This is a genomic window from Mesorhizobium kamtschaticum (assembly GCF_056174585.1).
The window spans coordinates 6,890,662-6,948,332 of the sequence record NZ_CM149691.1 but is presented as its reverse complement, the minus strand read 5'-3'; the positions used below and the strand labels follow the sequence as shown (position 1 = coordinate 6,948,332).

General features: G+C 62.3%; 51 protein-coding genes and 3 pseudogenes (2 of these 54 only partly in view). 41 read left to right on the top strand and 13 right to left on the bottom strand.

What is annotated here, in order from left to right:
- Positions 1–214, bottom strand: partial view of a hypothetical protein gene (locus tag AC0V7N_RS34280; protein ID WP_496627598.1) — the start only. The gene continues 5,699 nt to the left of window position 1, outside the view; only the first 214 of its 5,913 coding nucleotides appear in the window; its start codon is at positions 212–214; its stop codon lies off the left edge, out of view.
- A gap of 48 nt (positions 215–262) precedes the next feature.
- Here AC0V7N_RS34280 and AC0V7N_RS34275 point away from each other — a divergent pair, with 48 nt between their 5' ends.
- Together AC0V7N_RS34275 and AC0V7N_RS34270 are read left to right on the top strand one after the other, a co-directional pair.
- Positions 263–565: a hypothetical protein gene (locus tag AC0V7N_RS34275; RefSeq protein ID WP_475453194.1), complete on the top strand. Its 303-nt coding sequence runs from the start codon at positions 263–265 to the stop codon at positions 563–565.
- A gap of 568 nt (positions 566–1,133) precedes the next feature.
- Positions 1,134–1,259 carry a hypothetical protein gene (locus AC0V7N_RS34270; protein ID WP_475453192.1) on the top strand — a complete coding sequence of 42 codons (126 nt, stop codon included), beginning with the start codon at positions 1,134–1,136 and terminating at the stop codon, positions 1,257–1,259.
- Positions 1,260–1,548: 289 nt separating this feature from the next.
- Here AC0V7N_RS34270 and AC0V7N_RS34265 read toward each other — a convergent pair whose 3' ends face one another.
- The 4 genes from AC0V7N_RS34265 to AC0V7N_RS34250 all read right to left on the bottom strand — a co-directional run bounded on the left by AC0V7N_RS34265 (position 1,549) and on the right by AC0V7N_RS34250 (position 9,323).
- Positions 1,549–3,402 carry a DUF4347 domain-containing protein gene (locus AC0V7N_RS34265; RefSeq protein ID WP_475453190.1) on the bottom strand — a complete coding sequence of 618 codons (1,854 nt, stop codon included), beginning with the start codon at positions 3,400–3,402 and terminating at the stop codon, positions 1,549–1,551.
- Positions 3,403–4,052: 650 nt separating this feature from the next.
- Complete coding sequence (locus AC0V7N_RS34260; protein WP_496627597.1) at positions 4,053–5,699, bottom strand: hypothetical protein; 1,647 nt, start codon at positions 5,697–5,699, stop codon at positions 4,053–4,055.
- Positions 5,700–5,785: 86 nt separating this feature from the next.
- Positions 5,786–8,740 carry a DUF4347 domain-containing protein gene (locus AC0V7N_RS34255; protein ID WP_496628043.1) on the bottom strand — a complete coding sequence of 985 codons (2,955 nt, stop codon included), beginning with the start codon at positions 8,738–8,740 and terminating at the stop codon, positions 5,786–5,788.
- Positions 8,741–8,852: 112 nt separating this feature from the next.
- On the bottom strand, positions 8,853–9,323 hold the full coding sequence (locus AC0V7N_RS34250) for a DUF4347 domain-containing protein (protein WP_475453186.1): 471 nt from the start codon (positions 9,321–9,323) through the stop codon (positions 8,853–8,855).
- 1,434 nt (positions 9,324–10,757) lie between these two features.
- Here AC0V7N_RS34250 and AC0V7N_RS34245 point away from each other — a divergent pair.
- From AC0V7N_RS34245 to AC0V7N_RS34220, 6 genes and pseudogenes are all read left to right on the top strand, one after another.
- A pseudogene (locus AC0V7N_RS34245) lies at positions 10,758–11,117 on the top strand (glycosyltransferase); the annotation flags it as partial.
- A gap of 45 nt (positions 11,118–11,162) precedes the next feature.
- Positions 11,163–14,624 carry a glycosyltransferase gene (locus AC0V7N_RS34240; protein ID WP_475460656.1) on the top strand — a complete coding sequence of 1,154 codons (3,462 nt, stop codon included), beginning with the start codon at positions 11,163–11,165 and terminating at the stop codon, positions 14,622–14,624.
- A 43-nt stretch (positions 14,625–14,667) separates the two neighbouring features.
- Entirely contained in the window at positions 14,668–15,444 is a 777-nt protein-coding gene (locus AC0V7N_RS34235; protein ID WP_475453184.1) for a DUF707 domain-containing protein, read from the top strand.
- A gap of 19 nt (positions 15,445–15,463) precedes the next feature.
- On the top strand, positions 15,464–16,546 hold the full coding sequence (locus tag AC0V7N_RS34230) for a glycosyltransferase (RefSeq protein ID WP_496627596.1): 1,083 nt from the start codon (positions 15,464–15,466) through the stop codon (positions 16,544–16,546).
- Complete coding sequence (locus tag AC0V7N_RS34225) at positions 16,543–16,899, top strand: hypothetical protein (RefSeq protein WP_496627595.1); 357 nt, start codon at positions 16,543–16,545, stop codon at positions 16,897–16,899. The genes AC0V7N_RS34230 and AC0V7N_RS34225 overlap by 4 nt, the downstream gene beginning before the upstream one ends.
- Positions 16,900–17,225: 326 nt before the next feature.
- On the top strand, positions 17,226–18,008 hold the full coding sequence (locus tag AC0V7N_RS34220; RefSeq protein WP_496627594.1) for a glycosyltransferase: 783 nt from the start codon (positions 17,226–17,228) through the stop codon (positions 18,006–18,008).
- A gap of 467 nt (positions 18,009–18,475) precedes the next feature.
- On the opposite strand, the gene AC0V7N_RS34215 is transcribed toward AC0V7N_RS34220, so the two are convergent.
- The gene (locus tag AC0V7N_RS34215; protein WP_496627593.1) at positions 18,476–19,642 is read right to left on the bottom strand and encodes a DUF5672 family protein; all 1,167 of its coding nucleotides are present in this window, start codon (positions 19,640–19,642) and stop codon (positions 18,476–18,478) included.
- A gap of 441 nt (positions 19,643–20,083) precedes the next feature.
- Here AC0V7N_RS34215 and AC0V7N_RS34210 point away from each other — a divergent pair, with 441 nt between their 5' ends.
- On the top strand, positions 20,084–21,193 hold the full coding sequence (locus AC0V7N_RS34210) for a hypothetical protein (RefSeq protein ID WP_475453178.1): 1,110 nt from the start codon (positions 20,084–20,086) through the stop codon (positions 21,191–21,193).
- 345 nt (positions 21,194–21,538) lie between these two features.
- Positions 21,539–22,354, top strand: a complete 816-nt coding sequence (locus AC0V7N_RS34205; RefSeq protein ID WP_496627592.1) for a hypothetical protein — start codon at positions 21,539–21,541, stop codon at positions 22,352–22,354.
- Here the strand turns inward: AC0V7N_RS34205 and AC0V7N_RS34200 are convergent.
- From AC0V7N_RS34200 to AC0V7N_RS34190, 3 genes and pseudogenes are all read right to left on the bottom strand, one after another.
- Positions 22,351–23,120, bottom strand: a protein-coding gene (locus tag AC0V7N_RS34200; RefSeq protein ID WP_475451259.1) for an IS5 family transposase whose coding sequence is annotated in 2 segments (ribosomal slippage) — positions 22,351–22,803 and positions 22,806–23,120 — 768 coding nt in all. Because the reading frame shifts where the segments join, the coding sequence is not laid out codon by codon here. The two genes, AC0V7N_RS34205 and AC0V7N_RS34200, sit on opposite strands and share 4 nt — an antisense overlap.
- Positions 23,121–23,242: 122 nt before the next feature.
- A pseudogene (locus AC0V7N_RS34195) lies at positions 23,243–23,476 on the bottom strand (histidine kinase); the annotation flags it as partial.
- 836 nt (positions 23,477–24,312) lie between these two features.
- On the bottom strand, positions 24,313–25,155 hold the full coding sequence (locus AC0V7N_RS34190) for a LysR substrate-binding domain-containing protein (RefSeq protein WP_475453174.1): 843 nt from the start codon (positions 25,153–25,155) through the stop codon (positions 24,313–24,315).
- Positions 25,156–25,247: 92 nt separating this feature from the next.
- On the opposite strand from AC0V7N_RS34190, the gene AC0V7N_RS34185 reads away from it, so the two are divergent.
- Complete coding sequence (locus AC0V7N_RS34185; protein WP_475453172.1) at positions 25,248–26,249, top strand: bile acid:sodium symporter family protein; 1,002 nt, start codon at positions 25,248–25,250, stop codon at positions 26,247–26,249.
- Here the strand turns inward: AC0V7N_RS34185 and AC0V7N_RS34180 are convergent.
- Both AC0V7N_RS34180 and AC0V7N_RS34175 read right to left on the bottom strand, forming a co-directional pair.
- A complete protein-coding gene (locus AC0V7N_RS34180) occupies positions 26,246–27,772 on the bottom strand; it encodes a GMC family oxidoreductase (RefSeq protein WP_475453170.1) in 1,527 nt (508 codons plus the stop codon). The two genes, AC0V7N_RS34185 and AC0V7N_RS34180, sit on opposite strands and share 4 nt — an antisense overlap.
- Positions 27,769–28,557 (bottom strand): GntR family transcriptional regulator, encoded by a 789-nt coding sequence (locus AC0V7N_RS34175; protein ID WP_475453168.1) that lies wholly within the window; start codon positions 28,555–28,557, stop codon positions 27,769–27,771. The genes AC0V7N_RS34180 and AC0V7N_RS34175 overlap by 4 nt, the downstream gene beginning before the upstream one ends.
- A 65-nt stretch (positions 28,558–28,622) precedes the next feature.
- Here AC0V7N_RS34175 and AC0V7N_RS34170 point away from each other — a divergent pair, with 65 nt between their 5' ends.
- From AC0V7N_RS34170 to AC0V7N_RS34120, 11 genes and pseudogenes are all read left to right on the top strand, one after another.
- Positions 28,623–29,459: a 2-(acetamidomethylene)succinate hydrolase gene (locus AC0V7N_RS34170; protein ID WP_475453166.1), complete on the top strand. Its 837-nt coding sequence runs from the start codon at positions 28,623–28,625 to the stop codon at positions 29,457–29,459.
- 41 nt (positions 29,460–29,500) lie between these two features.
- A complete protein-coding gene (locus tag AC0V7N_RS34165; protein WP_496627591.1) occupies positions 29,501–30,640 on the top strand; it encodes an FAD-dependent monooxygenase in 1,140 nt (379 codons plus the stop codon).
- 70 nt (positions 30,641–30,710) lie between these two features.
- On the top strand, positions 30,711–31,301 hold the full coding sequence (locus tag AC0V7N_RS34160; protein WP_475453162.1) for an amino acid synthesis family protein: 591 nt from the start codon (positions 30,711–30,713) through the stop codon (positions 31,299–31,301).
- 30 nt (positions 31,302–31,331) lie between these two features.
- A complete protein-coding gene (locus tag AC0V7N_RS34155) occupies positions 31,332–31,790 on the top strand; it encodes a YbhB/YbcL family Raf kinase inhibitor-like protein (protein ID WP_475453160.1) in 459 nt (152 codons plus the stop codon).
- Positions 31,791–31,826: 36 nt separating this feature from the next.
- A complete protein-coding gene (locus AC0V7N_RS34150; RefSeq protein WP_475453158.1) occupies positions 31,827–32,585 on the top strand; it encodes a class II aldolase/adducin family protein in 759 nt (252 codons plus the stop codon).
- A 116-nt stretch (positions 32,586–32,701) separates the two neighbouring features.
- Positions 32,702–34,332, top strand: a pseudogene (locus AC0V7N_RS34145) (GMC family oxidoreductase).
- The gene (locus tag AC0V7N_RS34140; RefSeq protein ID WP_475453156.1) at positions 34,329–35,006 is read left to right on the top strand and encodes a 3-hydroxyacyl-CoA dehydrogenase NAD-binding domain-containing protein; all 678 of its coding nucleotides are present in this window, start codon (positions 34,329–34,331) and stop codon (positions 35,004–35,006) included. The pseudogene AC0V7N_RS34145 and the gene AC0V7N_RS34140 overlap by 4 nt, the downstream one beginning before the upstream one ends.
- Positions 34,895–35,257, top strand: a complete 363-nt coding sequence (locus AC0V7N_RS34135) for a 3-hydroxyacyl-CoA dehydrogenase family protein (protein ID WP_475453154.1) — start codon at positions 34,895–34,897, stop codon at positions 35,255–35,257. The genes AC0V7N_RS34140 and AC0V7N_RS34135 overlap by 112 nt, the downstream gene beginning before the upstream one ends.
- Positions 35,258–35,259: 2 nt before the next feature.
- The gene (locus AC0V7N_RS34130; RefSeq protein ID WP_475453152.1) at positions 35,260–36,093 is read left to right on the top strand and encodes an ABC transporter ATP-binding protein; all 834 of its coding nucleotides are present in this window, start codon (positions 35,260–35,262) and stop codon (positions 36,091–36,093) included.
- Positions 36,090–36,917 carry an ABC transporter permease gene (locus tag AC0V7N_RS34125; protein WP_475453150.1) on the top strand — a complete coding sequence of 276 codons (828 nt, stop codon included), beginning with the start codon at positions 36,090–36,092 and terminating at the stop codon, positions 36,915–36,917. Before AC0V7N_RS34130 ends, AC0V7N_RS34125 begins: the two co-directional genes overlap by 4 nt.
- A gap of 36 nt (positions 36,918–36,953) precedes the next feature.
- Positions 36,954–37,964 (top strand): ABC transporter substrate-binding protein, encoded by a 1,011-nt coding sequence (locus AC0V7N_RS34120; protein ID WP_475453148.1) that lies wholly within the window; start codon positions 36,954–36,956, stop codon positions 37,962–37,964.
- A 38-nt stretch (positions 37,965–38,002) separates the two neighbouring features.
- Here AC0V7N_RS34120 and AC0V7N_RS34115 read toward each other — a convergent pair whose 3' ends face one another.
- Positions 38,003–38,428 (bottom strand): hypothetical protein, encoded by a 426-nt coding sequence (locus tag AC0V7N_RS34115; protein WP_475453146.1) that lies wholly within the window; start codon positions 38,426–38,428, stop codon positions 38,003–38,005.
- Between the two features lie 99 nt (positions 38,429–38,527).
- Between AC0V7N_RS34115 and AC0V7N_RS34110 the strand changes: the two genes are divergently transcribed.
- The 7 genes from AC0V7N_RS34110 to pldH all read left to right on the top strand — a co-directional run bounded on the left by AC0V7N_RS34110 (position 38,528) and on the right by pldH (position 46,077).
- On the top strand, positions 38,528–39,556 hold the full coding sequence (locus tag AC0V7N_RS34110) for a putative B6 ABC transporter substrate-binding protein (RefSeq protein WP_475453144.1): 1,029 nt from the start codon (positions 38,528–38,530) through the stop codon (positions 39,554–39,556).
- 78 nt (positions 39,557–39,634) lie between these two features.
- Entirely contained in the window at positions 39,635–41,203 is a 1,569-nt protein-coding gene (locus AC0V7N_RS34105; protein WP_475453142.1) for a putative B6 ABC transporter ATP-binding protein, read from the top strand.
- Positions 41,200–42,297, top strand: a complete 1,098-nt coding sequence (locus AC0V7N_RS34100) for a putative B6 ABC transporter permease subunit 2 (RefSeq protein ID WP_475453140.1) — start codon at positions 41,200–41,202, stop codon at positions 42,295–42,297. The genes AC0V7N_RS34105 and AC0V7N_RS34100 overlap by 4 nt, the downstream gene beginning before the upstream one ends.
- Before the next feature lie 3 nt (positions 42,298–42,300).
- Positions 42,301–43,236, top strand: coding sequence for a putative B6 ABC transporter permease subunit 1 (locus AC0V7N_RS34095; protein ID WP_475453138.1), 936 nt, complete (start codon positions 42,301–42,303; stop codon positions 43,234–43,236).
- 45 nt (positions 43,237–43,281) lie between these two features.
- On the top strand, positions 43,282–44,088 hold the full coding sequence (gene pldA, locus AC0V7N_RS34090) for a 4-pyridoxolactonase (protein WP_475453136.1): 807 nt from the start codon (positions 43,282–43,284) through the stop codon (positions 44,086–44,088).
- Between the two features lie 25 nt (positions 44,089–44,113).
- Entirely contained in the window at positions 44,114–45,292 is a 1,179-nt protein-coding gene (gene ppaT, locus AC0V7N_RS34085; protein WP_475460652.1) for a pyridoxamine--pyruvate transaminase, read from the top strand.
- Positions 45,293–45,330: 38 nt separating this feature from the next.
- A complete protein-coding gene (gene pldH, locus AC0V7N_RS34080; protein WP_475453134.1) occupies positions 45,331–46,077 on the top strand; it encodes a pyridoxal 4-dehydrogenase, SDR-type in 747 nt (248 codons plus the stop codon).
- 73 nt (positions 46,078–46,150) lie between these two features.
- Here the strand turns inward: pldH and AC0V7N_RS34075 are convergent, their stop codons facing one another.
- Positions 46,151–47,113, bottom strand: a complete 963-nt coding sequence (locus AC0V7N_RS34075; protein WP_496627590.1) for a dihydrodipicolinate synthase family protein — start codon at positions 47,111–47,113, stop codon at positions 46,151–46,153.
- A 107-nt stretch (positions 47,114–47,220) separates the two neighbouring features.
- On the opposite strand from AC0V7N_RS34075, the gene AC0V7N_RS34070 reads away from it, so the two are divergent.
- The 12 genes from AC0V7N_RS34070 to AC0V7N_RS34015 form a co-directional block, all read left to right on the top strand.
- Positions 47,221–48,261: a proline racemase family protein gene (locus AC0V7N_RS34070; protein WP_475453130.1), complete on the top strand. Its 1,041-nt coding sequence runs from the start codon at positions 47,221–47,223 to the stop codon at positions 48,259–48,261.
- A gap of 113 nt (positions 48,262–48,374) precedes the next feature.
- Complete coding sequence (locus AC0V7N_RS34065; protein ID WP_475453128.1) at positions 48,375–49,502, top strand: serine hydrolase domain-containing protein; 1,128 nt, start codon at positions 48,375–48,377, stop codon at positions 49,500–49,502.
- A gap of 212 nt (positions 49,503–49,714) precedes the next feature.
- Positions 49,715–50,122 (top strand): transposase, encoded by a 408-nt coding sequence (locus tag AC0V7N_RS34060; RefSeq protein WP_475450548.1) that lies wholly within the window; start codon positions 49,715–49,717, stop codon positions 50,120–50,122.
- Positions 50,119–50,976: an IS3 family transposase gene (locus tag AC0V7N_RS34055; RefSeq protein WP_475450547.1), complete on the top strand. Its 858-nt coding sequence runs from the start codon at positions 50,119–50,121 to the stop codon at positions 50,974–50,976. Before AC0V7N_RS34060 ends, AC0V7N_RS34055 begins: the two co-directional genes overlap by 4 nt.
- A gap of 473 nt (positions 50,977–51,449) precedes the next feature.
- The gene (locus tag AC0V7N_RS34050; protein ID WP_475453126.1) at positions 51,450–52,499 is read left to right on the top strand and encodes a PilN domain-containing protein; all 1,050 of its coding nucleotides are present in this window, start codon (positions 51,450–51,452) and stop codon (positions 52,497–52,499) included.
- A 2-nt stretch (positions 52,500–52,501) separates the two neighbouring features.
- On the top strand, positions 52,502–53,095 hold the full coding sequence (gene gspM, locus AC0V7N_RS34045) for a type II secretion system protein GspM (protein WP_475453124.1): 594 nt from the start codon (positions 52,502–52,504) through the stop codon (positions 53,093–53,095).
- Positions 53,092–53,640 (top strand): hypothetical protein, encoded by a 549-nt coding sequence (locus tag AC0V7N_RS34040; RefSeq protein ID WP_475453122.1) that lies wholly within the window; start codon positions 53,092–53,094, stop codon positions 53,638–53,640. The genes gspM and AC0V7N_RS34040 overlap by 4 nt, the downstream gene beginning before the upstream one ends.
- On the top strand, positions 53,637–53,972 hold the full coding sequence (locus AC0V7N_RS34035) for a hypothetical protein (RefSeq protein WP_496627589.1): 336 nt from the start codon (positions 53,637–53,639) through the stop codon (positions 53,970–53,972). The genes AC0V7N_RS34040 and AC0V7N_RS34035 overlap by 4 nt, the downstream gene beginning before the upstream one ends.
- Positions 53,945–54,562: a hypothetical protein gene (locus AC0V7N_RS34030; RefSeq protein ID WP_496627588.1), complete on the top strand. Its 618-nt coding sequence runs from the start codon at positions 53,945–53,947 to the stop codon at positions 54,560–54,562. The genes AC0V7N_RS34035 and AC0V7N_RS34030 overlap by 28 nt, the downstream gene beginning before the upstream one ends.
- Positions 54,559–56,202, top strand: coding sequence for a GspE/PulE family protein (locus tag AC0V7N_RS34025; RefSeq protein ID WP_475453118.1), 1,644 nt, complete (start codon positions 54,559–54,561; stop codon positions 56,200–56,202). Before AC0V7N_RS34030 ends, AC0V7N_RS34025 begins: the two co-directional genes overlap by 4 nt.
- Complete coding sequence (locus AC0V7N_RS34020; protein WP_475453116.1) at positions 56,202–57,419, top strand: type II secretion system F family protein; 1,218 nt, start codon at positions 56,202–56,204, stop codon at positions 57,417–57,419. Before AC0V7N_RS34025 ends, AC0V7N_RS34020 begins: the two co-directional genes overlap by 1 nt.
- Positions 57,416–57,671, top strand: the 5' portion of a protein-coding gene (locus AC0V7N_RS34015) for a GspH/FimT family pseudopilin (RefSeq protein WP_475453114.1). 215 nt of this gene lie beyond the right edge of the window; the window shows 256 of its 471 coding nt (coding positions 1–256); it begins with the start codon at positions 57,416–57,418; its stop codon lies off the right edge, out of view. Before AC0V7N_RS34020 ends, AC0V7N_RS34015 begins: the two co-directional genes overlap by 4 nt.

Genomic DNA, 57,671 nt, shown 5'->3' with positions numbered 1-57,671 from the left:
TGGCGCCGGTTGAACCCGTGGCGCCGGTCGAACCTGTAGCGCCTGTGGCGCCCGTGGCGCCGGTCGAACCCGTGGCGCCGGTTGCGCCTGTGGCGCCCGTTGAACCTGTGGCTCCAGTCGAACCAGTTGCGCCGGTCGCACCAGTCGCGCCGGTCGAGCCCGTCGCACCGGGCGTGCCGGTCCCTGCGGAGGCAGTCGCGGTTACAATAAGCATCCCACCATTGCCGCTGAGCGGCTGAAACCCAAAGTCACTCAAACCATTGTGGAATTCGCCAAGGAAATTAACGGCGTCGACAACGACGCCGTTAACCAGAATCTGGACGACGGCTTCGCCGTTCGTGTCGATGACATTCTGCGTGATCGTGCCGGCACCCAAATTCTCCAGCGCGACCGTGTCGCCCTGCTTGAATCCAGCTATCTCGGAGGAATCCAGAAGAGAGCTGCCGACAATGAGGAGGCCGCCGGTCGTCGCAAAATTTACCGTCTGGCCAGCGCTTACGCCAACGCCGACACCGAACGTCAGCTCCACGTTGCCGTAAAGATTGTAATATCCATAGCCAGTTAAATATATATTCCCTGCAAAAACTGCGGTAGTTGAGCTTCCACTTGAGTTTTCGACAATGTTAACCGATCCGTCATTTTCGAAATACTGGTACCCAACATTAGCTCCGGCGGCGGCGCCGGTAAGCGTCCAGTTCGTCGCGGACGCCCCGACGGCGAAATTGGCAGTCCCGTTGACGAAAAGCTGGCCTTGATTGACCAAGCTCAGCGAGCTCAGATATTGGCCCGTTCCGTTCAGCGTATCGCTGATCGCCCACGTGCTGATTCCGGTGCCCGTTGCCTGACGAAGGGTCGGCGGCATCGCTATCGTGTCGGCGTTTGCGTCCTTGTTGAAGAACGCCATGTTCGTGCCTGCCGCCGGCTGCGGCAAAGGGGCCGCACCACTGTTCCAGGAAGTAGGATCCTGCCATGAATCGAAGGCTGCTCGCGCATGGAATGCCAGGCCCGTGGTTAGGAAGACGTCCGTCCCGCCGTTCGCGTCTGCATTCCAACTGACGTAGGTGCCCGGCGCGTAGGAGCCGCTGAGCTGCAGATTGAAAGTACCGTTACTGGTGACAACCTGGAGAACGTCAGTGCCAGTATTGAAGCTCGCGCTGGTGAACGTTGGACCGGCATTGTTACCGAATGCCGCGAGTTCCACCCCGTTGGTGGGCGCCAAAGCGCTGACGCCGACGTTCATGCTCGCGATGGTCGCCTGAAATCCGTTGAGCTGGTTGCTCGCGACCGACGAACTGCTGAGGTCGAGCAGTCCGCCGCTGCTCGAGTTGAACGTTACGATGTCGCCGCTGGCAACAGTTCCGTCTAGCCGGAGAACCGCTCCGTTGTTGATTTTCAGTCCCGCGGCACCGGCACCTATGTTTGTCGTGATATCCAGCGTCCCGCCGGCCGCGGTTATCGTTCCGGTGCCGCCGTTCGCAATAGGACCAGTTACCGTGCCAAAGCCCGTGAGCGTCGCGCCGTTGCCGATCGTCAGCCCGGAGGCATCGGTCAGTGTGCCCCGTCCAACTGAATCTTGCCGTTGGTGATGCTCTCGGCGGCGCTGATCGTCAGGTTGCCGGAGGGACCGATTTCCAGCGTCTGGTTGGCGTTGTTGATTGAGATGGCCGCTGCCGATGTCGCGGTGTTGGAGAAGGCGAGTGTTGCAGCAGCGCTCGAATCGATAGTGAACGCGTTGCCGCTGGCGATCGTGCCGGTCAGGGTCAGCGTTCCGCCCTTCGCGGTGATCGTGCCGGTACCGGCGGCAATATTCGCCGCCACCGTGCCCGCGCCGGTCAGCGTTGCGCCGGCGCCGATCGTCAGGCCGGAGGCATCAGTAAGTGTGCCGCCGTCGAGTTGAATCTTACCGGCGGTGATGCTCTCGGCGGCGCTAATTGTCAGGCTGCCGGCGGCGCCGACCTCGAGTGTCTGGTTGGCATTGCTGATCGAGATCGCAGCAGCCGCTGTCGCGGTGTTGGAAAAGGCGAGCGTTGCCGCGGCGGCCGAATCGATGGTGAACGCGTTGCCGCTGGCGACCGTACCGGCCAGGGTCAGCGTGCCGCCCTTCGCGGTGATCGTGCCGGTACCGGCGGCAATATTTGCCGCCACAATGCCCGACCCTGTCAGCGTCGCGCTACTGCCGATCGTCAGGCCGGAGGCGTCGGTCAGCGTGCCGCCGTCGAGTTGGATCTTGCCGTTGGTGATGCTCTGCGCTGCGCTAATTGTCAGGTTACCGGCGGCGCCGATTTCCAGCGTCTGGTTGGCATTGTTGATCGAGATCGCCGCTGCCGAGGTTGCCGTGTTCTCTATCTTCAGGGTCGAAGTGGCGGCGGTGCTTATCGAGAGCACGACACCGCTGTCGACCGTCCCGAACAGGTCGAGCGCACCGCCGCCGGTCGCCGAGATCGTGCCAATTCCGGTATAGTGCCCGGCAACGTTCACCGTGCCACGTCCGGACAGTGTCGTACCCGACGCGAGGTTCAAGCCGCCGGAATCGTTGATAATGCCGCCGGCCACAGTGATCGTCGCGCCCGAAGCCGATAGGTTGATGGCCGAGGCGCCGGTGCCGGTCACGTTAAGTGTCAAGCCTGCGACGGCAAGCAAACCGCCGGTGTTTATCTGCAATGAATTCAGATTGGCGGTGTTGACGTTGAGAACCGGGTTGTTACTGCCGACATTGGGGATGACGACGTCGTCACCAGCGAGAGGTGCGCCGCTACCACCCCAGTTGGCGGAGACGTTCCAATTAGAATTGTTGGTTCCAGTCCACGTCTTTGTCGCCAACACCCCTGCATAAGCACCGACACCCGCCTCGGTGAGCGGCGGCTGCACCCCGGCACCGCTGGCGCCGAGTTCCCATCCGCCGCCCTGTGCCGCTGCACCGATAAGTCCCGTCGCGGCGGCAATGTTCGTGCCGGTTGCGCGCGCCAGGCCAACGACGAATTCATCGCCCCCATCGCCGGCACCGGCGTGGCAGCTCCAGAGGCTGAGACCGCCGCCCTTGCGGAGCGCCCTTCCGATTACGGCGAAGTCCTGCGCCGCGTCCTCCAGCGTCCGCGCCGACCACTCACCCGCCGCAAAGCTCACCCGTCCAGGCGCGCCGTGCGCGATGACGTGTACGGCGTCGAGGCTGTCGCGACCTTCGAGCGCCAGCGCCATCTGGCGGGCGGCCGGACGCTCGGCGTCGAGCACGATCGCTTCGACCTCCGGCCTCAGGTTCGCTAGAATCGTGCCGAGATCGGATACCGAGGGATCGACGAAAACGATTTCGGAAGCGCGGGCCCGGGGCGCATCGGTCCGTGTATTCGGGCGATCAGGTGCATCGTTCAGCAGCGGATGAATTTGGCGCCCATCGAACTGGGGCACAACGCCCCCACGGGGCACACGCGACAACACTTGATTCACAACACCCACTCCCATCACCCGTGCCGCCGACGTCTCGACGGCAAACTCGCGAGTGAACTCCGGAATGGGAACGTCTGCCTTCCGCCGAAGGACAGACATAGACGCGGCCGGTCGTAGCGCGCCCTATAGGCGCAGCTTCTTCATCCGCGAAATTGCGTTGCTACCCAACCCCTGCCCAACTCGCCTTCGCAGACCCGCGGCCACCCGGCCGTACGATCCGCAGGCACCCTCCATACCCATATATTAGTAGATGCGAAAATTAGCGATTTGTAAACTATTAAGTGGGGAACTGGTAAATGGCCAAGAACGAGGCAGCAGACCCCCGTCAATATCGAGGCTCCCAACCCGCGCGAATTATTTTTGAAAATCGAAGACTTGGCAGCTTCCTTTCTGTTGCTGTCAATCCGCGAACGCTCACCATGACGGGGCCAGCCGCGGACCTTGCTGGACCGCCAGCTGGCGGATGACGCGGTCGATAGCCGGGCGCTGCGGGACGATGTTGCGCGACCGACAGAAAGGAAACGATCGGCGCGCGGACCCCGCTTTCCAGCGAAGCCCGCGCGCCCGTTTTTCAAACTTGGACCAGTCATTGTCCGTGGTCCATTCGCCACTCACTCATGCGGCTTCAAGAGATCCTTCAGGGACGTCTTGACGGTGTGGTCGTTGCTGGCGTAGCCGGCGCCATGCTTGGTCTGGTCCGAGGTGAGATCCGTGCTCGCCCCAGACGGCTTGTTCTGGTCGTGACCAAATCCGCCAATCGTCTTGAGGACATTCAGCAGGTCTGTCGTCACCGTTGTGACCGCAAGGCCGATCAGGTTGCGGAACGATGCATGGCTGCCCGGATCACTGCTGCCGCCAGTCGAGCCGGAGTGCAGGAATTGCTTCGTGTCCTTGAGCCCGAGCGAGCTTGACGTAACCTTGGCGTTCCCGTTGCCGGACTTGTCATCGTCATCGTCGTCGTCCTTGCCACGCCCGTTGCCTCGGTTGCCGCGATTGTTGCGGTCGTCGTCGTCGTCGTCGCCGTTGTGGCCATGGTGGTGATGGTGATGATGCTTGTCATCGTCACCGCCTGAGCCAGTCGCTCCGGTCGGGCCTGTCGGACCAGGCGCTCCGGTCGAGCCAGTTGCTCCGGTTGCACCTGTGGATCCGGTTGCGCCCGTCGAGCCGGTTGCCCCGGTAGAGCCGGTTGCGCCGGTAGAGCCGGTTGCACCAGTCGAGCCGGTTGCGCCGGTTGCCCCGGTTGCACCTGTGGATCCGGTTGCGCCCGTCGAGCCGGTTGCCCCGGTAGAGCCGGTTGCGCCGGTAGAGCCGGTTGCACCAGTCGAGCCGGTTGCGCCGGTTGCCCCGGTTGCACCTGTGGATCCGGTTGCGCCCGTCGAGCCAGTCGCCCCGGTAGAGCCGGTTGCGCCCGTCGAGCCAGTCGCTCCGGTTGCCCCGGTGTCGCCCGTGGCGCCGGTATCGCCGGTCGCTCCGGTGTCGCCCGTGGCGCCGGTATCGCCGGTCGCTCCGGTTGCCCCGGTGTCGCCCGTGGCGCCGGTATCGCCGGTCGCTCCGGTTGCCCCGGTGGCGCCGGTCGCTCCGGTTGCCCCGGTATCGCCCGTGGCGCCGGTATCGCCGGTCGCTCCGGTTGCCCCGGTGTCGCCCGTGGCGCCGGTATCGCCGGTCGCTCCGGTTGCCCGGTGTCGCCCGTGGCGCCGGTATCGCCGGTCGCTCCGGTTGCCCCGGTGTCGCCCGTGGCGCCGGTATCGCCGGTCGCTCCGGTTGCCCCGGTGTCGCCCGTGGCGCCGGTATCGCCGGTCGCTCCGGTTGCCCCGGTATCGCCCGTGGCGCCGGTATCGCCGGTCGCTCCGGTTGCCCCGGTATCGCCCGTGGCGCCGGTATCGCCGGTCGCTCCGGTTGCCCGGTATCGCCCGTGGCGCCGGTGTCGCCGGTCGCTCCGGTTGCCCCGGTGTCGCCCGTGGCGCCGGTATCGCCGGTCGCTCCGGTTGCCCCGGTGTCGCCCGTGGCGCCGGTATCGCCGGTCGCTCCGGTTGCCCCGGTGTCGCCCGTGGCGCCGGTATCGCCGGTCGCTCCGGTTGCCCGGTGTCGCCCGTGGCGCCGGTATCGCCGGTCGCTCCGGTTGCCCCGGTGTCGCCCGTGGCGCCGGTATCGCCGGTCGCTCCGGTTGCCCGGTGTCGCCCGTGGCGCCGGTATCGCCGGTCGCTCCGGTGTCGCCCGTGGCGCCGGTATCGCCGGTCGCTCCGGTTGCCCGGTATCACCCGTGGCGCCGGTATCGCCGGTCGCTCCGGTTGCCCCGGTATCACCCGTGGCGCCGGTATCGCCGGTCGCTCCGGTTGCCCCGGTATCACCCGTGGCGCCGGTATCGCCGGTCGCTCCGGTTGCCCCGGTGTCGCCCGTGGCGCCGGTATCGCCGGTCGCTCCGGTTGCCCCGGTGTCGCCCGTGGCGCCGGTATCGCCGGTCGCTCCGGTTGCCCGGTATCACCCGTGGCGCCGGTATCGCCGGTCGCTCCGGTTGCCCCGGTATCACCCGTGGCGCCGGTATCGCCGGTCGCTCCGGTTGCCCCGGTGTCGCCCGTGGCGCCGGTATCGCCGGTCGCTCCGGTTGCCCGGTGTCGCCCGTGGCGCCGGTATCGCCGGTCGCTCCGGTTGCCCCGGTATCACCCGTGGCGCCGGTATCGCCGGTCGCTCCGGTTGCCCCGGTATCACCTGTGGCGCCGGTATCGCCGGTCGCTCCGGTTGCCCCGGTATCACCTGTGGCGCCGGTATCGCCGGTGGCCCCGGTCGCGCCAGTTGCCCCGGTATCGCCCGTTGCCCCGGTTGCTCCAGTCGAACCTGTTGCTCCAGTCGAACCTGTCGCACCAGTAGAGCCAGTTGCGCCGGTCGAACCCGTCGCCCCGGTCGAGCCAGTCGCACCGGTAGAGCCGGTTGCACCAGTCGAGCCGGTTGCTCCAGTCGAACCCGTCGCACCGGTAGAGCCGGTTGCACCAGTCGAGCCGGTTGCTCCAGTCGAACCTGTCGCACCAGTAGAGCCAGTCGCCCCGGTAGAGCCAGTCGCACCGGTAGAGCCGGTTGCACCAGTCGAGCCGGTTGCTCCAGTCGAACCCGTCGCACCGGTAGAGCCGGTTGCACCAGTCGAGCCGGTTGCTCCAGTCGAGCCGGTTGCTCCAGTCGAACCCGTCGCACCGGTAGAGCCGGTTGCACCAGTCGAGCCGGTTGCTCCAGTCGAACCTGTCGCACCAGTAGAGCCAGTCGCCCCGGTAGAGCCAGTCGCACCGGTAGAGCCGGTTGCACCAGTCGAGCCGGTTGCTCCAGTCGAACCTGTCGCCCCGGTAGAGCCAGTCGCACCGGTAGAGCCGGTTGCACCAGTCGAGCCGGTTGCTCCAGTCGAACCCGTCGCCCCGGTAGAGCCAGTCGCACCGGTAGAGCCGGTTGCACCAGTCGAGCCGGTTGCTCCAGTCGAACCCGTCGCCCCGGTAGAGCCAGTCGCACCGGTAGAGCCGGTTGCACCAGTCGAGCCGGTTGCTCCAGTCGAGCCGGTTGCTCCGGTCGAACCGGTTGCTCCGGTCGAACCAGTCGCACCGGTAGAGCCGGTTGCTCCGGTGGAGCCAGTCGCACCAGTGGAGCCAGTCGCACCGGTAGAGCCAGTCGCTCCGGTATTGCCGGTCGCACCCGTGGCTCCGGTTGCACCTGTCGAACCCGTGGCACCTGTCGCGCCGGTCGAGCCCGTGGCACCCGTCGAACCCGTGGCACCGGTCGAACCAGTCGCTCCAGTCGAGCCGGTTGCACCTGTAGCTCCGGTTGCACCTGTCGAACCCGTGGCGCCCGTAGAGCCAGTGGCTCCGGTCGAACCGGTCGCTCCGGTATTGCCGGTCGCGCCCGTGGCTCCGGTTGCACCTGTCGAACCCGTGGCGCCGGTAGAGCCAGTGGCTCCGGTCGAACCGGTCGCTCCAGTATTGCCGGTCGCACCCGTGGCGCCGGTTGCACCTGTCGAACCCGTGGCACCTGTCGCGCCGGTCGAACCCGTGGCACCGGTTGAACCCGTGGCGCCCGTAGAGCCAGTGGCTCCCGTCGAACCGGTCGCTCCAGTATTGCCGGTCGCACCCGTGGCGCCGGTTGCACCCGTCGAACCCGTGGCGCCGGTAGAGCCAGTGGCTCCGGTCGAGCCGGTCGCTCCGGTATTGCCGGTCGCACCCGTGGCTCCGGTTGCACCTGTCGAACCCGTGGCACCAGTCGCTCCAGTCGAGCCGGTCGCACCTGTGGCTCCGGTTGCACCTGTCGAACCCGTGGCGCCCGTAGAGCCAGTCGCTCCAGTCGAGCCGGTTGCTCCGGTATGCCCGGTCGCACCTGTGGCTCCGGTTGCACCTGTCGAACCCGTGGCGCCCGTAGAGCCAGTTGCACCTGTGGCCCCGGTTGGGCCCGTCGGACCAAGGTTAGATCCCGAGAAGGCGGCGGTTAAAGTGAAGACACCGTTCGTGTTACTGCCGTCCGCACCACTAACGGTACCAGCACCAGCACCGGAAACTGGAACGGTAAAAGACCCTGCTGGTATTATGGTATTGTCAATACTATCGCCGTCATCATCAATAGCTGTGACAATCGCAGTTATCGTATATGTGCCGCTTGATGGCACGTTTGTTATCATTTGAACGGATGTAAACGGACTTGTATTCTCTGAAGGGAGTGAGAAACTGCCAACAATTACACCACTCGAATTTGTGATATAATATTGCACGGGAAACGCGCTGCCAGGAACGTTGGTATCGAGCGACCCCGTAAGCGTCACTTCGATGCTCAGCACGCCGGCGTAACTCGCCAACCCGGCGCCGGTCAGCGGCGGCGCCACTCGCGCGCCAGCCGACACCGGCAAGTCCCACCGCCCACCGAGCGCCGCAGCGCCCACCGGCGACGTCGCGGCCGATATTTCGGTGCCCGCCACCTCGGAGAGCGCTTTGACAAACGTCTCACCTTCCGCGCCACGGCCCGTCTCGCAGCTCCATAGCCGCAGGTCGCCGTCGTCAGCCAGGGTGCGGCCGATCGCGGCCAGGTCGCTGGCGTCGCGCGCCAGCGTGTCGAGCGACCATTCGCCGGCCGCGAAGCCGACACGCCCGGGCGCGCCATGGGCTATGATGTGCACAGCCGCCAGGCCTCGCCGGCCGGCCAGTGCCGCCGCCATCTGAGCGGCCACGGGCCGCGCCGCGTCGAGGAGCACCGGCTGCACGCCGGGTCGCAGCCCGGCCAGGAGGGTTCCCACGTCGCTGACAGCAGGATCGATGAACAAGACTTCGGGCTCGGCCGTCATGGCAGGCCCCCTTTGGGCGTGTTCGGACGAACCCCGATGCGTTGATGCGTAAAGGCCCGGCAATGAGGTGAGCGGGCTATGGAAGGGAGCTGGGTTGTTCAGCATGGCGGCATCACCCCTTCGGCCCGACGGCGCCCGACGGAGACACGGGCACATCCACGGTGAAGCCGGCCGAGATGAAGTCGCCGGTTTTGTCGAAGACGCCAACGTCGAGGCTCTTCGATCCGCTCGGCACCCTTACGGCGATCTGGAAGGCCTTGTTTGCCATGTTCGGCAGATTGATGTTGCCGACGATCGTGCTGCGATCTCGATCCACCACAAAGTAGGTGGTCGAGCCGGCTGCCCCGCCGTTTGGAATCAAGCCGGATACCGTGATCTCTATCGCCGTCAACACTGCCGCGTAGCTCATCATGCCCTCCCTTGTAAGCGGTGGCCGCGACGCGGCCTCTCTCGTCCGCACGTTCAGTATCCAGTCACTGCCAAGCGCCGGCGAACCAACCAGGTCGTCGGCGGCCGCGACGGGCGTTCCCGCCGCGCGCCACAGCACATCGATAAAATCCGTTCCAGCCGCGCCGGCGCCCACCACGCGGTTCCGCAGAAGCAGCTCACAACAGCCGCCCAGCACCCGGCCCTGGAAGTGAGGTCCGCGGCGCTGCGAGGCCGAACGGCTCCGCATTGGGATTCGTAGAGGGGGTCGTTGAGGCAGGGATGACCCCGCAATGGGTCGCCGGATGCTGCAGCCAAGGAAAAATGCCCGCCGTTATCCGGACGACCGAATCCAGCGCCTGGCTGATCGTTTCCAGCACTTGGCTGCAAATGGATTTTACGCCTTTCGAACCGGAGAGCTGCACCACAGCCCCGCCGGTCGGCAGGCGACATCGTCCCACCCACTACACAATCCCTCCAGGTTACGCCGAAGGCTCGGCGTAAGCTCTTTAGGAAGCTCCGAAATAGGAAGTCCGTCGTCCTTCAAATGAATGACGTGAGGCAGCCAGGCATCAGCGATAATAGAAGTCACCATCGCCTGGCTGGCGCCGAGTTGGCAGAGGCGGCCGATAGCGAAGTGCGTCTGGTTCAGGTCGGGTTCAGGCCGGCGGCCCGTTGTGTCCGGCGCGGCCGGATCGAACTCGCGCGCATATTGGTGCTCACCGAACCGGATATCCGGACGATCGGCCGCTTGATGGTTTCGCGGCCGAGGCTCTACACTGTGTGCACGTGGCATGACTCGACCCAACACCCACTCCCGTCAACGATGGCGCCGATGCCTCGGCGACAACTCTCAAGGGAATGGGAAGCCGTCCGCCTCTAGATGGAGGCATAGACACAACACATCGTTAGCGCGCCCCATGGACGCACTTTCCAATCTGCGAAACGGCCCTGATAACCCAGACCGTCTGACTCGACTCCCTGAGAGAGGCCTTCGCAGAAATTCGGGCATGCGGCCGTCCAATCTGCGGGCGCCCCTCAACACCGCATTTTAGTAAATTCTAAAATTAGTAAGTTGTAAACTATTAATTAAGTAAATTCTAAATTAGCTGCAAACAGGATAACAGCGTTCGAGCAATACCGGCGGCCCAGATGGCAAAAATCGTTCTGAAAATCATATACTTAACAGTCTCGCCTCGAATCCTACCGGCATCAGCCTTCAGTTGAAGGTCCTCGTCGTCCATGCAAACGCACCGACCATGGCGCGTACAGACGATGTCGGACAGGTTGGCAACGTGTCGGCGGATGTGGGTGTCTCAACCTTGACGGCAGCCTGCAAATGGCGGCGGAATGCGCAGCCTAAACCGGACGGAGCGGTAAATGCCGGCGGTTGCAGTTCGAACACGATCCTTTCACGATAGTGGTTGCCGCGCATGCTGCCGCGACGGCTGGCTGCTAACCACGATGGATAAGGTTAAGCGCGGTTTCCAGAGGACGACCTGCACGATCCGTGAGAAGGAATGATCGGACTTTAGGAATAGAGGCTGTTCCGGCGGCTGGACCGGCAAAAGGGTGGCGACTGCGGGGGGAAATGCATGAGCGATCGAAGCCTGGCAAATCCGCATCGAAGCGGATCCCGCAAGGCGAGGCGGCACGCAAGCCGTTCCCGTCACCAACAGTCATGTTGAGGCCCGATGGAGCACGAATGACAAACGGCAAGCGCCTCTGCCTCAACATGATCGTCAAGAACGAGATGGCGAACCTTCAACGCTGTCTTGGGGCGGTTGTCGACCACATCGACTGCTGGGTCATCGGTGATACCGGCTCGACCGATGGGACCCAGGATTTCATCAAATCCTTCTTCGCTGCCCGCAACCTGCCGGGCGAGCTGCACGAATTTCCATTTCACAATTTCGAGCAGGCGCGCAACGCGGCACTTGATCACGCCTATGCCTCGCCACTCGCCTACGACTATCTGCTGTTTGACGACGCCGACATGGAGCTGATGGTCGATGACGCGGGCTTCCGAGAGCAGCTCGACAGTTCGGGCTACCGGCTCTTGCAGCGGTCGGATTCGGGCCTCGCCTATTGGAATACGCGCCTGGTCAGGCGCGACGCCGGCGCGCGCTACCACGGCGTGACCCATGAATATCTCGACGTGCCCGAGGGTGTGCAGGAACTGCGCGGCGCCTGGTACAAGGACCATGCCAGCGGATCGAACCGCGTCGACAAATTCGAACGTGATGCCAGGCTTTTGCTCGAGGCCCTCGAGAAGGATCCGGAAAATCAGCGCTACTGGTTTTACCTGGCGCAATCCTATCGCGACGCCGGGCGCACGGCGGAGGCCGCGGTGGCCTACGCCAAACGCGCCGCGATGGGCGGTTGGGACGAGGAGGCGTGGAACGCCCGCCTGCAGGGGGCTCGCTGTCTGCGCAAACTCGGCGACGAGCCTGGCTTCATTGAGCAGGCGCTTGCCGCCTTCAATCAACGGCCGCAACGTGCCGAGCCGCTTTATGACCTGGCCCGGCTCTACCGCGACAAAGGGATGAACAACGCCAGCGTGCTGTTTTCCGAAGCGGGGCTGGCGATCAAGCGACCGGAGCAGGACATCCTGTTTATCGAGGATTACATCTACACGACGGGCCTGATGGAGGAGTTTGCGATCGCGGCAAACTATGCGCGCGACCCCGTACGCAAGGACCGTGGTTTCGCGGCCTGCAACTGGTTGGCGCTGAACCGGACCATCGGCGACGGACCGAGGGAGCTGGCGTGGTCCAACCTGTTCTTCTATGTGCAGCCCGCCAAGACAATGATGCCGTCCTTCAACACGCGTCCGGTCGGCTTCGACGCGCCCGATGGCTATCGGTCGTCAAACCCATCAGTGGCTCGATTGGGCGACCAGATCGTGCTCTTGCAGCGGACGGTTAACTACACCCTGGCCGAAGACAACCTCCAATACGACACGCCGGGCGGAGCTCCGGTTCACACGCGCAATTTCCTGCTCCGATTGAGCGATGAACTTGCCATCCAGTCCGCAAGCGAGATTTTGCCGCCAGTTGACATGCCAGACCCCGCTGATGGCCGGGTTCTCGGATTCGAGGACATGCGCCTGTTCGCTTGGCGCGATGCGCTGTGGGGCGTCTCATGCGTACGCGAGCTGACAGAGGAGGGCTGGTGCGAGCAGGTCGTCGCGCGCATCGACGAGAGTGGCGCCTGCCGGCTGGCTGACTGGCGCGTGCTCCACCCGGCAGGACAGCGGGTGCACGAGAAGAATTGGATGCCGCAAGTAAAGCCCGGCAGGACGGGGGCAGGGGCAGAGACACTGCAGTTCATCTACCTCTGCGACCCCACCCGGATTGTGGACGAGCAGGGCTCGACTCTCAGCGAGACTTCTCCCGCGATTGCCGCCCAGAGTTTCAGGGGTGGAACCCAGCTCATCGCATTCGCCGGCGGATGGCTCGCCTTGATTCATGACGTCCAGTGGCGGACCGCGGAGAAGCGGCGTTATTACCTGCACCGGTTCGTCTGGTTCGATGAAGCCAACGCCTTGCGAAAAGTAAGTCGTCCATTCTTCTTCGACAAAAAGGGCGTCGAGTTCGCTGCCGGGCTGGCGTGGCACCCCGACGAAAGGCGTTTGCTGATATCCTACAGCGTCACCGATAGTGAGTCCTGGATCGCCACCGTCGACGAGGCGGAGGTGAGGTCGCTGCTGGAGGATGTGAATGGCCTGCCATCGGGTGTGGCTGATACAGCGTCGAGGCTGACGCCGGCCGGTGGGCACAGCAGCCCGCCAACGAAAGCAGGGATCAAGCCTGACCGAGTTGACGACGATGGGGCCATGGGTGATGCCAGACAGACGGCGTCGAAAGGCAAGGACCTCGGCGCCAGCGGCATCAAGTCCACAGACGAAATCTTTCATGAGCTAGCGCCGTTTCTGCGCGACGTCGATTCTCCGCTAGAACGACGGGAAGGATCGCGCCAGTTCGACGCGCGGATTTCCCATTTCCTTGGCAGCGACGACACGGCACTTCCGCAGATCAACTGCTTCTACCAGGTGATGTCCGACAAGGCCGAGCATCGTACCTTGATTGCCGCCACGACGTCGATGCGGGCAGCGGGCCATCCGGTGCGGGTATGGAGCTACGCACCGGAGAAGCTGGAGTTCCTCGTCGCGCACGGGATCGAAGTCCGCAATGCCGACGACGTCATGCCGCGAGCCTTGTTCGAGCGGATCGTCGCCGGCTCCGAGATCAGGTATTTCAGCGATATCTTCCGCTACGCCCTGCTCTACGAGCATGGCGGGCTATGGATGGATTCCGACGTCATCCTGCTGCGGCCGTTCCCGTTTCGCGGCGATCATTTCTTCAATCTGCAATGGCGCGGATCGCACAAAGGTCATTTTGTCTGCGGCAACGTCATCTATGCCAAGCCCTACAGCGGTCATCTGAGGGCGCTGTATGAGTTGTCGATCGAGCGTTTTCACGCGGCACATGGCAAGGAATTCGGAGACATCGGCCCCAAGCTGCTGTCCGACTACATTGCCTCCGACGCGGGAGCCGAACTGCGGGAATGGGTGTTCAGCCCGATGTTCTTCAACACCATCGATTGGAATGAGATCGACCGGTTCGAGAAGCCGATAACGGAATTGGCCGACTATCTGAACGATGACCGTGTGTTCGGCATCCATCTGTGGACGGCACGCAACGAGGCCCGGCCGAGCGTCGAAGGGGCGCCACTGATCTCGCAGTTGATCAGCCCGCTCGAAAGCTTTCCCACATTCACCAGCCTCGCTGACCGCTTCAACACCGACAAGAACAGACACACCGGCAACCGTCACTGCTACGCGAGGATCTACGATCGCCTGCTGTCGCCCGGGCGCTTGTCCATGCAGCGGCTGATGGAGATCGGCCTGTGCCGTGGTTTGGCCGAGGGCAACCAGACCGAGACCCCATCCGTCTCACTCTGGCAGAGCTATTTTCCGTTCTGCCAGGTGATCGGTGTCGACCTGACGGATTTTTCGCAGCTCAACAATGAACGGTTCAAGTCGTTTGTCGGGGACCAATCCAAGCTGCACGACCTGCGCGGCGTTGCCGCGAAGCTCGATCTGGGATCGCTCGACGTGATCATCGACGACGGTAGCCACGCCTCGTTCGACGAGCAGTTGACGCTGCGCGAGTTCTTCCCACTGCTCGCCGAGGGCGGCTGGTATTTCCTCGAAGACCTCGACTGGCAGCCGCCGGGCGAGGATGCCGCCAAGATCACGCTGACCAAGACCCTGCTGCGGGAAATCCAGCAACACGGCAGTGCACGCTCGGTCGATCCGCTGGGGGTGAGCGCGCTTGCAGGTCAGTTCGCAGAGGTTCTGTTCTTCGACAGCCACTATGAGTTGAACCGGGCGAAGCTGATGGGCGGCCTCGTGGCCATACGAAAGCGCGCAGAAACAGGGCATCTTCGGTAAAAATCGCAGCGAGAACCCTCGTTGCCGCATCGGACCAAATTGAATGTTTGAGAATTCGAACGATATTCAGCTGTTGTCGGTCCCGCCTGACCCGAGGCGCTATCTGATTCTGATACGCGCCGGATCGAAGCGCCGCCCTTCCTTTTTTTCCGAGATTCCGCAAGAGGAACGCGGGTACGACCTAGCTGTAAATTACTACGCCACGCCACACCCGGATGACATTCTTCGAAATAGCGCCGATATTGTTTTTGCCGGCGGCCGATCAAAGATGCATGGAGCTAAACGGTTCTTCGAGGCTACGGGGCTTCATGACATCTATGAGGGAGTGCTATTCCTTGATGACGATATAGAAATTCTTTTCAATCCTGATGCGTTTTTTGCCGTTTGCAATGAGTATTCGCTAGATCTCGCTCAGCCTGCCTTGACTCCAGATTGTATCGACGCGATGGGGCTGACGCGCGAGCATCCTGGCCTCAAGCTCCGGACCACGAATTGGGTCGAGGTCATGGCCCCGTTCTTCAGGCGCGCGTTCCTAAAGGAGATGCTCCATTCCTTTGACCTATCGATCTCGGGATGGGGACTCGATCTATATTGGGGTCATCACCTCGCGGATCGCTGGACTGCCGGTATCGTCGACGAATTTCTGATGCGCCATACCCAAGTAAGCAATCACGATACGGGTGCATTTTACTCATATCTTCGCTCGATCGGTATCGACCCCTATGAAGAGATGAAGTCAATTCTTACCATGATTGATACCAATCCATATATCGCTAGGCCAATACGTTTTGTCTACCGCACTTACTCCTTTCGCGCATAGATTCTATGGAAGGTTTCTGGTGAAAGTAGCCGTCTACACCATTGCGTTGAACGAGGCCGCAAACGCGGAGCGTTGGGCCAAATCGGCGGCCGACGCAGATTATCGCATTGTCGCTGACACCGGCAGTACGGACGACACGGTGGAACGGCTGACCGCAGCCGGCGTCACCGTGCACAGGATAGCGGTTCGCCCATGGCGTTTCGACGACGCCCGTAACGCCGCCATGGCACTGATCCCATCCGATGTCGATGTGTGCTGCACGATGGACATGGACCGGTTCCTCGAACAGGGCTGGCGGGCGAAGCTAGAGGCGGTCTGGCAGCCCGAGACCACAGCCCTGTATTGTCAAACGGTCTACAGATCAAATGTCGATGACCCGACGCCGCTGCGAAACTGGCCAGCGAAGAATTTTCATCATCGCTGGGGGTATCGCTTCAGGCGGCCGGTCCACGAAGCTCTGGTCTTCACTGGAGAAACGGAAGTCGCCGCGAACAGCAGCGACATCGTCATGTTCGAGGTACAGGATCTCGCCAAGCCAACGAGGAGCAGCTACCTGCCGCTGATGGAGATGGCACACAAGGAAGACCCCGACGACGCGCAGATCTGTTTCTGGCTCGGGCGGGACTTGATGTGGGCAAACCATCCAGAGCGAGCCGTTCCGTTGCTTGAGCGCTACCTTGCATTGCCGACAAGCAAGTGGGCGGAAGAACGCTCCGAGGCGATGCGCTACATCGCGCGCATGCGGCCGGAGCAGAAATTGTCCTGGCTGGACAAGGCCCGGATGGAAGCGCCTCACCGGCGCGAAATGTGGCTCGATCTCGCAGAGGAGTTCCACGGCAAGGCCGACTGGCTGAACCTCTTCTGGGCCTGCACCAATGGGATCGAGAAGACGCAACGCACCGGGAGCTATCTGGACGACGCGAACTGCTGGGGATTCCGGCTGTATGATCTCGGTGCGATCGCGTCATGGCGCCTCAATGTCATGGACCGGGCGGTGGAGTGGGGGCGAATGGCGCTTGAACTCGATCCGAACAATCAGCGCCTCAAAAAGAACCTCGACTTCTTCATTGGTCACCGAGACAGCTTGCGGGCAGGCACATGAGCGGTTCGTCTTTCCACCCAGCGCGGCTGTTCACGGTGTTCGGCACCGTCCTGTATGTCGAGCCCTTCACGGGTGAGTTGCGACACGGCCCTGTCGAGAGCAGCCCGGCGAACGCATTTTTTGAGTTGGGCAAGAGTTCCGGAGGCAACCGGCAGGGTCAACTGACCCATGCTGTCAACGGTTCGCACAAACCGATCGCCAGCTATCCTGACACTCGTCTTTCCACCTCACAGTCGCAAAGCGAAAATCAGGCAGTCGATCCCGCGACATTCGAATTGATTCCGCTGGAGCGTGGTTTGCTGACCTTGAAATCCGGTGACCTTTTTTGTCGGCCACACCTGACGGCCAGATGAGGCTCAGCGCTCCTGTTTGCAGCACATGGGAACTATTCATAGCTTCGGAGAACTGGTGCACTGATCGTATGCCGGCTAGCAGGCAGCCAATGCCTGAAATCCTCCCAGAGAAGTTCGATAAGAGAAGGATAAGGGAGTATATTGTTCATCCGCGAATACGAGCTATAACCAACAGACAGCCTCGGGCCGCGAAAGTCTTGATATATGGTTATACGAAATGGTCACATGGGCGCGTATATTACGACCTCTGTAAGCATCTACACGACGCAGATTTCGTAATCGACATACTAGATTGGCAACTAAGCCATAGGGAGTATTTTGATGAATTGCGTTCCTACTACGACCTCTTCATTTCCGCTCTCGATGGCGTCTCCACGCTGGTCGATGCATACGGCGTGCCGTGTGACCGAATTATCGGGGTGTCTCACGGCGAGCTCGACATACGCATGCTCATCGAGCAGAGAGGCATGGACGCCTTCGACAGATTCGCGAACTACGGAGTTGTAAGCGACTTCCTATATTGCGCGTCCCAAATGCGGGGCGTTCAAAGAGCGCCTATGGTAGCTCCAATTGGCATCAACTATTCCGAATTCCACGGTGATATCTCCGAAAAGCTGGAGACTGTGGGCTTTGCGTCGTCGATGTCGCTGATCACCTACGGAGTCGAGCTAAAGCGCGGATGGCTGGCCGAGGCGGCCGCGCGAGATGCTGGTCTCGCGTTCAAAGTCGCTGGTTCAACTGGAAATCAAACCTCGTTTCACGACATGCCCAGCTTCTACAAATCGGTTGACGCCGTGGTAACAAGCTCGATCAGCGAGGCTGCTCAGTTGCCGGTAATGGAGGCAGCCGCCGCCGGCAGACTGGTGATCGGAACGCCGGTGGGACATTTCCCAATGAAGGCATACCAGGGCGGCGGTATCATTGCACCCATCGAGGTCGAAAAGTTCAAGGCCTTCACCGCTGCCACCTTGCGGTATTACAAAGAAAACCCGGCCGCCTATGTTGATAAGTGTCGCGCCATACAGCAGGCCGCCCGAAATTTCGATTGGCAATACGCGATTGGCGGGTGGATCGATTTGATCGAAGTAGCTAAAGCAAATACTCATTGAGGTTAGTCCGGCAATGGGCGGTAAGTAGTGAATATGAGTTTACAATGGATTGGGTTCTCTAGTTATACGTACGAGCGGCTGCAAATAGTTGACCGCTCGCGAGTTCGACACGTCTTTTCCCTGTTCGGACCGCCGGTGTATTACTCGCTCGCCGAGCACGATTCGGATTATGTCCGTCTGCGTCTTTCACCGGAATCGCTCGAAAGGATGCTGGTTTCCATGGCACTATCGGCACCGCTTGCCATCGACCCAAGGCGCATGTGCTCCTTCCGCGACGTCAATATCGGCGAGGGTGGAATAGTAGCAGCGTATGTCAGGGCCGCCAACTTCCAACTGTCTAATATAAAGACAGCCGCCAATTTGAGGCATCCCGTTCTGTAGGCAGGAGAGGACGTTGATCAATGTGGCGCAAGTGACGCGGTTCGGTTATAGGTATTTGGCCAACCAGTGACCTGCTGCCGGAAGTTTCATGGTAAAACTCCGTAATTCGCAGCAACTTGTTCGCCGTGAAACCCGAAACTCTTGCCTAACCAATACTGAGTAAGTGGGTGAGATTCAAACAAGCTAAACTTACCGGCCAATTCTGGTGGGCAGAATCTTACTTCATAGCGAGTTTCAAGTAGCTTTCTAGCTGCGAGCGCAATGACTATGTCCTCGCCAAGGCAATTTTGACCCCTCCGGTTTCTCACAGAATATGCGAAGATTCGTAGCCTGTCCTCGTACGGTATCCAATCCTCTATATTCCAAGTAAGTTGCTCTTTGAGAAGAGCGTTATAAAGTTTCCTACTCCGCAATGAAAAGCCGCCATTCCCAACGATTGGCCCGCACCAATAAGGCCCACCGCTCCATAGTCCACAGAATGGAGCACCGATGTAATCGTAGTTCAGAAAAAGGGGATCCCAAGCTTGTGGATTAACTGCAAAGGCGTGATCTTGAACGATCAGGTTGAAGTCAGTTTCGACGACACTCGGTATTAATCGCAGGCATATGTGGTTAATGTCCTCGATGAAATCGGTGAAATCGGCGACACGAATGTGCCTGATTTCTGTTCCAGTAATCGAGAATGGGAACGACGAGTTGCTGAACCAATATACGACGTCAGTTCGAAGAAGCGCCGCGGTCCGTTCAACAGCTCTTGCGGCTCGATCAATGTATTTGCCGCCTCGTGTTTCAATGCAGCTAATGCTGAGAGTATGACCGAGAGTAGCTAAGGTGTCATAGTTGTATTCTTGCGGGGGAACTGGATCGGCGAGAATGAATGATTCCCAACTGCTGCAAGTTGTTTGCGCCAGAGTGATACGCCCGTCAGGCAGAGCCGCCAAATACGCGCCGTCCGACTTGAGACCAACCCAGCCGTTGTCGAGTCGCACGATCTCAAACATGGTTGGCTCTATCGGCTGGCTTCCGGTGCTGTCGATTGCGCGACAGTGGGTTGGGTGACAAGCAATTGGGTCGAACGAGTCGGGGCCGTCGTACATAACAATTCGACCGTGCCTGCCTTCGAGCACGATCCTGGCGCAAGCTTGCTTGTCCGCACGCTTATCATGACGAAGTTCGCGGGAATCTGGCTCAATGTAGAGGGTTGTCCCATGCGCGGTGAAGAGCCGCGGCGATAGGTTGGCTAGGCTGTGCATTATGGTGCTGACTCCAAGCGCAATGTTCTAAATTCCTAAAGCGGTACAGTTGGCTTGGTAAACTGCGCTGGAACGTTGAGTTGTGCAAGCCTTCGACCGCGCTCGACAGTAAGCCGCATATGATGCAGTTATTCTAGATGGAGACCCAAATGCGCGATATCGTACGGTTGAGGAATTTGAACCTTCTGGAAGCCGCGCTGACCGGTACGCTGTACGGCGACGCGCCGGTGGACCATTGATCTGGCAAGGTCTACGACGAGAACACGAGGATGTTGGGACGCGATTGCCGCTTCAGCGCGCTCAGCGCTGGCGACCAATCCTGCGTAGGCTGAGCGGAAATCTGCTCGGGCCAGAGTCATGAACTGTTTTAGTGCCGAACTGCCTTGATGGATGGTTAATCGGATGGAACTCAACTTCAGCAACTAGACAGGGGGGCCAAAGGTGATTCGGAGATCTGCAGGGTTACCGCCACGGCTGCTCACCGCGCATGGCACGACGCTTTTCGTTGCGGCCAAATCGGGCGAATTGGCGCATGGGCCGGTGGAGGACAGCCCGGCCAATGCGCGCTTGGTGTCGGATGGATCACATGGTCAAATCATGTACGAGGTTGCTGGATCCCTGCGGCCCATCATCTGTCGGACCAACCGCTCCGAAATACTAAGTATCGATGGCGAAGAGGGCTGCTCGGAAGACGCGACCGTGTTTGCAATCATGGATCTGAGCAATGGAAGAGTTGCCCTCAGGGCCGAAGGTTTGTTCCTCTGTGCCGAACCTGACGGACGGGTCACACTGTCCCGGACGGCATGCGGTACGTGGGAAAGCTTTCTTCTCGCCGAGCCTCCGTCGATTCTTCAGCTCAATGTTTTGCGCCATTCGAACGACCTTGTTCGTCTCGCTGTAAAGTACGGCGTGGATAAATGGGGATCTCACTGGTATGCCCAGCACTATCACAATCATTTCAGCCCCTTTCGAGACCAGAAGCTTTCTCTTCTGGAGATTGGGGTCGGCGGCTATGACAATCCGAGAGCTGGCGGTGGATCACTACGCATGTGGGAAGAATATTTTCCCAGTGCGATCATTCACGGAATCGATATCTTTGACAAACGGCCGCATGAACAGGGTCGCGTTAAGATTCATCAAGGCAGTCAATTCGATGAAGATTTTCTAAGAAGTGTATTCAGAGACGCGGGCAGCTTTGACATCATTATTGATGATGGAAGTCATATAAATGCGCACGTTTTAAAATCATTTGAGGTGCTATTTCCGCTACTTAGCAATAATGGCGTATACGCCATAGAGGATGTGCAAACCTCATATTGGCCCGAGTTTGGCGGAAGCAGCGACGACTTAAAAAGCGATGACACCATAGTAGGATTCTCTAAGGGCTTTGTTGATTCTTTGAATTATGAGGAATTAATCAGGCCCAATTATAAGCCGACGTACTTTGACAAGCACATTATATCTATACATTTTTATCACAATCTCATAGTGATTGTAAAGGGAAGCAACAATGAGGGAAGTAATACCCTAAGAAACAACGAAAGGGTATGACCCACTGGAATAAGATCACGCCGGGCGGTGTCCGCGTTCATTCGAGAAGGCCAGGTTGACTGGCGTAGTCATCGCGAGGCGCCGCGGCCCGCTTACCCGTGTCCGGAAACCATCGACGGTTAAGCACCTCCAGTTTCAGAGGTCGGATAACGTTGGAAAATGCGCCAAGTTTTTCGAATCTTCGCCGATGTGGAGCGACATGGTACTCTGATCGTTGACCGATCGGATATAGGAATGGGAGTGCAGCGTCGAGATTTTATTACACTATTCGCGGGTTTGGCGGCCGCAGGCACAACCTTCCCGGCGCTGGCGCGTTGGGTTTGTTTGGATAGGAGCCACGCCGCTATGCTGAAGCGCGTTTCATCGACTGCCCCGCCTAAGGGTCTCCTCTGCCGCCCGATCGAACTCGCAGGCAACTGGGGCCACATGCTTCAGGGCGCGGCCGAGCAAGTCGTCGAGCGTATGCGGCACGCCTGCCTGGATGGCGTTCGCCTGATCTCCGATCGGCAGCCGACGCGGCTGCGCGTGGACGAGCATACGTCGGGCCCGCCGTCCGTGTGGCTGCATCCGGACGGCAGCAGCATGGCGTGGATCATCGTCGACATCGGCGAACGGGACTGGTCGAAGCTCGCTTACCAGTTCGGCCACGAACTCGGCCATGTCACAGCCAACAGCTGGCAGGCCGACGCCAAGCCAGCGCCGCCCTGCCAGTGGCTCGAGGAGGCCATGGTGGAGGCGTTCTCGCTGCGCGGCCTGGGGCGCCTGGCGAAGGGCTGGAAGGAAAACCCGCCCTTCGCCGGCGACAACGCCTTCGGCGATGCCATTGCCGAATATCGACAGAACATTATCCAAGGCTATACCGCGCTCGCCGACAGCCAGGGGCTCACCAGCGACCCTGCGGCATGGTTCGCGGACCATCGCAGCGAAATCGAAATACCCGGCCTCAATCCTTTCGCCCAGGCTATGTCGGTTACCATTCTCGCCGAGTACGACCGCGCGCCTGACTGCGTCGAGGCGCTGGGCGCACTCAACCGCTGGCCTGGACGGACCGGGATCCCGATCGCGGAGTATCTGAAACGATGGGGGGAAGTTGTGCCGAACTGCAAGCCTCGCCGCGACTGCCAGTCCGCCTGCGCGAGCTGTTGCGTGTCGCGTGACTAGGCCATAGACTCATTAAATCGGCACCAGATACGAAAAGAAGCGAGTTTGACGCTTGCAAGGAAGTTATCGTCGCGCTTGTCGTATCGTGTGGCAACGGCTCGGAAGTGCTTGAGTTTGTTGAAGAAGCGTTCGACGAGGTTTCGAAAGCGATATAGCCACGGGCTGAATGCGGGGATATTTTTGCGGTTCGGCATCGGCTTGATGTTAGCCCAAGCGCCGCGTTGCTTGAGGCTGGCGCGCAATTCGTCTGCGTCATAGGCGCGGTCAGCAAGCAGAATTTGGCCGTCGCCCAAACCGCCCAACATCTCCCGGGCGCTGCGGCCGTCATGGGCTTGTCCCTCGGTCAGCTTGAGGGCGATCGGTAGTCCCTCGGCGTCAACGAGCGCATGGATCTTGGTCGTCAGGCCGCCCCGCGAGCGACCCACGCAACGGGATCGGCCATCTTTTTTTGGGCGTTTGCACCATGCTGATGGACGCGGATCGAGGACGAGTCGATCATTTGGATGTCCCCATCGTAAGCCTTTGAAACGGCATCCAGAAGCCGGTCCCAGACACCCGCTCGACGCCATCGGTTGAAGCGGTTGACGCAGGTCGTGTGCGGCCCGTAGCGTGCCGGGATGTCTGCCCATGGCGCTCCAGTCCGAAGCCGCCAGAAGATGCCGTTCAAAACCCGCCGATCATCAACCCGCGCTACCCCGCGCACCTTGTTTGGCAACAACGGTTCGATAGTCGACCACTCGAAATCCGTCAGATCAAAACGTGCCATATCAAACCTCCTCAACTACGAAGGTTGAATCATTCATCGCACGTTTTGGGAATCCCCTTTATGGGTCTATGACCTAGTCATGAGGTGAGGGAACAAACCCACAACCTCTAGCTATTGCAAAGCAACTGCTCCTCTGCCTTCGAATGCTCTGCAACTTCCTCCATCATGCGCTGTTCAAGCGTGGAATTGAGCGTTTGCAACGCGGCTTCCGCACGCCGCCGTTCCGTGAGTTCACGCTCGGCCGCCTGGAACAGGCGGGCGTTGTCGATTGCCGTCGCTGCGTGGCCGGCAACGCCCAGAAGAGCAGTCTCGTGTTCAGGCAGGAACTTGCCGGTTTCGGCATGGCCGAAGAACAGCGGCCGGCGCGGTGAAGGCGGCAAGCTGGTCGCCGCCGGCGAGACACTGACCGTGCAGAGCCATTTCGACGACGGCTTTACCCAATGGGGACCTGCTCGTCCATGCCGACGGGTCGTAGCGAGAGCCTAAGGCCGCCGCGCCCAGGTCCGCGCGGCCTGCTCGACCGCATGCACGGACCCGATGTGGATACCGTCAAACCGGGTGCGCCCGGCTAAGGATGTGGCGGAGCCATCCGCGCCGTTCTTGCCTGTCAGACGGCAATCAAGCAGCCAGCATGCGCCTGTGCTCATCGTGGCGACAGGCCGGGCGCGGCCACTTGCGGCGCATTGCATCGTTCAAGCCGTCCATCCCGATGGCCCGAGGCGCGCTTGGCCTGGCCTGGGCAATCGAAAACGGACAGTCCGTTTACCGCCCAATGAGGGCATTTTGAAGCATGGCTCCGAACGTTCGCAAACAAGGCTAGCTAAAGTCGACTGTAAGGCGTCACGGGACCATACGGAACGATACGGGAAGATTTCTGATTTTGGCCCACGAAAAACTCAACAAAATCAACGATTTTACTACGCCCTCCGGGGCCTACCAATTTCATGTCGGATGAAGAGCGTTCAGGCCAGCGCAGGGGAGTGGGTAGCAGGACGCCGAGGTGTCGCTATTGTGCGAGGATGGTGCCCTGCCTTCGACACTCCCCTGCGGCCGGTTAGTTCGCCGAGAATGTGCTACATATTGTGATACAAATCGATAGCTGCGGCAAGAAAAAGTAAATAAAAACAATATGTTGTGTGGAGTGTCGATCCCAGCCAACGGTACCATCGGCCAACATCCCTTGCGCAATGCGTCAGCGCAGGCCTCTCGCCTTGATCAGAATGTCGTCGGAAAGCGCTGAGACGAGTGCGCGGTCCGCTCCTTTGCTGGGGATCAGGACGAATTCCACATCCTCCAGCTGCGGCAGGCGGCTGATCTCTTTCAGGCCTGACGGCGACATGCTTTGCGGTTGCACCAGAACTCCCATGCCGGCGCGGGCCGCGGCTGTCAGCCCGCTCAGGCTGCCGCAGGTGCAGACGATACGCCATGCCATGCCGTGCCGTTCGAGCACTTCCAGCGCAATGCTGCGCGTGACGCTCGGCGGCGGGAAGGCGATCAACGGCAAGGCCGCGAGCGACAGGACGTGTTCGGGATCGCGAGCGAGCCAGACAAGCGGCTCGCGATAGATGAGCCGACCACGGCTGTCGCCTAGCCGGCGCTTCGCCAGAACGAGATCGAGCTCGCCATTGTCCTGCATCTGGTAGAGCACGCCGCTCAGCGCGACGGTCAGTTCAAGATCAACGGATGGGTGAGACCGGACGAAATCCTCCAGCACCAGTGGCAGACGGCTGGCAACCAGGTCCTCGGATACGCCGAGCCGTAAGGTGCCCCGCAACCTCTGCGCGGTGAACAGCGCCTGCACTTGCCCCTCTATGGACAGCATGGTCCGGGCATGGCCGAGCAGGGCTTCGCCGTCAGGCGTCAGCACCACCTTGTGCGTATCGCGGGCCAGCAACTGCCGGCCAATCACGGCCTCCAGCTTGCTGATGTGCTGGCTGACGGTGGATTGTCCGAGCCCCAGTCGCTCGGCTGCGAAGGTAAAGCTTCCCATCTGCTGGACGGTGACGAAGCTGCGGAGTTGGACCAGATCGAGCATTGGTATCTCAAATTGCGATAACTGTTATTTCTTGTATCCCAATTCGCGATGCGCGAAAAGACGGCGTCGAACCCACTCTGAGCGAACATGTCATGCGCCGCTTTTTACCAGACACCTTTCTGATCCTCCTGTTGTGCACCGTCGCGCTTGCGTCGGTCGCACCTGCAACCGGGGTGTTTGCGGGATGGTTCGCGATCGCGACCAATCTTGCTGTGGCGCTGCTGTTCTTCCTGCATGGTGCGAGGCTCTCGCGCGACGTCGTTATTGCCGGCCTGATGCATTGGCGTCTGCACCTGGTGATCCTTCTGACGACCTTTGGCCTGTTCCCGCTGCTGGGTCTGGCGCTTTGCTATCTGCCTGCTTCGATCCTGCCCAAGCCGCTCTACCTCGGCATTCTGTTTCTCTGCGTCCTGCCGTCGACGGTCCAATCCTCGATCGCGTTCACCTCGATGGCCGGTGGCAATGTCCCCGCCGCCATCTGCTCGGCCTCCGCCTCCAACATCTTCGGCATGTTCCTGACACCCTTGCTCGTCGGATTGCTCTTCTCGATGGGTGGGCATGGCGGATTTTCGTGGGATGCGGTGAGCCAGATCCTGGTGCAGCTGCTCCTGCCCTTTGCACTCGGACAGGTGCTGGAACCCCGGATCGGCAACTGGATACGCTCTCGCAAGACGCTGCTGATGCCTGTCGATCGCGGCTCGATCCTGATGGTCGTCTATCTGGCCTTCAGCACCGCTGTCGCCGAAGGGTTGTGGCACATGTTCACGCTGCGCGACATCGCCGTGGTCGTGGTCGCCGATATGGTGTTGCTCGGCCTGGTGCTTCTATGCACGACCTATGGCAGCCGGCTTCTCGGCTTCGACAAGGCCGACCAGATCACGATCACCTTCTGTGGCTCGAAGAAGAGCCTGGCGAGCGGCGTGCCGATGGCCAATGTCATCTTTGCCGGCCAGGGCGTCGGCGCGATCGTTCTGCCGCTGATGCTGTTCCACCAGATACAGCTCATGGTCTGCGCCATGATCGCCCAGCGATACGCCAAGGCGGCACACCGGTCCACCGTGCAGCAAGCCGAGCCGACGGCCTTGGTGGCTTAGTGCCGTCGAGCGAAACTCTCGGCGATGGCGAGGACCGCGGCGTGAATCGGCCCCGAGGTGAGGTTGGGCATGATCGATGCGTCCACGACAAAAAGATTGTCGAGCGCCTTCACCCGTAGATTTGCATCGACGACGGCGTCCGGGTCTTTGCCCATCCTGCAAGTACCGCAGGGATGATGGTGTGTGATGACCGACCGCGCGATGAAGTCGTCGATCTCGGCTGCACTGTTCAGGCTGCCTGGCAGGAGTTCGCGCTCTCGCCAGCCGGCGAGTTCATCCCTATGCCCGATTGTCCGTGCCGCCTCGAGCGCTTGGCGAAACAGCGCGCGGTCCCGATCGGTCTGCAGATATGCCGGGTCGATGATCAGGGGATCGCCGAGCTCAGGTCCGCTTATGCGCACGTTGCCGCGGCTCGTCGGATGGGTGATGCCGAACAGCAGCGAGTAGGCCGTGCCGGCGGCGGGCGCCTGGAAGCATTCGGACACGATCGGCGCGATGCCGCAACCAACGACTATTTCAGGCTGCCCGCTGGCGGTGAAGCTGTCGGCGCGCATATAAGCCATCGACTCCGAATGTTGCAGGCGCGATGGAGGCACCGGCTTGCGGGCCGCATAAAGGTTGCCGGCGCCAAGCAGGTGGTCCTGAAGGTTTCGACCGATTTCAGGCATATCGATCAGGCAGCCAACGCCCGCGGCATCGAGCACAGCGTGCGGACCAATCCCCGAACGCATCAGCAAAGCCGGACTTTCCAGCGCTCCGGCACAAAGCACGACTTGATCCGCAAAGACTTCGACCGAACCCTGTCGCCCTACGATCTCGAGGCTGCGGAGCTGATTGCCCCTGAGATTGAGCCGCCGCACCCGGGATCCCGTAAGGATGGTCAGGTTTTTGCGGTCTCGAACTGCCCCGGTGAGCCAGGCGTCCGCCGCCGTGACCCGCCGCCCGTCGCGAATGTTCAAGGAGTTCGGGGTGACGCCGATCATCTCTCCGCTGTTGTGGCCCTGAAGGCGAGGCAGGCCCAACGATGCGCCTGCCTCGATGAAGGCACGGGCAACCGGACTGACTTCGTCCGCCGGCAAATGGATCGGCAACGGCCCGCTTTTGCCGTGAATGCCATCGCCGCCAAGCGGGTGGTTTTCGATGGCCTGGAAAACCGGCAGCAGTTCATCCCAGCTCCAGCGGCGTTCCCCGGTCGCATCGACCCAAGCCTGGAAGTCGGAAGGATGACCACGCATGTAGCCCATCGCGTGCAGGCAGCTCGAGCCGCCGATCAACCGCCCGCGCGCCCAATGGTGCACCCGGTCCACGGTGCCGGCTTGCGGCTCCGTGCGATAGTCCCAATCGTAGCTGCGGCCCTGAAGCGCTGGCCAGGCAGCGGGGTTCCAGATGTCGGGGTCCGTCGCCTCTTCGCCTGCCTCGATGAGCAGAACGCGACGATCCGGCTCTTCACTCAGTCGCGCGGCAAGCAACGTCCCGGCCGACCCACCGCCGACGATGACGATATCGCAATTCGGAGAACTCAAATCCCGTTGTCCATGGAAATCTTGGCTGCCGCTTTTGCCCTCAAGACGTGGTGCTTCGAGGCTTTGCGGGCGGCTTTCTCGTCGCCGGCGGCGATGGATTCGAATATCTCCCTCATCTCCGCCAAGCTGCTTTGTGCTCTGCCCTCCAAGGACATCGATCGTCCTCGAAAGAAGCTTATCCTGGCCACCAGACCGCGATGGACTTCCTCCAGGATCGGATTCCCGCAATTCGCGAGTATGATCGAATAGAAGTCCGCGGCGGTCATGACCTGCGCCAGGCTGTCATTGCTGGATGCCGCCTCTTCGAACGCGGAAAGAGATTTCTCGAGTTCACGCAACTGCTCCGGCGAAATTCTCAGCGCGCATCGTCCCGCCGCCTCGACTTCCAGCAGCTCTCGAACCTCGTAGATGGCGGTCGCCACCTCCCACGAAAGTGCCGGTACCGACGGCCCGCGGTTGGGTACGATCTCGATCAGGCGCTCGGCCTCAAGACTGCGCAAAGCCTCCCTCAGCGAGGGGCGGCTGATGCCGAGTTGTGTGCACAGTTGACTTTCGATGAGGCGGCTTCCCGGCTGAAACAATCCGGAGAAGATCGCGAGCCGTAACTTGTCGACGGTCTCCCGTTGCACTGTCCGTGGCGAAATTCGCAAATTCAAATCTGGGGGCATCGATAACGTCTCATGGGCTTTTGAGTCGCAAGCTGAAGCAGCATACGCCACGCCATGCAAATTTGACAGCAGGATAGCCAGATTGTCAAATCTGAAGATTGCAAGAATGTCAGACAATCGGCTTGACGCCACCCCGGTCGATATGATCCTTTTGCAGGAGACGGGCAGCGGAGGCGAGGATCATGGACATGGCGGCGGACATACCTTCCGACCACTCTATCTCGCGACGCATCGACATTGGCCGCATGACCTTGAACGTGCGCGAGAAGGGCAACGGCCCGTTGATGCTCTTCTTCCACGGCATCACCTCCAACTCGGCGGTCTTCGAGCCGTTGATGGCCCGGCTCTCGGATCGGTTCACGACCATAGCGGTTGACCAGAGGGGGCATGGTCTCAGCGACAAACCGGAAACCGGCTACGAGGCGAATGATTACGCGGACGACATCGCCGGCCTGATACGCACGCTCGATCGCGGCCATGCCATCCTCGTCGGACATTCGCTTGGTGCTCGAAATTCCGTCACGGCCGCGGCGAAATACCCGGATCTGGTGCGGTCGGTCATTGCAATCGACTTTACGCCGTATATCGAGACCGAAGCGCTGGACGCGTTGGAAGCGCGAGTGAATGCGGGGAGCCAGCTTTTCGAGGATGCAAAGGCCGTCGAAGCATACCTCGCCGGCCGCTATCCGAACATTCCCGCCGACGCCATCAAGATCAGGGCTGAGAGCGGCTATCAGCCGGTCGACGGCGGATTGCGCCCATTGGCCTCGCCCGCGGCCATGGCGCAGACCGCCAGGGGCCTGCGAGCGGATCTGGTGCCGGCCTACCGCGACGTGACCAAGCCCGTCCTCATCGTGCGGGGCGAGACGAGCAAATTGGTGTCGGCGGCGGCGCTGGCGAAGACAAGCCGGCTGCGGCCCGATCTGCCCGTCGTCGTCGTCCCGGGCGCCGACCACTACGTCAACGAGGTGTCTCCCGAGATCACGTTGAAAGCCATCACCAACTTCATAGACGCCTGACGGCCAAGCGCCGTCTTCTTGTACGCAGCAGGATCCAGAAAATGGCCAACGTAAACAGAACTCTGGGCAAAACGCGTCGTGCCGAGGTCGCCGGCGGCGGTTTTGCCGGCCTGACAGCCGCCATCGCTCTCAGGCAGAATGGCTGGGATGTCAGGCTGCACGAAAAGAGCTCGGAGCTGCGGGCATTCGGCGCGGGCATCTATCTCTGGCACAACGGCCTTCGCGTGCTCGAAGGGCTGGGCGCCTTGGACGAGGTTCTCCAGGGCTCGCACACGCCTCCGACCTACGAGACCTGGATGCACAACAAGTCGGTTTCCAAGGAGACGTTCAACGGTCTCCCCTGGCGCATCATGACCCGCAGCCACCTGCACGATGCCCTGGTCGATCGAGCCCGTGCCCTGGGTGTCGACATCCGCGTCAATTCCGAGGCAGTCGCCGCCGATCCGGAAGGGCGCGTGACCCTCCAGAGCGGCGAGGTTCTCGAAGCCGACCTGATCGTCGGCGCCGATGGCGTTGGCTCCAAGGTCAGGGATTCCATCGGTTTCAAACAGGATCGATGGGTTTCGAAAGATGGCCTCATCCGACTGATTGTCCCGCGCATGAAGAAAGATCTCGGGCATGGCGAGTGGGACAATACCATCGACATGTGGAACTTCTGGCCGCGCGTTCAGCGGATTCTCTACTCGCCCTGCAATGAGAATGAGCTTTATCTGGGCTTGATGGCTCCGGCTGCCGATCCTCGCGGATCAAGCGTTCCGATCGATCTCGAAGTTTGGGCCGAGATGTTTCCTCTCCTGGAGCCATGCCTGATCGAAGCGGCCAAGCTGAAAACCGCCCGGTACGACAAGTACGAAACGACCAAGCTGGACAGCTGGACAAGAGGCAAGGTCGCGCTCATGGGGGATGCCGCGCATGCAATGTGCCCGGCTCTTGCCCAGGGCGCCGGTTGCGCGATGGTCAACGCCTTCAGCCTTTCGCAGGACCTGGAAGAGGGCTCTTCGATCGAGGATGCGCTGGTCGCGTGGGAGAAGCGCATTCGCCCGATCACGGATCGCTGCCAGGCCCTGTCCGGCGACTATGCGGCGAACCGCTCGCTCTCGAAGGGAAACATGTTCACGCCAGCGGCGCTGGAAGCTGCCCGCTACGATCCGCTGCGCCGTGTCTTCTCATGGCCGCAGTAAACGTCGGGCAAGCCGGCCAACGAATTAATCGGCGCGTGCGGAAACAGCGCGCACCCTTCAGGAGATAAAGATGAACTATTCCAGTGAAGTTGAACGGGACTACGATGTCAGGGGATGGTACGCCTCCGTCCAGGAAAGCCGGCATGATGGCGGCACACCTGGCGAGACCCTCGTCAAAGTCGCGACAGGCGTTGTCATACGCAATCCCTTCGCCGGAAAATTCGTCGCCGAACTGTCCGATCTGACCAATCCGAGTTCAGCGATCGGTCATGCGCTCGGCGAGCGAGCCGTGGCGCTGCTCGGCAACAGGCCTGTCGAAAGCTATGGCAAGGGCGGTATCGCGGGTACGTCAGGCGAACAGGAACATGTCGTCGCTTGCATCACCACGGTATTCGGAGATCCGCTGCGGCAGCAGGTGGGTGGCGGCAAGGCCTGGATCTCGTCGGTCAGCAAGGTCGCTGTCGCTGGCACTACCATCGATATCCCGCTTGCCCACAAGGACGAGCTCTACATCCGTTCCCACTACGATGCCGTCACCTTTTCCGTGCCGGATGCCCCGCGCCCGGACGAGCTTTTGATCTGCGTCGCCGTCGCATCGGGCCCGCGCGTGCATCAGCGCGTCGGGGGCAAGTCCGTCGCCGACCTCAAGGCCGGCGTCTAGTTCGATCGAAATTGCTGAAGGACGAATTCCATGCCCCTGAACATCAAGGACCTCAAGATCACCTCGGCGGACTTCCAGCCGCTCGGCAAACTGCGCGACGAACATGCCGGCGACAAGGGCAACGCATTGCCCAAGCTTACCGTCAGTGGCGTCCCGGCGGGGACGAAAGAACTCGCGGTCATCTGCCACGATCCGGACGCGCCGCTCGCCAACGGTTTCACGCATTGGGTGGTCTACGGCATCGATCCCTCGACCACCGACCTTTCGGACGCGCAGGAGAAGTTCCGCGTCGGCCCCAACGGCGGCGGCGACAAGCAGTACTATGGACCCCAGCCACCCGCTGGCCACGGAGAACATCACTACTATTTCTGGGTTTATGCACTCGACACGAAGGTCGAAGGCACGCCCACCCGGGAAGAATTCCTGCAGAAATATGCCGGCAACATCATCGAGCAGAACCGGATCGTCGGCATCTACGAAAACAAGTGAAATCCGCGGCCCCGGCGACCGATAACAACAACAAGAATGGTCGCCGTCGCCGCGCAATGGGAGAATTTGGAAATGACAGACAACAGCCCAGCGCGTCAGAAGGTCTTCGAGGAGCTGGTCACGGCAACGAAGATCCTTCTGAACGAAGGTATCCTGGATACGTTCGGGCACATCAGTGCCCGTGACCCCGAGGATCCCGAGAGCTTCTTCCTGGCGCAGAAACTTGCTCCAAGCCTGATAACGGCCGGTGACATCCAGCGTTTCAACCTCGACGGCGAGACCTCGGACAACCGGCCATCCTATCTGGAGCGTTACATCCACAGCGAGATCTACAAGGCACGGCCCGACGTCCAGTGCGTGCTCCACAGCCATTCGCCGGCTGTCCTGCCCTATTGCTTCACCGACCAGCCGCTGCGGCCTGTGACCCATATGGGGGCTTTCCTCGGCGACGCCGTCCCGGTCTACGAGATACGCGACAAGCAGGGAGACGCTACCGATCTCTTTGGCGGCAGCCGGAGCGTCTGTGCGGACATCGCTGAAAGCCTCGGGACCTATCCCGTCGTGCTCATGGCGCGGCACGGCGTCGTCAATGTCGGCAGCTCTGTCCGGCAGGTGGTATTCCGGGCTTTCTATCTTGAACAGGAGGCGGCAGCGCAGACCGCCGGCCTGCGGATCGGCACGATCAAGTATCTGTCGCCGGGCGAAATCAAGGCCGCGGGAAATCTCGTCGGCGCCCAGATCGACCGTGGATGGGATCACTGGTCGCAGCGCCTCAGGCAAGCGGGCCTGGCCTAGGGTCCGCGGGTGTTTGAACATACCCGGAAGACCTTGGTCCTGGCCCAGGTTTTCCAGGCTCGATCGTAATGGGTTCCCTGACGCCAAGGCGTCAGACGAAGGCAATGAAACGCACCATGCCGCACGCTGAAAGCTACGATTACATCATTGTTGGGGCCGGATCGGCCGGTTGCGTGCTCGCCAACCGGCTGAGCGCCGACCCGAAATGTTCGGTGCTGTTGCTGGAAGCCGGCGGCTGGGACAGCGATCCCATGATCCACATACCGCTTGGCTGGGGCAAGATCCTGACCGAGCGGCGCCATGACTGGATGTATTTCTGCGAGCCGGAAGACAATGTCGGCGGACGCGAGGTCGAATGCGCGCGCGGCAAGGTTGTCGGCGGATCATCGTCGACCAACGCCATGGCCTATGTGCGGGGCAATCGCGGCGACTACGATCGTTGGGCAGCCACGGGGCTCAGCGACTGGTCGTATGACAAGGTGCTGCCGTACTTCCGCAAGCAGGAAAGCTGGGAAGGCGGCGAGAACCAGTTTCGTGGCGGCAACGGTCCGGTCAGCACCCAGTTCTGCCGCTACAAGGACACGCTGATCGATGCCTTTGCGCAAGCCAGCGTGCACGCCGGCTATGCGCAGACGAACGACTACAATGGCGAGCGGCAGGAAGGGTTCGGCCGCCTGCAGATGACGATTTCAAAAGGCCGGCGCAGCTCGACCGCGACAGCCTATCTGCGGCCGGCGCTGAAGCGGCCCAACCTGACCGTTCTGACGGAAGCGAGCGCTACGAAGATCGTGCTGGAGGGTACGCGCGCCACCGGCGTCACCATCAACCATCGCGGCGGCGAACGCACGGTTCTCGCCCGTAAGGAAGTGCTGCTTTCCGGCGGCGTGATCAACACGCCGCAACTCATGATGCTGTCGGGCATAGGGGCGCAGGATGAGCTTGCCGCGCAGGGCATCCAGACGCGGGTCAACCTGCCCGCGGTCGGCAAGAACCTGCAGGACCACGTCTCCGTCATTCTCATGTACCGGCGCCGGGCTCCGGGCGGCCCGTTCCTGCGCAACATGCGTGCCGATCGGATCGGGCTCGATTTCGTCAAGACCTACTTCACGGGACGCGGTTTTTCCGGCGATGTGCCCGGCGGCGTTGTCGCCTTCCTGAAGAGCGGCTCGGCGCGACCCTTGCCCGATGTGCAACTGCTCTTCACCGCGGCTCCGCTCGCCGCTTGGCCATATTTCAAGCCGTTCAAGGCGCCGTTTGCGGACGGCTTCGCAACACGCATCGTTGCCACGCAGCCTGAAAGCCGGGGAGCGGTGAAACTGGCGTCGGCCGATCCTTTGGCGGCGCCCCTGATCCATCAGAATTTCCTGGCCTCGCCGAAGGACTGGGAGTCGCTGCGGGCCGGCTTCCGGGTGGCGCGGGATCTCGCGTCTCAGCCCTCCATGCAGCCCTTCATCGAGGCGGAGTTTTTCCCGGCCCGAAGTGCCAGAGCGACGACGAGATCGACGAGCATATCCGCAAGACCTCCATCACCGTGCATCATCCGGCCGGGACCTGCCGGATGGGGGCCGATGCGGCCTCCGTCGTTGACCCGCAATTGCGCATTCGCGGCGTCCAGGGTCTGCGGGTGGTGGACGCTTCCGTGATGCCCGACCTGGTCTGCGGAAACATCAATGCGGCAGTGATCATGATTGCCGAGAAAGCCGCCGACCTCATCGCCAGCTCGAAAGAAAGCGGGGCAGTGCAATGATCCGAAATATCGCCATCATCGGTTTGGGTACGATGGGACCGGGCATGGCTGCCCGGCTCGCCAGAGGCGGCCTCCAGGTCGTCGCCTACGATGTCGCCCCGGCAGCGATCGAGCGCGCGCGATCCATGCTGGGCGTGGCCGAGGGCGTCCTCGACGCCTTGAGTATCGCGCCACCATCGGCCGGCGTTGGAACGGTTCGCTTCACGGATGATATCGGCGACGCGGTATCTGGTGCCGACCTCGTCATCGAGAACGTTCCTGAAAACATTTCGGTCAAGGCCGAAGTCTATCGTACGATCGACGGCCTGATCGGCTCGGACACGATCGTTGCGTCCGACACGTCGGGTATCCCGATCACCAAGCTGCAGGCGCATATCTCGCATCCCGAGCGGATGGTCGGCATGCATTGGTCGAACCCGCCGCATATCATCCCGATGATCGAAGTGATCGCCGGCGAGAAGACCGCGCCGCAGACCGTGGCTGTTATCCGCGACCTGATCCGCTCGATCGGCTTGCTGCCGGTGGTGGTGAAAAAGATGTTCCCGGCTTCGTCGAAAACCGCGTGCTCTATGCGCTGCTGCGCGAGGCGGTCGACCTTGTCGAGCGCGGCGTCATCGATCCGGAAGATCTCGACACCTGCGTGTCGTGGGGCATCGGCTACAAGATCGCCGTGATCGGGCCGATGGCGCTGCTCGATATGGCGGGCCTTGATATCTACAAATCCGTCTCCTCCTTCCTCAACGCCGATCTCTCCAATCGCGACGATGTCGCGCCGATGGTGCTGGAAAAGACGAACGCGTCGAAGTTCGGCATCAAGTCGGGCGAGGGCATGTTCTCCTATACGCCTGAGCAGACCAAGGCGCTGCAAGGCGAACGGGCGCGCAAACTCGTTGCGGTGCGGCGTATCCTGGAGGGCCGGGAGTAGCCATGCGCATGGAACCCATTCGAGCAGCAGGCGGCCGGCCAGCCCATATCCGCCACGATGACGATCTGATCTCTGTCAAAGGTGTTTCGGTCGTCATGGCCAGGCAACTGGTGCTGCAGAACATCGATCTTGCGATACCGAAGGGGTCGTTCGTCTCCCTCATCGGTCCTTCCGGCTGCGGCAAGAGCACCTTGCTCAAGGTTCTGGCCGGGCTGGTAAATCCGACGAGCGGCAGCGTTTCGATCGCCGGACTTGAGCCAGTCGAGGCGGCGCGCAAGCGTATGATCGGCCTCGTCTTCCAGGACGCCAACCTGCTTCCCTGGAAGAATGCCGTCGACAACGCATCGATGCTGCTTGGCATCGCCGACAGATCGCTCTCGCGCGCGGATTTGCGGGCGCGCGGGCAGGAGATGTTGGAACTGGTGGGGTTGGGCGACAGCGCTCACAAGCGCCCCAATGAGTTGTCCGGCGGCATGCGCCAGCGCGTTGCCATCGCGCGGGCCCTGGCGCTCGATCCGGCGGTGCTGCTGATGGACGAGCCATTTGGTGCGCTCGACGCCATTACCCGCGATTCGATGGGCCAGTCGCTGCTGGAGATTTGGCAGCGCACCGGCAAGACCATCGTGCTCGTCACCCATTCGATAGACGAGGCCATCCACCTGTCGCGCCATGTCCACGTGCTGGGGATCAAGCCTGGGCGGATCACCGAGAGCCTCGACATCGGTCTGCCCTATCCGCGCGATCTGTCGGTCACGGAAGATCCGGAGTTCGTCAGGCTGGTGGTTCAACTGCGGATGATGCTGCGCGCCAGTCACCAACCAGGAGGCGCGTCATGAGCGATCAACCCGTCACCAATCTCTCCGAGTCGCGGCCCGAGTCCCGGCTTGCCTCAAGCTGGGGTGCGGCGACAGGCAGCTGGCTTCCAGCGGTCATCCTTCTGCTGGCGACGATCGTGGTGTGGGAAGCCGTGGTGCGGATTTTCGCAATATCCGCCTTCATCATTCCCGCCCCGTCCGAGATCGCGCAATCGCTGGTCGCGCAATGGGCAACGCTGATGCAGGCGACACTGGTGACGGCAGGCGAGATCCTGTTCGGATTCCTTGTCTCCGTCGTGGTCGGCATCGCCATTGCGCTGGTCATCGTGCGCTTCGACTGGCTGGGGCGAGCGCTCTATCCGCTGGTGGTGCTGTTCCAGAACGTGCCCAAGGTGGCACTGGCGCCGATCTTCATCCTCTGGTTCGGCTACGGGCTCGCGCCCAAGATCGGCCTGATCCTGGTCATCGCCTTCTTCCCGGTGACGTTGTCGATGCTGGCGGGCATGCAGTCGGTCGACCGCTCGCTGCTGTCGCTGATGAATTCGGTCGGCGCCAGCCCGACGCAGATCCTGTTCAGGATACGCGTTCCGCATTCGCTGCCGAACCTGATGGCCGGAACCAAGATCGCCGCGACGCTCAGCGTCATCGGCGCCATCGTCGGCGAATTCGCCGGCGCCTCGGATGGGCTCGGCTACGTCATCCAGTTTGCTTCGACCCAGCTCGACACCGCGCTGGTCTTCGCGGCCCTGCTCCTCGTTTCGGTGCTAGGCATCGCCTTCTACTACGCAGCCGAAATTCTCGAACGCATCATGGTGCCATGGGCACCGAAATTCAGCCACGCCTAGGCCCGCTCAATCAACCAACTAAAAAAGGGAACAAAAATGCTCAGACGCTCACTTATCAAGGCAGTTGCCGTTGCCGCGGCCGTCGGTGTGCTCGGCTTGTCGAACGCGGCTTTGGCCGCCGACAAGGTCAGCGTCCAGCTCGACTGGGTGGTGCGCGGCAACCACGCCATGTTCTTCGTCGGCAAGGAAAAGGGCTTCTTCGCCAAGAACGACATCGACGTGGCCGAGATCCGCAAAGGCTCCGGCTCGCCGGACGCCATGCGGCTGGTCGGCAATCAGAACGCGGATTTCGGTTTCGGCGATCTTCCCACGCTCGCCGTCGCGCGGTCGCAGAATGTCCCGGTGGTGGCACTGGCCGCCGTCAACCAGCACTCGCCGCTGGCGATCATCTCGCTGGCGAAGACGGTGAAGCTCACCAAGCCGGCTGATCTCAAGGGTCTCGCCATCGGCATTCATCCTGCCGGTTCAACCTACATTTTCTTCAAGGGCTTCCTGGCGGCCAATGGCCTGACGGAGAAGGACATGACGCTGAACAGCGTCTCGCCGCCCTATGAAAGCTATCTGCTTCTGGGCCGGGTTCAGACGGTGGTCGGCTATGTCGACGCCGAGGTGCCTGAACTGGAGGCCAAGGCGGGCGGTCCCGGCTCGCTCAGCATCATGATGGGCTCGGACCATGGCTGGAAGGCCTACGGTTCCGGCCTCTTCACCTCTCAGGCCATGATCAAGGACAAGCCCGAAATCGTCGCCCGCTTCGTCAAGGCATACAGCGAGGCCTTCGACTATGTCGTGGCGCACCCCGAAGAGGCCGCCGAGATCACGGCCAAGGCTGCACCCGGTTACGCCGACAAGAAGGATGTGCTGCTGGCACAGATCAACGCCGATATCGCGTCGACCTTCACCAGCCCCGACACCAAGGAACACGGCCTCGGCTGGATGACGAAGACGCAGTGGGAGGAAACGCTGAAGACGCTCACCGATCAGGGCGTGCTCAAGACGGCTCCCTCGGCGGACGATGTCTTCACCGACAAATTCCTGGCAAAGAAGTAAGAGGCGCGCGGTGTTGGGCGGGGCAAATCGATGAGCGCCTACCGGCAGACCAGACTGTCCTGCTCCATGACGCAGGACACGGCGCGTTCGCCTTTCGCCGCGTCGCTGCGGTCGAGCGTGATCTGCACGCGTGTGGCATATGCGCGGCCGGCCAGGCCGCACCACAGCCGCTCGACGGGCAGGTTCTCGCGCTTGTCGTTGAGGATCGTGAACGTGCCCGTCTTGGGGTCGAACCAGAGTTCGAGGCGAGCGCTCTTGCCCGGCTCGACCGTCGCGATCCCGGCCGAATACCAGTGGGCGAAGTCGGCATTGCAGGACAGCCCTTCATTGCCCGCATTCGAAATCGTCAACGGCACCATGTCGAGCCCGTCGGTGCCCTTGCGGACGATGACCTGGTGCAACTCAACCGCGTTGGCGAAGGATGTGAACGCCAGCGCCACAGGGAGAACATAACGAATCTTCACTTTGCCTGAGCTCCATGGGGAAATTTCTCAGGCAGTCTACCTCGCTTCTGCGCAATAACAACAAGAATATTGATTGGTAAATCAAACAGAGAGGGTAACATGTTAAAGATTCTCAAGAGCAGTGTGAGTGCAGTTATACTGAGCGGTGTCTTGCTGAGCGGCGCGTTTGCCGGCGAAGTCAAGTCGATCGCCATCCTGACGCCCGAAGAAGGCACCGATTACGGCTGGAACCAGCAGGGCATCGACGCCGCCAAGGCGGCGGGCAAGGCCGCCGGCGTCGAAGTGGTCGTGGCCCAGGGGCTCGGCTATGGCGATGTTCGTCCGACCTTGCGCGAGCTCGCGTCCGACGGCGCCAGCCTGCTGATCGCGCATGCCAGCGGCTACAACACTTCGGCGCCTGAAATCGCCAAGGAATTGAAGGTTCCGGTGGCGATCGTCGATACGCCGAACGGCCTGGAGAAGGGTCTCGTCGCCGACTACACGCTGAGTGGTCACCAGGGCGCCTATCTCGCCGGCCGTCTTGCCGCCAAGATGTCGCGTTCGAAGTCGGTCGGCATCGTCGTTTCGGGCGAACCGCCATCATGGAACTCGCAGTCGGCGGCGTTCGCGCAAGGCGTGAAGGCGGAGAACCCGGACGTCAAGATCACCTATGCGGTGATCGGCCCGGCCGCCTACAGCGACGCGGCCGGCGGCAAGCGCGTCACCGAAAGTGTGATCGCATCAGGCGCCGACATCATCTTCGGCCAGGGCAACGGTTCGAGCTTCGGCATGCTGCAGGCGGTCGAGACGACCAAGGCAGCCGATGGCGGCAAGGTCTATTTCATCGACGTCATCGGTGACAAGTCGCCGATCGACAAGGGCTTCCTGCTGTCGTCGGTGGTGTGGAACATCGAGCCGGTCTATGCGGCAATGATCGCCGACCTGAAGGCCGACACGTTCGGCACCAAACACTACACGATCGGCCTCAAGGACGACTCGGTGAAGCTGCTGAAAACCGCTGCCATTCCGGACAATGTCTGGGCGGAAATCCAGTCGCTGCGCGAAGACGTCATTTCCGGCAAGATCAAGGTCGATCCGGTGTTTGACGCGGCCGCCGTCAGGGCATTGATGACCAGCGTCGCCCAGTAAGGCGATCACGGTCGGCTGCCGGAGGGGTGATCCGTTCACCTCTCCGGCCGATTCCCACTTTTTGTGTGTTGGGCTTTCATGAGCAGTTCTTCTTCATCGTCCGTTGCCGGGCGCGACATCGTCGCGCTTGAAGGCGTCACCAAACGGTTTCCCGGCATCGTCGCCAATGACAGCATCGATCTGTCGATCCGTCCGGGCGAGGTGCATGTTCTGCTGGGCGAGAACGGCGCCGGAAAATCGACATTGATCGGCATGCTGTCGGGACTGCAGCAGCCGGACGAAGGGCGCATACTGGTCGACGGCAAACCGACCCCGATCACTTCGCCGCGCCATGCGCTGGCACTGGGCATCGGTACAGTGTTCCAACACATGATGCTGGTGCCGACGCTGACGGTAGCGGAAAACCTGTTGCTTGGCGGACCGTGGTGGCAGCGCCCCAGGACCGAAGAGCTGGAGGCGCGCGTCGCCGAGATCACCCGCAGCCTCGGCATCACGGTGAAGCTGCATGCCAAGGTGTCGGAGCTTTCGCTCGGCGAGCAGCAGCAGGTCGAAATCCTGCGCGCGATGGTGCGCAACAGCCGATTGCTGATCCTCGACGAGTCCACCTCGATGCTGACGCCGAAAGGCATCGACGAACTGGGCGCGCTGATGCGCCGCCTTGTCGAGCAGGGCCTGGCGATCGTCTTCATCACCCACAAACTCAAGGAGGCGGCGGCCTTCGGCGACCGCATCTCGGTGCTGAAGCTCGGCCGCAAGGTCGGCGAGATCCCACCCGAGCGGTTTCGCGCGCTGGGCGAACAGGCGATCATTTCGGAGATCGTGGAATTGATGTTCGGCAAGCTGAAGGACGATCCGGAAGCTGTCGAGCGTCCGATCCGCACGGTCCGCACTGATGCCGCTCCGCTGCTTCAGGTCGCGGATCTCGCGGTCGCGCCGACGGACAATGCGCCAGGCCTGTCGTCGATCTCTTTCGACATCCGCCCGGGCGAGATCCTGGGCATCGCCGGCATTGACGGCAACGGCCAGAAGCAGCTGGCGGAAGCGCTGGCTGGCCAGCGCGCGGCGACCAGCGGTTCGGTGCGGCTGGAAGGCACCGCCATCGAGGCGCTGAGCGTCGGCGAACGCCGTCGGCGCGGTCTGCGCTACCTGACCGACGACCGGCTCGGCGAAGGCACTGTCGGCACCTTCCCGGTCTCGATCAACTTCTTCCTAAAGCAGGTTGGCGCGGCCCCGTTCTGGCGCGGCGGCGTCGAGCAGCGCGGCGAGATCGACAAGCGCGCCGCTGAACTCGTGCGCGAATACGATGTGCGCACGCCAAGCCTGAAGACGCCGGTCGCCCGGCTGTCCGGCGGCAACATCCAGAAGGTGCTTCTGGCACGCGAGCTGGCAGAGGGCGCCAAGGTGGTGATCTTCAATAAGCCTACCTATGGGCTCGATCTCGCCAACACATTGGCGTCGCGCCAGCGCATCCGCGATACGGCGGCCCGCGGCCTTGCCGTGCTGCTCATCTCCACCGACCTCGAGGAGTTGCTCAGCATGTGCGACCGCGTCGCCGTCATCGCCAACGGAGCGCTCGTCGGCACCGTCGAGAACGCCGACGACGCCCGCACCAAGGTCGGTCGCCTGATGATCGGACTTGCCGCATGAGCATCGACACCGCACCTACAGCCAATGCCACCGCGCTTGATGCCACGAGCGCGGCGGCGACGCGTCGCGACATCCTGCATCGGCTGCTGATGACGCTCGGCCCCATCCTTGCCGCTCTCGTCATCGCCGGTTGCATCCTGCTCGCCGTCGGCGTCGACCCGCTCGCTTATTACGGCTTCGTGCTGGAGAAAGGACTGTTCTCGCCGCTCGGTATCCAGCAGACGCTGACGCGCATGGCGCCGCTGCTGTTTCTTGCCGCCGGCCTGATCGTGGCCTTTCGCGCCGGTATGTGGAATCTCGGCGGCGACGGCCAGTTCCTGCTGGGCGCGGTAACGGCGGCGGCCAGCGCTCCCGTGTTCGTTCAGATCATGCCGGCCTGGCTGGCGCTGACCTGCGCGTTCCTCATCGCCATGGCGGTGGCGATGATCTGGTCACTGGTGCCGGCGCTGCTGCGGGCCTATCAGGGCGTCAACGAGATCATAACCACGCTGATGATGACGTTCCTCGGCACCTCGCTTGCCAATGTGCTGGTCAAGCTGGTGTTTCGGGATCCCAGCACGACCGTGCCGCAGACCCGCACGCTGCCGGTGGAAGACCGGCTGCCGCGCCTGTTCGAAACGACCATCACCAGCGGCCTGCTGCTTGGGCTGGCGGCGATCATCATCGTGCATCTGGTGATGACGCGCACGGCATTTGGGCTGAAACTGCGGATTGTCGGCGCCAATCCGCGCGCGGCGGTTCATGCGGGGCTGGGTGTACCTGGCCTGACCATTGCCGTCTTCGCCATTTCCGCCGGGCTGGCCGGCCTTGCCGGCGCCGTCGACATCATCGGCGTCCAGGGCAATGTCCGCGCCGACTGGAATCCCGCCTACGGGCTTGCCGTCATTCCCGCCGTATTTCTCGCCCGCATGAATGGCTTTGCCGCCATCGGTTTCGTGTTCCTGCTCTCGGTGCTGTCGATCGGCGGCGAGAGCGCGGCGCGGCGGCTCGGCGTGCCCAATCATTTCACCCTGGTGCTGGTTTCCATCGTGCTGATCGTGCTCGCCCTCGCCGAATATTTCGACCATCGATACAACCAGTCGCGGAGGGCTTGAGGCATGACCGGGCTCTTCAGCGAAGTCTTTCTCAGCGCGCTGCTGTTCGGCGCCGTCACCGCGGCGATCCCGCTGCTGCTGGCCGGCCTCGGCGAGCAAATGTCGGAAAAAGCCGGCGTGCTCAATATCGGCATCGAAGGCATGATGCTGGCCGGCGCCTATCTCGGCTTTGTCGGTGCCTTCTATTCCGGGTCGCTATGGCTGGGGTTCCTCACCGGTGCCGCCGGCGGCGTCGCGGTGGCGCTGATCATGGCGCTGCTCTGCGTGCGCATCGGGCTGAACCAGATCGTCATCGGCATCGCGCTGACGCTGGGTCTCGAAGGCCTGACGGCGCTGCTTCATCATTTCCAGTTCTCGCGCAGCTATCCCCGCCTGCCGGCGGCGGACGCCACCGTCATTCCGCTGCTGTCGGATATTCCTGTGATCGGGCCGGCCCTCTTCAAGCATCATTTGATCGTATATCTGGCGGTCGCGCTGGTGTTCGCCATGGGCTACCTCTATCGGCGCACGCAGCTCGGCCTCAATTTGCAGGCGGCGGGCGACAAGCCGGCCGCGCTCGACGTCGCCGGCATCGACGTCATCAGGACCCGGACCATCGCGGTGCTGACGACCGGCGCGCTGGCCGGGCTCGGCGGCGCCTACCTCGCCAATGTCGGGGCCGGGCTGTTCATTCCGTTCATCACCAATGGTGCGGGCTTTCTCGGCATCGTGCTGGCCATGCTGGCGCGCGGCCGCCCGATCTGGGTGCTGTTCGGCGCGTTGCTGTTCGGCGTCTGCCTGTCGCTGACGACGGCCATGCAGGTGGCGGGCATCAACATACCGACCGACATCATCCAGATGCTGCCATTCCTGGCGGTGATGATCATGCTGGTGCTGTTCGGCCGGCGCGCCAGCCTGCCGGCCGCCCTTGGTATTCCATACGAGCGCGGCGCGCGCTGACAACAATTCATGCGCGGACGGGACCGCGCCTAATAGGAGGCAAGAATGTCGGATACCAAGGTCTACCTGCTCGACGGCGGCTCGCTCGTTCTCGACGGCTATCATGTGTTCTGGAACCGCGGCCCGGGCGGCGAAGTGCGCTTCCCCGTCTATTCGATCCTGGTCGAGCATGCCGAGGGTCGTTTCCTGATCGACACCGGCTACGACTACGATCACGTCATGAAGGTGCTGCCCTTCGAGAAGCCGATCCAGGAAAAGCACCAGACCATCCCCGGCGCCCTGGCGCTGCTCGGCCTCGAGCCGAAGGATATCGACGTCGTCGTCAACTCGCATTTCCATTTCGATCATTGCGGTGGCAACAAGTATTTTCCACACGCCAAGAAGATCTGCCACCGGACCGAGGTGCCGCAGGCCTGCAATCCGCAACCTTTCGAGCATCTCGGCTATTCCGATCTGAGCTTCTCGGCGGAGGCGGCGGAAGCGCGTGGCGCGACCGCGCAGCTGCTGGAAGGCACGACGCGCGCCAACTCGACCTTCGAGGGCGTCGACGGCGACATCGAACTCGCCAAGGGGGTCAAGCTGATCTCGACGCCCGGCCATTCGATCGGCCATTACAGCCTGCTGGTCGACTTCCCCAAGCGCAAGCCGATCATGTTCACCATCGACGCCGCCTATACGCAGAAGAGCCTTGAAACGCTGTGTCAGGCGGCTTTCCACATCGACCCGGTGGCAGGCGTCAATTCGATGCGCAAGGTGAAGAAGCTGGCCGAGGACCACGGCGCCGAGCTGATGTACTCGCACGACATGGACAACTTCAAGACCTACAGGACCGGCACGCAATTCTACGGCTGACCGCCGCTAATCCGGAGACAAGATGATGCGCTATCCCGAACACGCCGATCCGGTCATCACCCTGACCGCGGGACCGGTGAACGCCTATCCAGAAGTGCTGCGCGGCCTCGGCCGTACGGTGCTCTACGACTACGATCCGGCCTTCCAGCTCTTCTACGAAAAGGTGGTGGACAAGGCGCAGAAGGCGATGCGGCTGTCGAACAAGCCGGTCATCCTGCATGGCGAGCCGGTGCTCGGCCTTGAGGCTGCGGCGGCATCGCTGATCACAGCAGACGATGTCGTGCTCAACCTTGCCTCGGGTGTCTACGGCAAGGGTTTTGGCTATTGGGCGAAACGGTACTCGCCGCATCTGCTCGAGATCGAAGTGCCCTACAATGAGGCGATCGATCCGCAGGCGGTGGCCGACATGCTCAAGGCGCATCCGGAAATCACCATCGTGTCCGTCTGTCACCACGACACGCCGTCCGGCACGATCAACCCGATCGACGCCATCGGCGCGCTGGTTTCGGCGCATGGCGGTTATCTGATCGTCGACGCGGTCTCGTCCTTTGGCGGCATGAAGACGCATCCCGAGGATTGCAAGGCCGATATCTATGTCACCGGCCCGAACAAATGTCTGGGCGCCCCTCCCGGCCTCACCATGATGGGCGTCAGCGAGCGGGCCTGGGTCAAGATGAAGGCCAATTCGCTGGCGCCGCGCGCATCGATGCTGAGCATCGTCGACTGGGAAAATGCCTGGTCGAGAGACAAGCCGTTTCCGTTCACGCCGTCGGTCTCGGAGATCAACGGGCTCGACGTCGCGCTCGATCTCTATCTCAACGAGGGAGCGGAGGCGGTGTGGGCACGCCATGCGCTCACCGCCAAGGCCATGCGCGCGGGCGTCATCGCGATGGGCCTGTCGATCTGGGCCGCCAGCGACAGGATCGCGTCGCCTACCACGACCGCCGTTCGCACCCCCGAAGGTGTCGACGAGAAGGCGCTACGCCAAGCCGCGCGCGCCCGCTACGGCGTGGTGTTTTCGTCGGGCCGCGGCGAAACATTGGGGAAGCTGACACGCATCGGCCATATGGGACCGACCGCCCAGCCGATCTATGCGATCGCCGCACTCACGGCCCTTGGCGGCGCCATGAACGCGGCCGGCCAGAAACTGGCGATCGGCAAGGGCATCGAGGCGGCGCTGGCCGTTATCGACGCCGACGCCTGAACAGACACCATTGGATCACGGATTGAGGGAGTATTTTCATGACTGAACGACTTGCGGGAAAGACGGCTCTGGTTACCGGCGCCGCGCAGGGTATCGGCAAGGCGATCGCCGCGCGGCTGGCCGCCGACGGGGCAACCGTCATCGTCAGCGACATCAATGCCGAAGGCGCCAAGGCGGCGGCCGCGGCGATCGGCGGAAAGGCGAGGGCGATCGCCGCCGACATTTCCGATCCGGCATCGGTCAAGGCACTCTTCGCTGAAATCCAGGCCTTGACCGGTGGCATCGATATTCTGGTCAACAATGCCAGCATCGTACCGTTCGTCGCCTGGGACGATGTCGACCTCGACCATTGGCGCAAGATCATCGACGTCAACCTGACAGGCACCTTCATCGTCACCCGCGCCGGCACCGACCAGATGCGTGCGGCAGGCAAGGCCGGACGGGTGATCAGCATCGCCTCCAACACCTTCTTTGCCGGCACACCGAACATGGCCGCCTATGTCGCGGCCAAGGGCGGCGTCATCGGCTTCACCCGGGCGCTGGCCACCGAGCTCGGCAAATACAACATCACCGCCAATGCGGTGACGCCCGGCCTGATCGAGAGCGACGGCGTCAAGGCGAGCCCGCACAATGAGGCGTTCGGCTTCGTCGAGATGCTGCAGGCGATGAAGGGCAAGGGCCAGCCGGAACATATCGCCGATGTGGTTTCGTTCCTGGCCTCCGACGATGCGCGCTGGATCACCGGCCAGACGCTGAATGTCGACGCCGGGATGGTCAGGCACTAAATCAGACAGTCGCTGCTCAGCCCCGCAATGCGACCGGCGGCCGTACTATGGCCGCCTTGTCGCACTTGCCGGGTCAGGCTGCGTATCTGGCAATCACGCCGGGTTGCCTCGACCACTGGGTATACCAGCTGTCGAACAGTTTGAGTTGCGCCTCGGCATAACCGCGCTGGCTGTCGCCCAGCACGTCCGTCTCGTTGAAGTGCAGCTCATATTCGGGAGCGCCCTTCAGCACCATCATGTGCTTGAAATAGAGCACCAGGTCGGGGCCCTCGTCGAAGGAGGACAGCACGGCGAGCGCGGCGTCCAGTTCCAGCGCGCGCTGGCGGGCCTCGACGTCGCCCTTGGCCGCGGCTTGGCTTAAGCCCACAAGGTGCAGCACCTCCTTCGGCAGGACGTTGCCGATGCCGGTGATGGCGCCGGACGCGCCGCAATTGACGAAACCGTGGAAGACGGCAGTGTCGACGCCGATCATCAGCGCCACCTCATCGTCGCGGCTGGTGATGTTTTCAGCCGCGTAGCGCAGATCCGACGGGCCGCCGAACTCCTTGAAGCCGACCAGGTTCGGGTGTTCGGCGCGCAAGGCGAAGAACAGCTCGGCGCGTGTGGCAAAGCCGTAATAGGGGCTGTTGTAGATGACCGCGGGCAGATCGGGCGCCGCCGCCAGGATCGCCTTGAAATGGTTGCGCTGTGCCGTCACCGAGGGCCCGCGCGACAGAACGCGCGGGATCACCATCAGGCCCCGGGCACCCACCTTCTGGGCGTGCGCCGCATGGGCCACGGCCCTGGCGGTGTTGACCGCGCCGGTGCCGACGATCACCGGTACGCCGGCCTTCACCAGGCGCTCGACGCCCTCCATGCGTTGCTCGTCGGTCAACAGCGGCCAGTCGCCCATCGAACCGCAATAGACGACGGCCGACATGCCGGCCGCGATCAACTCGCGTCCCTTGCGCACCAGCGCGTCGAAGTCAGGCTGGCGGTCCTGCGTGCACGGGGTCATCAACGCCGGCATGCAGCCGGAAAAAACATTAGAGGTCATTTCGGATTCTCCTTGAGGCTGGCACGCAGATTGACCAGTTTGTCCCGAGCGGCATGGCTTGCCAAGCAAAATAGTCGTGGCCGCCAGGGACCAACGCAGGAACAACAATGCGCACCAAAACCAGCATTCATGTCGTCGGCTGCCATGCCGAAGGGGAGATCGGCGACGTCATCGTCGGCGGTGTCCTGCCGCCGGCGGGCCGCACGATGATGGAGAAGATGATCACGATGGAACGTGATCATGACCATATCAGGCGCATGCTGATCTGCGAGCCGCGAGGCAGCGTCGCGCGCCACGTCAACCTGCTCGTTCCCTCGACGCGCGAGGATTGCGCCGCCGGCGCCATCATCATGGAGCCGACGGAATATCCGCCGATGTCCGGTTCCAATACGATCTGCATCGCCACGGTGCTGCTCGAGACCGGCATGGTGCCGATGCAGGAGCCCGAGACGCGCTTCAAGCTCGACATGCCGGGCGGCGTCATCGAGGTGCGCGCCGAATGCCGCGACGGCAAATGCGTCTCGATCACCTTCCGCAACGCGCCCGCCTTTGCCGAACGTCTCGACGCTGCCATCGAGGTCGAGGGGCTGGGCACGCTCACCGTCGACATCGCCTATGGCGGCATGTTCTACGCCATCGTCGATGCCGAGGCGCTCGGCTTCTCGGTCGCCCCCGACGAGGCGCGCGAGCTGGCGGTGGCCGGTGAGAAGATAAGGCGGGCCGCGCGCGAGCAGCTCGATGTCGTCCATCCCGAATTCGAGCATGTGCGCGGCGTGTCAATCGTGCAGTTCGCCATGCCGTTCCAGGGGCCGGGCAATGTCACGCGCAACACCTGCATCGTCTCGCCGGGGCGCTCGGACCGCAGCCCGACCGGAACCGGCACGTCGGCCCGCATGGCCGTGCTGCAAGCCCGGGGCTTGATGGGCGTTGGCGACGTGTTGATCCATGAATCGATCATCGGCTCGCGCTTCACGGGTCGGATTGTGGAGCTGACGGAAATCGGTGCCCGCAAGGCGATCGTTCCGGAGATCACCGGCCGGGCCTGGATCACCGGTGAGCACAGCTACTATCTCGATCCGACCGATCCTTATCCCCAGGGCTACGTGCTGTCGGATACCTGGGGCACCTCCACCTCGGTGAAGCAGTAGTCAGAGCCCGCCTTCTCAAGCGTCGGCAGTTCGCTGGACTGGCGAGTTCCCGCCAGGCGAGAATGGTCTCAACGGTGGTATCTGTCACTTTCGCACTTGGTGAGAATTCGCGCATGAACATAGATGGTATCTGCGATCCGCGCTTCGCCGGCGTACGCGAAGCATTCGCCGCGTGTTTCGACCAAGGGCTGGAACATGGCGGTGGCGTATCCGTCGTCGTCCACGGCAAGACTGTCGTTGACCTGTGGGGCGGTCACGCGGATGCCGCGCGAACCCGCCCTTGGCGGCAGGACACGCTGATCAATGTCTGGTCTTCCACCAAGGGCGTCGTGGCGCTGGCGATCGCGATGTTGGTGGAGCGCGGCAGACTGGACTATGCCGCGCCAATTGCCCGCTACTGGCCGGAATTCGCCGCCGGCGGCAAGGAGCGCATCACGCTTGATCAGGTGATGTCGCACCAGGCCGGGCTGAATGGCCTTGCCGTGCCGATGGACGAAGCGGGTCTGCTCGCGTGGACGCCTTTTGTCGACGCGCTTGCGGCCATGTCGCCCCTCTGGGAGCCCGGCAGCCGCTGTATCTATCACGCGCTTACCTACGGCCATCTTGCTGGCGAAGTGCTGCGACGCGTCGACGGGCGGAGCATCGGCCGCTTCATCGCGGAAGAGATCGCCGGCCCGCTTGCAGCCGATTTTCATGTCGGTCTGCCGGACCGCGAGGATTCCAGGGTCGCCGAGATGATCGAGGGCCCCAGGGCTTCGGACTGGGTCGAGTTTGTCCGCGCCTCGCCATTTCCTCACGCTAGCGACAATCCGCCGCCCCGTGCATTGGCCCCCAACGACCGCGTCTGGCGCGCCGCCGAAGTGCCGGGCGGCAATGGCCAGTCGACGGCGCACGCACTGGCACGCATATACGGCATGATGGCAGCTGGCGGGATTTGGGAGGGCAAAGCTCTGATCGGTCGCGCGGCGATAGGGGAAGCAGCGCGCCTCCGCTTTCGCGGCATGGATGACAGCTTTGCAGTTCCAACGGCCTTTTCTGCCGGCTATCAGATGGAGGATCCGGTCTATGCCGGCCGCGCATCGCCGCAAACGTTCGGCCACACCGGCTGGGGCGGCGCCATCGGTTTCGCCGATCCGGGTGCCGGCGTCGGGTTCGGCTATGTCACCAACCGCATGCTGGGTTTTGACGATTTGGACCCACGCCGCAAGGTGTTGATCGACGCCGTTTACGACGCGCTCTGACCGAATGGTGACAGTGCACTTTGATCGCTATTCGCCTGGCCGCCGCAGCGTGTAGATTGACCGAGTGGCCCGCCTGGCTCGCATTGTCGTTCCCGCACTACCGCACCGCGTGACACAGCGCGCCAACGGGCGAGGAAAAATTGGTGCACTGGACTGCACCCCGAGGGTGAGACACGGTAATTTCTGTGACAGGTTATCCTGGAGGATGACCTATGACAGACAGAATGACGTTCAGAACGTTTCCGACGGCATTTAAGTTAGCGGCGATCAAGCGGCTTGAGGCGGGCGAGGCCGTGTTGCCTTTGGCCCGCGAACTCGGCGTTTCACGCAAACTTCTGCATGACTGGCGCAAGGCGTGGGAGCTGCATGGGCCTGCGGGATTGAACCGTAAGCGCGGTCCCAAACCCGGTCGGCGTAAGTTACGCCCGTTGGCTGAACCGGCGGCAAAAGGCAGCAGCGGCGAACTGGCCAAGGCGCGCGTGAAGATCGCCGAGCTTGAACGCAAGATCGGACAACAGGCGCTCGATATCGATTTTTTTCACAAAGCCTTGCGCGCCTTGGACGCGGCGGATCGGCAAGGCTCAATCGCGCCCGTCTCACGGAAGTCATCGAAGCCATGACGGCATCTGACGCCGGCAAAGTTGACGTTCAGCATCTGTGCAAACTCGCCGGCGTGTCCCGGGCGAGTTATTATCGCCGCTTCGAGGCCCGTGCCCCGCGCGAAGCCGATGTAGAACTGACGAGCCATATCCAATTACTCAGCCTGCGCCACCGGTTCTATGGCTACCGCCGTATCACGGCCGTGCTCAGGCGTTCAGGCATGGTTGTAAATGCCAAGCGGGTTCAGCGGCTTATGCGCGAGGACAACCTGATCGCGATGCGCCGCAAGCCTTTTGCGCCACCCACTTCGGACAGCCGCCATGGCTTTCTCATTGTGCCCAATCTGTTGCGTGGCCTGGTGCCTTCGGGGCCGGACCAGATCTGGGTGGCGGATATCACTTATATTCGCCTGCGCGAGGCCTTCGCCTATCTCGCCGTCATTCTCGACGGCTTCTCGCGCAAGGTCGTGGGCTGGGCGCTGGCTCCCAACCTCGATGCCTCCCTTGCCGTGGCAGCGTTGGAGCACGCACTTGCCGATCGCAAGCCCAGACCCGCCAGCCTCATTCATCATTCTGATCGTGGCGTGCAATATGCTTCGACCGATTATCGCCAGCGCCTCGCTGGCCACGACATCACCGTCAGCATGAGCAGGCCCGGCAATCCCTATGACAATGCCAAAGCCGAGAGTTTCATGAAGACCCTCAAGACCGAAGAAGTCGACGGACGCCGCTTCAAGAACATCGAGCACGCAAGACGTTTCATCAGCGTCTTCATCGACACCATTTACAACACCGAGCGCCTCCACTCCGCCCTCGGTTACTGCCCGCCGCTTGAATTCGAAGCCAACTTCGCGCTAGCCCTAAACTCTAAATGAAAACAACCTGTCACAGAAATTACCGTGTCTCACCCTCGGGGTGCAGTCCAGCACTGTCACCGTAATTCGAACGGCACCTCGTACGGTGTCTTATGCAAACCTGGAGTTGCTAGAATTACAGACGTCTGCGACAAGAGTTGTTTGGCTCGGTCGCAATGGGACAGTGTCCATTTCTCGTTGGAAATTTCACTGATTTTGGGTTTAGACCGCGACATCAGGGAATTACGGAATTACGGTGACAGTGCACTTTTTGTCATATTCACCCGGTCATCGTTGATCTGAGGCCGGTGGAAGGGCCGGCTGCCGTGGCCGCGGCTTTCGACGCCATGCGAAAGGTAGAGAGATCGGCCCACAAAAGCTGTGGCTAATCCCCCTCCCGCCCCTTCGCAAATATCCGCATCACACCACCATCTGTAGTAGTCTCGCCCCGGAAACCCCGGCCGAGAATCAGCCGGGGTGGCGGGTGGTTGATTGTGGCGACACTCAACGCGCAGGTTCTGGATTTTTTCGACTGGTGGCTCGACGAGCTGCGAGGGGTCTGGACGCGGCTTACACCCAGGCGGAAGCAATCTTCCTCCGCCGACTGGATCGTCAGCCTGGCGGATGACGGCATTCGCGTGCGCGAGGCCAATGCGCCGGAATTCCAGTCGATCCCCTTGGCGCTCACGGCCTCCTCGGACGAGATCCTGGCACTGCTCCAGGGCGGAGCCCGGCGCAGGCGGCCTAGCTTCGATATTGCGATCCAGCCCGGCCTGTTCCTGACCCGGCACCTGGCAGCGCGGCGGCTGCCGGTTCGACAGGCGCGCGACATGGCCGAACTCGACCTTCTGGCCGCGACGCCGATCGACCCGGCGCAGGTGCATGTCGTCTTCGCCGCAACGGCGGAAGAAGACAGCGCCTACCATGTCGTCAAGACGAAGACGCTTGCCGCCGTGCTGGACGCGGTTCGCCGGGCCGGTGGCTCGGTCCGCTGCCTGTCGCTGTCGCAGCCGGCCGGCACGCTGCGTGCCGATCCGCTCAGCCTCGCCGCGATCTGGCCGCCGACGGCGCGTGACCGGCGTGCCAGGACCGCAGGGATTACGGCCCTGTCGATCCTGGCCGGAGCCGTGCTGGTGACCTTCGCGCATGCGCATTGGCGCGCCTGGCAGGCGGAGGCCGAACTGGACACGCAGATCGCCAATGCGCAGGTGCTGGCCAAGGCGGCGCGCACCTCGCTGCAGAAGCGCCAGGCCGGCATCGAACGGATCGAAAAGATCCGTCAGGAAAAGAAGACGACGGCGTCGCTGGTGCGCGTCTGGGCCGAGCTGACGCATCTGCTGCCCGACACCGCCTGGCTGACCGATCTGTCGGCCAAGGGCGACGATCTGACCATATCCGGCTATTCCACCTCGGCTGCCGAACTGATCCAGCCGATCGACGCCTCGCCGCTGTTTTCGGCGCCTGAATTCGCGTCACCGGTGGTCAAGGTTCCCGGTCAGGATGGCGAGCATTTCACCATTTCGGCAAAGATCGGAGCGCTCTGACGATGCTCTCCGCCATCCTCGACACAAGGCCGACGATCCGCCGCCTGATCGCGCTGGCGCTCGCCGTGGTCACGGCCTGTGTGCTTGCCTGGGTGGTGTTCGCGGCGTTCGACAGCGTCGCCTCCGCACAGGCCGGGATCGAGGAAAAACGCGAGCTTCTCGGCCAGCTGCAGAGCGTGGCCGCGCTGGCAAAGCGCCTCGACAGCGCCGCCAGTCCTGAGGCGGCGGCCAATCCCGAGTTTCTCACCGGTGGCAGCGAAGCGATCATCCGCGGCGGGCTGCAGACCAGGCTGAACGCGATTGCCGCCGCCAACGGGGTCAGCGTTCTCTCGGCCGGCAATGCCCCGGCGCTGAGCGAAGGCGGCGTCGATTTCATCGGCCTGAGAGCAAACCTTTCAGGGTCGCTGGAGGGCATCCACAACGCCATTCTCGCTATCGAAACATCGCTGCCGGTGCTGTTCATTCGCGAGGCCACCTTGCGCACAACCGATGTCGGGCCGGCCGCCGGGCGCACCGGCGATCCGGAGATCTTTGCCGAGCTCCTGTTCTACGGCCCGCTGCAGACGCAAGTCGCGCCAAGCGGGGCCAAACCATGACCGGGAAATTCGCAGGCCTGGCGATTGCGGCTGTGATCGCGGCCCTCGCCCTGATCAATGTCGCGCTTTACGACACGCCTGTCGACATCACGCCGGTCGCCTCCGGCAAAGGGCATGATGGCGGCCCGACCTCAGCGGCGGGATCGCTGCAATTTCCCGAAGCCGGCGATTTCAGCGAGACGTTCCAGCGTCCGCTGTTCACGCCGACACGCCGGAAATTCGTGCCCCCGCCGGTCGCACCACCGCCAGTTGAGGTTGCCGTCGCCCCGGTCGAGCCGGCGCCGGCGCCACCCGAAGCCGCACCGGCCGTCGCCCCATCGCTGCTGGGCATCAGCATTCATGGCGGAGCGGCGAAGGCCCTGCTGCGCGTCGCCGGCAGCGAGACCGCGCTCTGGTATGGTAGTGGCGAGACCGTCGACGGCTGGACGCTGTCGGCGATCGACAAGGATCAGGCCGTGCTGGAGCGGGATGGCAAGGTGGCGCGCATCCCGCTTTATCCGCCCTGGAAGAATGTCCTGCCTAACCCGGATGCCCCGCAATTATGAGCGACCGCGCACCCCATGGCAGCGTAAACACCAGCGGGGGAGACGAAAGCGCGCGCAGCGGCTTTTCGCTGGTTGCCGTGCTGGTGTTCATGCTGATCGTCTCGGCGATCGTCGTTCCCTTTGCCATCACGGCCAAAACGCGGTTGATGATCGCCAACAACGAGGTCGAGCAGGAGCGCCTGTCGCTGCTTGCCGAAGGCCTCGGCAATGTGGTTGCCAGCGCATTGACCGGAGGCGAGGGCGCAAAAAAGTTTCCGCTGGATTCCACGCCGACAGCGTGCCGGTCGGGGCATTCAGTTTCAATGTGCGTGTCCAGGATCATGGTGGACTGATCGATCTCAACGCTGCCGATGACCGTTTGTTGGGGCTTGGCTTTGCAGCGCTCGGCTTTCAGCAGCAGTCATCGGATGAACTGGCCAGGGCCGCGATCCGGTTTCGCGACAGTGCCAAGCTGTTCGCCGGCTTGCCGCAATCCAGAAGCGCCGTCGGACCGCCGGAAGACAAGCAGGCGCCGTTCGAATCGGTGTCCGAACTGCAGGAGTTTTCGGCCCTGTCGTCGATACAACTGCAGACCCTGAATGGTGTTTTCACGGTCAACTCGAAGCGTGGCACGATCAGCGCCGACCATGCGCCAAGCCGTCTCCGCGCGGCCCTTGCCGGTGGCTCCAGCGCTTCGGTCGTTCAAGCCTCTGCCGACCCATCGGCCTACACGGTCGACGTGGTGGTGAGACGGGACGGCTCCGGGATCGCGGGCGAGGCCGGGTTCATCATCGAAAAATCTGCGACAGGCGCGGCATTCTCCCGCGTCGCCCGAAGCCCGGCCACCGAAGCCGGCACAGTCCCGGCCGTTTCCGGTACCGCCGACTGCGAAGTGCTGTTCGGCACGGAGGCGGCGCAGATTCTGCGAGGATGGAGCTCATGAACGCTTCCGTCCAGACAAAGGGGATAGAAGCATTTCTCGCCTTTCTCGAGGGCGAGAAAGTGCTGACCGCGCATGCCGCCCAACGCGCGCTCGGGGCGTCGCGAACATCGGGGCATCCGTTCGATACGGTGATGACCGAACTCGGGCTGATCGGTGAGCAGGAGCTTGCCAACAGCCTCAGCCGCTACCTCGAAGCACCGATGCCGGTCGAGATTCCTGAACAGATCAGCCCCGAAATGCTGGCAAGGGTGCCGCTGGCCTATCTCAGGGAAAACGCCATCCTGCCGCTGCAGATGGACGCCGAGCGGCTGGTCGTCGCCGTCGCCGATCCTTTCTCCTCGGCCAACATCGACGCACTGGCCTTCCACTATGAGCGAACGCTGGCGCTGCGCATCTTGCCAAGGCGCATGATCGCCGAACACATCGATCGCATCGAGCAATCGGCCTTGGCGACCGTTTCGAATGGCGGCGGCAGCGGCGAAACCCTGGATTTCGGCCCCGACGACCTCGAGCGGTTGAAGGATTTTGCCCGTGAGGCGCCGATCGTGCGCTTCGTCGCCGAGACCATCCACAAGGCGGTCGACGCAAGAGCCACCGACATCCACATCGAGCCGCTCGAGGATCACGTCCGCATCCGCTTCAGGCATGATGGCATGCTGTCCACCGTCGACACCGCGTCGATCGCGATGCTGTCGGGCATCTCCACCCGCATCAAGATCCTGTCGCGGCTCAACATTGCCGAACGGCGCCTGCCGCAGGACGGACGCATGCGCATTGCCGTGCGCGGCAGGGATGTCGACCTACGCGTCTCGGTCATTCCCTCCATCCACGGCGAGGCCATCGTGCTTCGCATTCTCGATCGCTCCGGCGTTGAACTGAAACTGGAGAAACTCGGCTTCGACGGTGCCGCGCAAGCGAAGATCCGCAACATGTCGCAAGCCGCCAACGGTATCGTGCTGATCACCGGACCGACCGGCAGCGGCAAGACGACGACGCTCTATTCCATCCTGGCCGAGCGTTCGCGGCCGGACGTCAAGATCTTCACGGTCGAGGATCCGGTCGAATACCGCATGGCCGGTATCACCCAGTTGCAGGTCAATCCAGCGATCGACCTCGACTTTGCCGCCGCTTTGCGCTCGATCCTGCGGCAGGATCCCGACATCATCCTGCTCGGCGAAATCCGCGACCGCGAGACGGCGCAGGTCGCGGTTCAGGCGGCACTCACCGGCCATCTCGTGTTCTCGACGCTGCACACCAACAGTGCCGCAGGCGCGCTGACGCGTCTTCGCGACATGGGCATCGATGGCTATCTGCTCGGCGCGACCATCCGCGGCGTCATCGCCCAGCGGCTGTTGCGCTGCGTCTGCCCGACCTGCCGCGGTGCGGTGCAGGCCGGCCCGGCCTGCCGCACCTGCAACGGCTCCGGCTACAGCGGCCGCACGGTGACCTATGAAATGCTGCAAGTGTCGCCGCGCATCGCCGAGCTTATCGACCAGGGCGCCGGCGAAATGGAGATCGGCCGCATAGCCGCCGAGGACGACCTCGTGCCGATGTCGGCCCACGCAACCGCGCTTGCGCGATCGCAGGTCACCACGATGGACGAAGTCCGCCGTGTCATCGATCTCGCGGGAGGCGACTGATGCCGGCCTTTGCCTATCGCGCCTACCTGGCCGACGGCTCGACGGAGGCCGGCGTCCTCGATGCGTCGACCAAACAGGACGCCGCCCGCAAACTGGCGCAGCAGGGTCGCCGGTCCTACCATCTTGCGCCCGTGAACAGCGAAAGGCCGCAGCTTCGCCTGCCGGGGCGCAGCGCGCTGACTTTTACCAGAAAGGTCGACCTCAGCCGCTTGTTCTCCGAACTCTCGGTGCTTCTGAATGCCGGCTTCACGGTCGACCGCGCCTTGGGTGCGGTCATCTCCGGCGAAGCCAACCGGCAGCGGCGCCAGCAACTGCAATCGGTGCTCGATCTGACGACCGGTGGCCGGCCGATCGCCGAGGCCTTCGCCAGCCTGCCGGGCATCACCCCGGATATTGCCGCCCTGCTTGCCAGCGGCGAGCGCAGCGGCAAGATGGCCTATATCTGCCAGCGGCTCGCGGACACGTTCGAGGCGACGGCCAAGCGCCGCGCGGCAATCGGCGAGGCGCTGGCCTATCCGGCCTTCCTGCTGCTGGTGATGAGCGGGGCGCTGGTCATTCTGGCAACCGTCCTGGTGCCGGCGCTGGAGCCGATCTTCGAAGGCTCATCCGCCCCCAAGCCGTTCACCATGACAGTGCTGTCGGCCTTCGGCACGGTGTTCCGCGACTACCCCTTCGTTTTCCCGCTGGCGGCGGTCCTCGGCCTGCTTTGCTATCTTCTGGTGTCCCGTTCCGCTGGCGCCAGAAGACAACTCTCGCGCTGGCTGTTGAAGATCCCGCTGATCGGCGCGCTGGTCAGGGATGCCGTGGTCGCGCGCTATCTCGAAACGCTTGCGCTGCTGCTCGGCAATGGCGTGGCGATGACCGAGGCGCTTGGCCTCGCCGCCAATGTTTCCCGGCAGAGTTCATTGGCGGCAAGCTTTGCAACGATCGAGGAAAACGTCGCCAATGGCGCCCGCCTGCACAGCGCGATCGTCAAGGCGGGGATTTTCGGCCACGCGACAATGTCGCTGGTCTCGCTTGGCGAAGAGGCCAATGCGCTTCCCGTGGTGCTGGATCGCGCCGCGAAAATGCTTCAGCTGACGCTGACGCGGCGGATCGACACTGTGCTGAAGCTGTTGACGCCGGCGCTGACGATTTCGCTCGGCTTTCTCGTCGGCAGCCTGGTCATTTCGGTGATGACGACGATCCTCAGCATCAACGATCTGGCGCTGCAATGACCGCGCGGCAAGCCAGCGCACCGGCGGATCCAGCAGCCGGATTCACCCTGGTCGAAATGCTGGTGGTGCTGGCGATCATGGCCCTTGTCGCGGCCATCGCCGCGCCGGGGCTGGTCAGCCACTATCGGACCAGGAGCCTGGAGACGGTGGCCGGCGAGATCACCATGCGGCTGCGCCTGTCGCGCACATCGGCAATCGCCACCGCCCGGCCGAAGCAGGTCGTTGTCGATCTGGGTGCCCGTCTCATCCGCT

Bases quoted from the DNA above. Each gene is read 5' to 3' on its own strand.
- AC0V7N_RS34060 (WP_475450548.1), top strand. From the start codon at position 49,715: ATGACAGACAGAATGACGTTCAGAACGTTTCCGACGGCATTTAAGTTA.
- AC0V7N_RS34035 (WP_496627589.1), top strand. From the start codon at position 53,637: ATGAGCGACCGCGCACCCCATGGCAGCGTAAACACCAGCGGGGGAGAC.
- AC0V7N_RS34125 (WP_475453150.1), top strand. From the start codon at position 36,090: ATGAGCGATCAACCCGTCACCAATCTCTCCGAGTCGCGGCCCGAGTCC.
- AC0V7N_RS34040 (WP_475453122.1), top strand. From the start codon at position 53,092: ATGACCGGGAAATTCGCAGGCCTGGCGATTGCGGCTGTGATCGCGGCC.
- AC0V7N_RS34140 (WP_475453156.1), top strand. From the start codon at position 34,329: ATGATCCGAAATATCGCCATCATCGGTTTGGGTACGATGGGACCGGGC.
- AC0V7N_RS34225 (WP_496627595.1), top strand. From the start codon at position 16,543: ATGAGCGGTTCGTCTTTCCACCCAGCGCGGCTGTTCACGGTGTTCGGC.
- AC0V7N_RS34165 (WP_496627591.1), top strand. From the start codon at position 29,501: ATGGCCAACGTAAACAGAACTCTGGGCAAAACGCGTCGTGCCGAGGTC.
- AC0V7N_RS34105 (WP_475453142.1), top strand. From the start codon at position 39,635: ATGAGCAGTTCTTCTTCATCGTCCGTTGCCGGGCGCGACATCGTCGCG.
- pldA (WP_475453136.1), top strand. From the start codon at position 43,282: ATGTCGGATACCAAGGTCTACCTGCTCGACGGCGGCTCGCTCGTTCTC.
- AC0V7N_RS34025 (WP_475453118.1), top strand. From the start codon at position 54,559: ATGAACGCTTCCGTCCAGACAAAGGGGATAGAAGCATTTCTCGCCTTT.
- AC0V7N_RS34130 (WP_475453152.1), top strand. From the start codon at position 35,260: ATGCGCATGGAACCCATTCGAGCAGCAGGCGGCCGGCCAGCCCATATC.
- gspM (WP_475453124.1), top strand. From the start codon at position 52,502: ATGCTCTCCGCCATCCTCGACACAAGGCCGACGATCCGCCGCCTGATC.
- AC0V7N_RS34205 (WP_496627592.1), top strand. From the start codon at position 21,539: ATGCTGAAGCGCGTTTCATCGACTGCCCCGCCTAAGGGTCTCCTCTGC.
- AC0V7N_RS34110 (WP_475453144.1), top strand. From the start codon at position 38,528: ATGTTAAAGATTCTCAAGAGCAGTGTGAGTGCAGTTATACTGAGCGGT.
- AC0V7N_RS34235 (WP_475453184.1), top strand. From the start codon at position 14,668: ATGTTTGAGAATTCGAACGATATTCAGCTGTTGTCGGTCCCGCCTGAC.
- AC0V7N_RS34020 (WP_475453116.1), top strand. From the start codon at position 56,202: ATGCCGGCCTTTGCCTATCGCGCCTACCTGGCCGACGGCTCGACGGAG.
- AC0V7N_RS34240 (WP_475460656.1), top strand. From the start codon at position 11,163: ATGGAGCTGATGGTCGATGACGCGGGCTTCCGAGAGCAGCTCGACAGT.
- AC0V7N_RS34075 (WP_496627590.1), bottom strand. From the start codon at position 47,113: ATGACCTCTAATGTTTTTTCCGGCTGCATGCCGGCGTTGATGACCCCG.
- ppaT (WP_475460652.1), top strand. From the start codon at position 44,114: ATGCGCTATCCCGAACACGCCGATCCGGTCATCACCCTGACCGCGGGA.
- AC0V7N_RS34065 (WP_475453128.1), top strand. From the start codon at position 48,375: ATGAACATAGATGGTATCTGCGATCCGCGCTTCGCCGGCGTACGCGAA.
- AC0V7N_RS34255 (WP_496628043.1), bottom strand. From the start codon at position 8,740: ATGACGGCCGAGCCCGAAGTCTTGTTCATCGATCCTGCTGTCAGCGAC.
- AC0V7N_RS34185 (WP_475453172.1), top strand. From the start codon at position 25,248: ATGCGCCGCTTTTTACCAGACACCTTTCTGATCCTCCTGTTGTGCACC.
- AC0V7N_RS34095 (WP_475453138.1), top strand. From the start codon at position 42,301: ATGACCGGGCTCTTCAGCGAAGTCTTTCTCAGCGCGCTGCTGTTCGGC.
- AC0V7N_RS34120 (WP_475453148.1), top strand. From the start codon at position 36,954: ATGCTCAGACGCTCACTTATCAAGGCAGTTGCCGTTGCCGCGGCCGTC.
- AC0V7N_RS34215 (WP_496627593.1), bottom strand. From the start codon at position 19,642: ATGCACAGCCTAGCCAACCTATCGCCGCGGCTCTTCACCGCGCATGGG.
- AC0V7N_RS34160 (WP_475453162.1), top strand. From the start codon at position 30,711: ATGAACTATTCCAGTGAAGTTGAACGGGACTACGATGTCAGGGGATGG.
- AC0V7N_RS34055 (WP_475450547.1), top strand. From the start codon at position 50,119: ATGACGGCATCTGACGCCGGCAAAGTTGACGTTCAGCATCTGTGCAAA.
- AC0V7N_RS34150 (WP_475453158.1), top strand. From the start codon at position 31,827: ATGGTCGCCGTCGCCGCGCAATGGGAGAATTTGGAAATGACAGACAAC.
- AC0V7N_RS34070 (WP_475453130.1), top strand. From the start codon at position 47,221: ATGCGCACCAAAACCAGCATTCATGTCGTCGGCTGCCATGCCGAAGGG.
- AC0V7N_RS34155 (WP_475453160.1), top strand. From the start codon at position 31,332: ATGCCCCTGAACATCAAGGACCTCAAGATCACCTCGGCGGACTTCCAG.
- AC0V7N_RS34190 (WP_475453174.1), bottom strand. From the start codon at position 25,155: ATGCTCGATCTGGTCCAACTCCGCAGCTTCGTCACCGTCCAGCAGATG.
- AC0V7N_RS34100 (WP_475453140.1), top strand. From the start codon at position 41,200: ATGAGCATCGACACCGCACCTACAGCCAATGCCACCGCGCTTGATGCC.
- AC0V7N_RS34170 (WP_475453166.1), top strand. From the start codon at position 28,623: ATGGACATGGCGGCGGACATACCTTCCGACCACTCTATCTCGCGACGC.
- pldH (WP_475453134.1), top strand. From the start codon at position 45,331: ATGACTGAACGACTTGCGGGAAAGACGGCTCTGGTTACCGGCGCCGCG.